Annotated in this window: 54 protein-coding genes (1 of these 54 running past the window's edge); 15 read left to right on the top strand and 39 right to left on the bottom strand. The window is 73.6% G+C overall.

Annotated elements, in window-relative coordinates; genetic code table 11:
- Positions 1-172, top strand: the end of a protein-coding gene (locus tag ACH45N_RS26525) for a glycoside hydrolase family 13 protein (protein ID WP_397399037.1). 1,598 nt of this gene lie to the left of the window's left edge; the window shows 172 of its 1,770 coding nt (coding positions 1,599-1,770); the start codon falls outside the window, past its left edge; the stop codon is at positions 170-172.
- A gap of 16 nt (positions 173-188) precedes the next feature.
- Here ACH45N_RS26525 and ACH45N_RS26520 read toward each other — a convergent pair whose 3' ends face one another.
- Positions 189-1,475, bottom strand: a complete 1,287-nt coding sequence (locus ACH45N_RS26520) for an arginine deiminase (protein ID WP_397399035.1) — start codon at positions 1,473-1,475, stop codon at positions 189-191.
- Between the two features lie 10 nt (positions 1,476-1,485).
- On the bottom strand, positions 1,486-2,928 hold the full coding sequence (locus ACH45N_RS26515) for a basic amino acid/polyamine antiporter (protein ID WP_397399033.1): 1,443 nt from the start codon (positions 2,926-2,928) through the stop codon (positions 1,486-1,488).
- Positions 2,929-3,139: 211 nt separating this feature from the next.
- On the opposite strand from ACH45N_RS26515, the gene dusB reads away from it, so the two are divergent.
- Both dusB and ACH45N_RS26505 read left to right on the top strand, forming a co-directional pair.
- Positions 3,140-4,390 (top strand): tRNA dihydrouridine synthase DusB, encoded by a 1,251-nt coding sequence (gene dusB / locus ACH45N_RS26510; RefSeq protein ID WP_397399031.1) that lies wholly within the window; start codon positions 3,140-3,142, stop codon positions 4,388-4,390.
- A gap of 59 nt (positions 4,391-4,449) precedes the next feature.
- Positions 4,450-6,267: a serine/threonine-protein kinase gene (locus ACH45N_RS26505; protein WP_397399029.1), complete on the top strand. Its 1,818-nt coding sequence runs from the start codon at positions 4,450-4,452 to the stop codon at positions 6,265-6,267.
- A gap of 7 nt (positions 6,268-6,274) precedes the next feature.
- Here ACH45N_RS26505 and ACH45N_RS26500 read toward each other — a convergent pair whose 3' ends face one another.
- Positions 6,275-7,549 (bottom strand): hypothetical protein, encoded by a 1,275-nt coding sequence (locus ACH45N_RS26500; RefSeq protein ID WP_397399027.1) that lies wholly within the window; start codon positions 7,547-7,549, stop codon positions 6,275-6,277.
- Positions 7,550-7,645: 96 nt separating this feature from the next.
- Positions 7,646-7,828 carry a hypothetical protein gene (locus tag ACH45N_RS26495; protein ID WP_397399025.1) on the bottom strand — a complete coding sequence of 61 codons (183 nt, stop codon included), beginning with the start codon at positions 7,826-7,828 and terminating at the stop codon, positions 7,646-7,648.
- A gap of 61 nt (positions 7,829-7,889) precedes the next feature.
- Between ACH45N_RS26495 and ACH45N_RS26490 the strand changes: the two genes are divergently transcribed.
- Positions 7,890-9,023, top strand: a complete 1,134-nt coding sequence (locus ACH45N_RS26490; RefSeq protein WP_397399023.1) for a helix-turn-helix domain-containing protein — start codon at positions 7,890-7,892, stop codon at positions 9,021-9,023.
- An 83-nt stretch (positions 9,024-9,106) separates the two neighbouring features.
- Here the strand turns inward: ACH45N_RS26490 and ACH45N_RS26485 are convergent, their stop codons facing one another.
- The 7 genes from ACH45N_RS26485 to ACH45N_RS26455 all read right to left on the bottom strand — a co-directional run bounded on the left by ACH45N_RS26485 (position 9,107) and on the right by ACH45N_RS26455 (position 16,538).
- Positions 9,107-10,660, bottom strand: a complete 1,554-nt coding sequence (locus ACH45N_RS26485; RefSeq protein ID WP_397399021.1) for an aldehyde dehydrogenase family protein — start codon at positions 10,658-10,660, stop codon at positions 9,107-9,109.
- A complete protein-coding gene (locus tag ACH45N_RS26480; RefSeq protein WP_397399019.1) occupies positions 10,657-12,066 on the bottom strand; it encodes a 2-oxoadipate dioxygenase/decarboxylase family protein in 1,410 nt (469 codons plus the stop codon). The genes ACH45N_RS26485 and ACH45N_RS26480 overlap by 4 nt, the downstream gene beginning before the upstream one ends.
- A 16-nt stretch (positions 12,067-12,082) precedes the next feature.
- Positions 12,083-13,291 carry an NAD(P)/FAD-dependent oxidoreductase gene (locus tag ACH45N_RS26475; RefSeq protein ID WP_397399017.1) on the bottom strand — a complete coding sequence of 403 codons (1,209 nt, stop codon included), beginning with the start codon at positions 13,289-13,291 and terminating at the stop codon, positions 12,083-12,085.
- 127 nt (positions 13,292-13,418) lie between these two features.
- Entirely contained in the window at positions 13,419-13,814 is a 396-nt protein-coding gene (locus ACH45N_RS26470; RefSeq protein ID WP_377230724.1) for a Fur family transcriptional regulator, read from the bottom strand.
- Positions 13,814-14,743 (bottom strand): metal ABC transporter permease, encoded by a 930-nt coding sequence (locus tag ACH45N_RS26465; RefSeq protein ID WP_397399509.1) that lies wholly within the window; start codon positions 14,741-14,743, stop codon positions 13,814-13,816. Before ACH45N_RS26465 ends, ACH45N_RS26470 begins: the two co-directional genes overlap by 1 nt.
- A 2-nt stretch (positions 14,744-14,745) precedes the next feature.
- Complete coding sequence (locus ACH45N_RS26460; protein WP_397399014.1) at positions 14,746-15,573, bottom strand: metal ABC transporter ATP-binding protein; 828 nt, start codon at positions 15,571-15,573, stop codon at positions 14,746-14,748.
- Positions 15,570-16,538 (bottom strand): metal ABC transporter substrate-binding protein, encoded by a 969-nt coding sequence (locus tag ACH45N_RS26455; RefSeq protein WP_397399012.1) that lies wholly within the window; start codon positions 16,536-16,538, stop codon positions 15,570-15,572. The genes ACH45N_RS26460 and ACH45N_RS26455 overlap by 4 nt, the downstream gene beginning before the upstream one ends.
- Positions 16,539-16,684: 146 nt before the next feature.
- Between ACH45N_RS26455 and ACH45N_RS26450 the strand changes: the two genes are divergently transcribed.
- Positions 16,685-18,091: a glycine--tRNA ligase gene (locus ACH45N_RS26450; protein WP_397399010.1), complete on the top strand. Its 1,407-nt coding sequence runs from the start codon at positions 16,685-16,687 to the stop codon at positions 18,089-18,091.
- Between the two features lie 61 nt (positions 18,092-18,152).
- Here ACH45N_RS26450 and ACH45N_RS26445 read toward each other — a convergent pair whose 3' ends face one another.
- Positions 18,153-18,875, bottom strand: a complete 723-nt coding sequence (locus ACH45N_RS26445; protein ID WP_397399008.1) for a helix-turn-helix domain-containing protein — start codon at positions 18,873-18,875, stop codon at positions 18,153-18,155.
- 320 nt (positions 18,876-19,195) lie between these two features.
- Here ACH45N_RS26445 and ACH45N_RS26440 point away from each other — a divergent pair, with 320 nt between their 5' ends.
- From ACH45N_RS26440 to ACH45N_RS26420, 5 genes are all read left to right on the top strand, one after another.
- The gene (locus tag ACH45N_RS26440; protein WP_397399006.1) at positions 19,196-19,738 is read left to right on the top strand and encodes a hypothetical protein; all 543 of its coding nucleotides are present in this window, start codon (positions 19,196-19,198) and stop codon (positions 19,736-19,738) included.
- Positions 19,739-19,795: 57 nt separating this feature from the next.
- The gene (locus ACH45N_RS26435; protein WP_397399004.1) at positions 19,796-20,842 is read left to right on the top strand and encodes a FecCD family ABC transporter permease; all 1,047 of its coding nucleotides are present in this window, start codon (positions 19,796-19,798) and stop codon (positions 20,840-20,842) included.
- A complete protein-coding gene (locus ACH45N_RS26430; RefSeq protein WP_397399002.1) occupies positions 20,842-21,903 on the top strand; it encodes a FecCD family ABC transporter permease in 1,062 nt (353 codons plus the stop codon). Before ACH45N_RS26435 ends, ACH45N_RS26430 begins: the two co-directional genes overlap by 1 nt.
- Positions 21,900-22,709 (top strand): ABC transporter ATP-binding protein, encoded by an 810-nt coding sequence (locus ACH45N_RS26425; RefSeq protein WP_397399000.1) that lies wholly within the window; start codon positions 21,900-21,902, stop codon positions 22,707-22,709. Before ACH45N_RS26430 ends, ACH45N_RS26425 begins: the two co-directional genes overlap by 4 nt.
- A gap of 135 nt (positions 22,710-22,844) precedes the next feature.
- The gene (locus ACH45N_RS26420; RefSeq protein WP_397398998.1) at positions 22,845-23,897 is read left to right on the top strand and encodes an iron-siderophore ABC transporter substrate-binding protein; all 1,053 of its coding nucleotides are present in this window, start codon (positions 22,845-22,847) and stop codon (positions 23,895-23,897) included.
- A 78-nt stretch (positions 23,898-23,975) separates the two neighbouring features.
- Here the strand turns inward: ACH45N_RS26420 and ACH45N_RS26415 are convergent, their stop codons facing one another.
- The 11 genes from ACH45N_RS26415 to ACH45N_RS26365 all read right to left on the bottom strand — a co-directional run bounded on the left by ACH45N_RS26415 (position 23,976) and on the right by ACH45N_RS26365 (position 33,254).
- The gene (locus ACH45N_RS26415) at positions 23,976-24,773 is read right to left on the bottom strand and encodes an isoprenyl transferase (RefSeq protein ID WP_397398996.1); all 798 of its coding nucleotides are present in this window, start codon (positions 24,771-24,773) and stop codon (positions 23,976-23,978) included.
- Entirely contained in the window at positions 24,773-25,519 is a 747-nt protein-coding gene (gene recO / locus ACH45N_RS26410) for a DNA repair protein RecO (RefSeq protein ID WP_377231572.1), read from the bottom strand. The genes ACH45N_RS26415 and recO overlap by 1 nt, the downstream gene beginning before the upstream one ends.
- 55 nt (positions 25,520-25,574) lie before the next feature.
- Entirely contained in the window at positions 25,575-26,207 is a 633-nt protein-coding gene (locus tag ACH45N_RS26405) for a hypothetical protein (RefSeq protein ID WP_397398994.1), read from the bottom strand.
- 83 nt (positions 26,208-26,290) lie between these two features.
- Positions 26,291-27,046, bottom strand: coding sequence for a cytochrome d ubiquinol oxidase subunit II (locus ACH45N_RS26400; RefSeq protein ID WP_397398992.1), 756 nt, complete (start codon positions 27,044-27,046; stop codon positions 26,291-26,293).
- A complete protein-coding gene (locus tag ACH45N_RS26395) occupies positions 27,043-28,377 on the bottom strand; it encodes a cytochrome ubiquinol oxidase subunit I (RefSeq protein WP_397398990.1) in 1,335 nt (444 codons plus the stop codon). Before ACH45N_RS26395 ends, ACH45N_RS26400 begins: the two co-directional genes overlap by 4 nt.
- Before the next feature lie 98 nt (positions 28,378-28,475).
- Positions 28,476-29,060 carry an NTP transferase domain-containing protein gene (locus ACH45N_RS26390; protein ID WP_397398988.1) on the bottom strand — a complete coding sequence of 195 codons (585 nt, stop codon included), beginning with the start codon at positions 29,058-29,060 and terminating at the stop codon, positions 28,476-28,478.
- A gap of 3 nt (positions 29,061-29,063) precedes the next feature.
- Entirely contained in the window at positions 29,064-29,888 is an 825-nt protein-coding gene (locus tag ACH45N_RS26385; protein WP_397398986.1) for an ABC transporter permease, read from the bottom strand.
- Positions 29,885-30,667 (bottom strand): ABC transporter permease, encoded by a 783-nt coding sequence (locus tag ACH45N_RS26380; RefSeq protein WP_397398984.1) that lies wholly within the window; start codon positions 30,665-30,667, stop codon positions 29,885-29,887. The genes ACH45N_RS26385 and ACH45N_RS26380 overlap by 4 nt, the downstream gene beginning before the upstream one ends.
- Positions 30,660-31,517, bottom strand: coding sequence for an ABC transporter ATP-binding protein (locus ACH45N_RS26375; RefSeq protein ID WP_397398982.1), 858 nt, complete (start codon positions 31,515-31,517; stop codon positions 30,660-30,662). The genes ACH45N_RS26380 and ACH45N_RS26375 overlap by 8 nt, the downstream gene beginning before the upstream one ends.
- A gap of 2 nt (positions 31,518-31,519) precedes the next feature.
- Positions 31,520-32,566, bottom strand: coding sequence for an ABC transporter substrate-binding protein (locus ACH45N_RS26370; RefSeq protein ID WP_397398980.1), 1,047 nt, complete (start codon positions 32,564-32,566; stop codon positions 31,520-31,522).
- Positions 32,567-32,735: 169 nt separating this feature from the next.
- Positions 32,736-33,254: a nucleoside deaminase gene (locus ACH45N_RS26365; RefSeq protein ID WP_397398978.1), complete on the bottom strand. Its 519-nt coding sequence runs from the start codon at positions 33,252-33,254 to the stop codon at positions 32,736-32,738.
- Between the two features lie 204 nt (positions 33,255-33,458).
- Here ACH45N_RS26365 and ACH45N_RS26360 point away from each other — a divergent pair, with 204 nt between their 5' ends.
- The gene (locus ACH45N_RS26360; RefSeq protein WP_397398976.1) at positions 33,459-34,502 is read left to right on the top strand and encodes a DUF2332 domain-containing protein; all 1,044 of its coding nucleotides are present in this window, start codon (positions 33,459-33,461) and stop codon (positions 34,500-34,502) included.
- Here ACH45N_RS26360 and ACH45N_RS26355 read toward each other — a convergent pair.
- From ACH45N_RS26355 to uraD, 9 genes are read right to left on the bottom strand one after another with little or no spacing between them, the layout of a single operon-like run.
- Entirely contained in the window at positions 34,465-37,308 is a 2,844-nt protein-coding gene (locus tag ACH45N_RS26355; RefSeq protein WP_397398974.1) for a molybdopterin-dependent oxidoreductase, read from the bottom strand. The two genes, ACH45N_RS26360 and ACH45N_RS26355, sit on opposite strands and share 38 nt — an antisense overlap.
- Positions 37,305-38,207, bottom strand: a complete 903-nt coding sequence (locus ACH45N_RS26350) for an FAD binding domain-containing protein (RefSeq protein WP_397398972.1) — start codon at positions 38,205-38,207, stop codon at positions 37,305-37,307. The genes ACH45N_RS26355 and ACH45N_RS26350 overlap by 4 nt, the downstream gene beginning before the upstream one ends.
- A 10-nt stretch (positions 38,208-38,217) precedes the next feature.
- Complete coding sequence (locus tag ACH45N_RS26345; protein ID WP_397398970.1) at positions 38,218-39,054, bottom strand: MurR/RpiR family transcriptional regulator; 837 nt, start codon at positions 39,052-39,054, stop codon at positions 38,218-38,220.
- Complete coding sequence (locus tag ACH45N_RS26340) at positions 39,051-40,310, bottom strand: allantoate amidohydrolase (RefSeq protein WP_397398968.1); 1,260 nt, start codon at positions 40,308-40,310, stop codon at positions 39,051-39,053. The genes ACH45N_RS26345 and ACH45N_RS26340 overlap by 4 nt, the downstream gene beginning before the upstream one ends.
- Positions 40,307-41,593: a pyridoxal-phosphate-dependent aminotransferase family protein gene (locus ACH45N_RS26335; RefSeq protein WP_397398966.1), complete on the bottom strand. Its 1,287-nt coding sequence runs from the start codon at positions 41,591-41,593 to the stop codon at positions 40,307-40,309. Before ACH45N_RS26335 ends, ACH45N_RS26340 begins: the two co-directional genes overlap by 4 nt.
- Positions 41,590-43,026, bottom strand: a complete 1,437-nt coding sequence (allB, locus tag ACH45N_RS26330) for an allantoinase AllB (protein WP_397398964.1) — start codon at positions 43,024-43,026, stop codon at positions 41,590-41,592. Before allB ends, ACH45N_RS26335 begins: the two co-directional genes overlap by 4 nt.
- Positions 43,023-43,967: a factor-independent urate hydroxylase gene (pucL, locus tag ACH45N_RS26325; protein WP_397398962.1), complete on the bottom strand. Its 945-nt coding sequence runs from the start codon at positions 43,965-43,967 to the stop codon at positions 43,023-43,025. The genes allB and pucL overlap by 4 nt, the downstream gene beginning before the upstream one ends.
- On the bottom strand, positions 43,968-44,261 hold the full coding sequence (locus ACH45N_RS26320) for a hydroxyisourate hydrolase (RefSeq protein ID WP_397398960.1): 294 nt from the start codon (positions 44,259-44,261) through the stop codon (positions 43,968-43,970).
- Positions 44,258-44,806: a 2-oxo-4-hydroxy-4-carboxy-5-ureidoimidazoline decarboxylase gene (gene uraD / locus ACH45N_RS26315; protein WP_397398958.1), complete on the bottom strand. Its 549-nt coding sequence runs from the start codon at positions 44,804-44,806 to the stop codon at positions 44,258-44,260. The genes ACH45N_RS26320 and uraD overlap by 4 nt, the downstream gene beginning before the upstream one ends.
- Before the next feature lie 385 nt (positions 44,807-45,191).
- Here uraD and ACH45N_RS26310 point away from each other — a divergent pair, with 385 nt between their 5' ends.
- Entirely contained in the window at positions 45,192-46,184 is a 993-nt protein-coding gene (locus ACH45N_RS26310; RefSeq protein ID WP_397398956.1) for an Abi family protein, read from the top strand.
- Here ACH45N_RS26310 and ACH45N_RS26305 read toward each other — a convergent pair.
- On the bottom strand, positions 46,181-47,323 hold the full coding sequence (locus ACH45N_RS26305; RefSeq protein ID WP_397398954.1) for an amidase: 1,143 nt from the start codon (positions 47,321-47,323) through the stop codon (positions 46,181-46,183). The genes ACH45N_RS26310 and ACH45N_RS26305 overlap by 4 nt on opposite strands.
- A 310-nt stretch (positions 47,324-47,633) precedes the next feature.
- On the opposite strand from ACH45N_RS26305, the gene ACH45N_RS26300 reads away from it, so the two are divergent.
- Positions 47,634-48,626 carry a LuxR C-terminal-related transcriptional regulator gene (locus ACH45N_RS26300; RefSeq protein WP_397398952.1) on the top strand — a complete coding sequence of 331 codons (993 nt, stop codon included), beginning with the start codon at positions 47,634-47,636 and terminating at the stop codon, positions 48,624-48,626.
- Between the two features lie 12 nt (positions 48,627-48,638).
- On the opposite strand, the gene ACH45N_RS26295 is transcribed toward ACH45N_RS26300, so the two are convergent.
- The 3 genes from ACH45N_RS26295 to ACH45N_RS26285 form a co-directional block, all read right to left on the bottom strand.
- A complete protein-coding gene (locus tag ACH45N_RS26295; RefSeq protein WP_397398950.1) occupies positions 48,639-48,923 on the bottom strand; it encodes a hypothetical protein in 285 nt (94 codons plus the stop codon).
- A gap of 6 nt (positions 48,924-48,929) precedes the next feature.
- Positions 48,930-49,097 (bottom strand): hypothetical protein, encoded by a 168-nt coding sequence (locus tag ACH45N_RS26290; RefSeq protein ID WP_397398948.1) that lies wholly within the window; start codon positions 49,095-49,097, stop codon positions 48,930-48,932.
- A gap of 191 nt (positions 49,098-49,288) precedes the next feature.
- On the bottom strand, positions 49,289-50,884 hold the full coding sequence (locus ACH45N_RS26285) for a peptidase inhibitor family I36 protein (RefSeq protein WP_397398946.1): 1,596 nt from the start codon (positions 50,882-50,884) through the stop codon (positions 49,289-49,291).
- A gap of 250 nt (positions 50,885-51,134) precedes the next feature.
- Between ACH45N_RS26285 and ACH45N_RS26280 the strand changes: the two genes are divergently transcribed.
- Positions 51,135-52,001, top strand: coding sequence for a GNAT family N-acetyltransferase (locus ACH45N_RS26280; RefSeq protein ID WP_397398944.1), 867 nt, complete (start codon positions 51,135-51,137; stop codon positions 51,999-52,001).
- An 88-nt stretch (positions 52,002-52,089) separates the two neighbouring features.
- On the opposite strand, the gene ACH45N_RS26275 is transcribed toward ACH45N_RS26280, so the two are convergent.
- Together ACH45N_RS26275 and ACH45N_RS26270 are read right to left on the bottom strand one after the other, a co-directional pair.
- The gene (locus tag ACH45N_RS26275) at positions 52,090-53,238 is read right to left on the bottom strand and encodes an acetamidase/formamidase family protein (protein WP_397398942.1); all 1,149 of its coding nucleotides are present in this window, start codon (positions 53,236-53,238) and stop codon (positions 52,090-52,092) included.
- Between the two features lie 85 nt (positions 53,239-53,323).
- Positions 53,324-53,896, bottom strand: coding sequence for a TetR/AcrR family transcriptional regulator (locus ACH45N_RS26270; RefSeq protein WP_397398940.1), 573 nt, complete (start codon positions 53,894-53,896; stop codon positions 53,324-53,326).
- A 71-nt stretch (positions 53,897-53,967) separates the two neighbouring features.
- Between ACH45N_RS26270 and ACH45N_RS26265 the strand changes: the two genes are divergently transcribed.
- Positions 53,968-54,990: a DMT family transporter gene (locus tag ACH45N_RS26265; RefSeq protein WP_397398938.1), complete on the top strand. Its 1,023-nt coding sequence runs from the start codon at positions 53,968-53,970 to the stop codon at positions 54,988-54,990.
- Here the strand turns inward: ACH45N_RS26265 and ACH45N_RS26260 are convergent.
- Entirely contained in the window at positions 54,944-55,732 is a 789-nt protein-coding gene (locus ACH45N_RS26260) for a DUF3626 domain-containing protein (protein ID WP_397398936.1), read from the bottom strand. The genes ACH45N_RS26265 and ACH45N_RS26260 overlap by 47 nt on opposite strands.
- Between the last annotated feature and the right edge of the window lie 177 nt (positions 55,733-55,909).

The raw sequence follows: 55,909 nt of genomic DNA, 5'->3' as shown, positions 1-55,909 counted from the left end.
CGACCACCCGGACGTCGTCGCCCTGCGGGTGGCGGACGTCGTCGTGGTCGCCAACCTGGGCGCGACGCCGTTCACGTTGCCCGCCGGGGCGCAGGTGCTGGTCGCCTCGGGCGAGCTCGACGAGGACTCGGGCGAGCTGCCCTCGGACACGACGGTCTGGCTGCGCGCCTGACTCCTCCGGGCCCGGCTCAGAAGGCGGGGTCGCGGATGATCGGGCACGTCATGCAGTGCCCGCCACCGCGGCCCCGTCCCAGCTCGGCGCCCATGATCTCGATGACCTCGATGCCGGCCTTGCGCAGCAGGTCGTTCGTGGTGGTGTTCCGGTCGTAGGTGAAGACGACGCCCGGCTCCACCGCGACGGCGTTGTTGCCGCTGTCCCACTGCTGCCGCTCGGACTCGTAGACGTCGCCGCCGGTCTCGATCACGCGCAGCGTGCCGAGCCCGGTCTCGCGGGCGACGACGTCGAGGAACGGGGTGCTGCCCTCGTCCGTGACGGCCACCTCCCCGACGCGCCGGCCTGAGCCTGTCGACGGGACGCCCGGCCGCAGCACGAACGCGTGGATCGCCTCGACGATGCGCGGGTAGACGGTCACGGTGTCGACGTCGGCGAAGGTCATGACGGTGTCCAGGTGCATCGCCGAGCGCAGCTTGGGCATGCCCGCGACGACCACCTGCTGCGCCGCACCACCCTCGAACAGGGCCGCGGCGACCTGCGTGATCGCCTGCCGAGAGGTCCGCTCGCTCATGCCCACCAGCACGGTGCCGTTGCCCACGGGCATGACGTCGCCGCCCTCCAGCGTGGCCCGCTGGTGGTCGGTCTCGGGGTCGCCCCACCAGACGGTGGACCCCACGAAGTCCGGGTGGAACTCGTAGACGGCCTTCATCAGCAGCGTCTCGTCGTGCCGGGCCTGCCAGTACAGCGGGTTGAGCGTCACGCCGCCGTAGAGCCAGCAGGTGGTGTCGCGCGTGAACAGGGTGTTGGGGACCGGGGCCATCAGGTACTCCCGGGCGTCCAGCGTGTACTCGGCGAGGGACCGGTGGGCGGCGGGCAGGTCGGGCACGTCGTCGGTGGCCAGGCCGCCGATCAGGTACTCGGCGAGCTGCTCCGGCGCGAGCCCCTCGAGGAACCCGCGGGTCGCGTCGATCAGCCCCGGCCCGACGATGCCGGGCACGATCTTGCGGTCCAGCAGCCAGTCCCGGGCCCCGGGCACCCGCAGGGTCGCGGCGAGGACGTCGTGCAGCTCGACCACGTCGACGTCGCGCGCGCGCAGGTCCGCGACGAACGCGGCGTGGTGCTCGATCGCCCGGTCCACCCACAGCACGTCGTCGAACAGCAGGTCGTCCGAGTTGGTGGGCGTCAGGCGCCGGTGCGCGAGCCCGGGCCGGCAGACCAGCACCTTGCGCAGGCGTCCGACCTCCGAGTGCACGCCGTAGGCCGCCGAAGGCAGGTTCGTGCCGCCGCTCTGGATCGTCATGGTGCCCCTTTCAGATGGAGATCGCGCCCGTGGCGAGCGCGACGACGCCGATCACCGCGCCGATCACCGACACGACGAAGATCACCAGCTCGCCCCGGCTGAACACGCGCCGGCCCTGCTCGCGCCGGGTCATCGCGAACAGGATGGTCGCCGGGGCGTAGATCACGAACGACAGCAGCACGAACGTCAGCCCCGCCGCGAACAGCAGGAACGCGGTGTACAGCACGGCCAGCGTCGCGATGACGAGGTCACCGGTGGTGCGGCTGCCCTCCGCCGGGCCCCCGCGGCCCAGCGCCAGCTTGAGCGCGTAGCCCGCGGCCAGCAGGAACGGGATGAGGGACAGCGCGCTGGTGAGGTCGAGCGCGAAGGTGAAGGCGTCGTCGGAGAGCAGCGTGACGAAGAGGACCACCTGGATCAGGGCGGTCGTCAGCAGGAGGGCGGCGCGGGGCACGTCGTTCGCGTCCTGCACCGCGAGGAACCGCGGCATGTCCCGGTCCTTGGCCGCGACGTACAGCACCTCGGACGCCATGAGCGTCCAGGCGAGATAGGCGCCGAGCACCGACACGATCAGGCCGACGCTCACGAACGCGGCGCCCCAGCCGCCGACGGCCGCCTCCAGCACGCCCGCCATCGACGGCTGGCGCAGGTCGGCGAGCTCCTCCATCGGCAGGATCCCGTACGACACGATCGTCACGGAGGCGAAGATCGCGAGCACCATGAGGAAGCCCAGGACGGTCGCCCGTCCGACGTCCTCCCGGCGGCGCGCGTGCCGCGAGTAGACGCTCGCGCCCTCCACACCGAGGAAGACGAACACCGTGGCCAGCATGGTGCCGCGGACCTGCTCGAACAGCGGGCCGGTGATGCCGTAGCCCCGGAAGTTCTCCGCGAGCACCTGCGGGTCCAGCAGGAACACGCAGATGAGCACGAACACGATGATGGGCACCAGCTTGGCGACGGTGACGATGCGGTTGATCGCCGTCGCCTCCTTCACGCCGCGGCGCACGAGCAGGTAGAACAGCCACACGCAGGCCGAGGACGCGACGAACGCGACCACGGTGTCGCCCTCGCCCAGCACGGGCAGCAGCGCACCCAGCGTGGACATGATGAGGATCCAGTAGGTGACGTTGCCGACGCAGGCGCTCGCCCAGTACCCGAACGCCGAGAAGAAGCCGAGGTACTCGCCGAACCCCGCCTTCGCATACGCGTAGACCCCGGAGTCGAGGTCGGGCTTGCGGATCGCCAGGCGCTGGAAGACGAAGGCGAGCATCAGCATCCCGGTGCCGGCCACCGCCCAGGAGATCAGCGCCCCGAGCACCCCGGTCTCGCCCGCGAACCGGCTGGGCAGCGAGAAGACCCCCGCGCCGACCATGGAGCCCACCACCATGGCGGTGAGCGTGGCCACGCTGATCTTCGCCGTGCGGCCCTGCGTGCTGCTCTCCGACTGCTGCGCCATCACGAGACCCCCATGCGGTCGTGCACGGCCCGGTCGCCCGGCTTGTGTCTCCGTCGCCTCGCGCCCCTCGATGCTTCGGCAGAGCAATTACATACACGGGGGTAACTCGTCGGCAAAAGATGCCGGACCCGGCCTTCTGCACACCCCCCGCGGCGTCCGGCGGGCCCCCTGTGGTCCGCGTCGCAGCGGGTCCCGGCGGGCGTGCGTCAGAATGGACCCCGTGACCTCCCTGCTCGGCTCCGCCCCGCTGCCCGACGCCGCCACCCGTCCGGGTGACACGGCGCGCCCGGGCTCGCCCGTGCTCGCACCCCTCCAGATCGGGCCCCTCACCGTGGGCACGCCGGTGGTGCTCGCACCGATGGCCGGCGTGACCAACCGCGCCTTCCGCACCCTGTGCCGCGAGGCGGGGCGGTCGGCCGGGTTCGACCCGGGCCTGTACGTCGCGGAGATGGTCACCAGCCGCGCCCTGGTGGAGCGCAACGTCGAGGCCCTGCGCATCGTGACCTTCGGCGCGGACGAGACGCCGCGCTCCGCGCAGGTGTACGGCGTGGACCCGGCCACCGTGGGTGCCGCCGTGAAGATCATCGCGGGCGAGGACCGCGCCGACCACGTCGACCTCAACTTCGGCTGCCCCGTGCCCAAGGTGACGCGCAAGGGCGGCGGGGCCGCCCTGCCGTGGAAGCGGCAGCTCTTCACGGACATCGTCAAGGCGGCGGTCGAGGCCGCCGAGCCGCACGGCGTGCCCGTGACGGTCAAGATGCGCAAGGGCATCGACGACGACCACCTCACGTACCTGGAGGCGGGCCGCATCGCCGAGTCGCTCGGCGCCGCCGCCGTCGCGCTGCACGCCCGGACCGCCGCCCAGCACTACTCCGGCCAGGCCGAGTGGGAGGCCGTCGCGCGCCTCAAGGAGGCCGTGCGGACGGTGCCGGTGCTCGGCAACGGCGACATCTGGTCCGCCGAGGACGCGCTGCGGATGGTCGAGGAGACCGGCGCCGACGGCGTCGTCGTCGGCCGGGGCTGCCAGGGCCGCCCCTGGCTGTTCGCCGACCTCGCCGCCGCGTTCAACGGCTCGGACCTGCGGATCCGGCCCGGCCTGCGCGAGGTCGCCGACACGATCTACCGGCACGGCCTGCTCATGGTCGAGTACTTCGACGGCGACGAGGGCAAGGCCATGCGCGACCTGCGCAAGCACATGGCGTGGTACCTCAAGGGCTATGCCGTGGGCGGCGAGAAGCGGCACTCCCTCGCGCTGATCGACACCCTGGCCGAGCTGCGCGAGCGGCTCGACGCCCTGGACCTGGACGCCCCGTACCCCGGGGACGACGCGGAGGGCCCGCGCGGCCGCGCCGGCTCCCCCAAGACCCCGCACCTGCCGTACGGCTGGCTCGACTCCCGCGAGCTGTCCGAGGAGTTCGAGGCCAGGCTCCGTGAGGCGGAGCTGAGCGTCAGCGGCGGCTGACGGCGGGTCGAACTCCCCCCGCGGCGGGTGAAGCCGACCACGTCCGATACGCTCCTTCAGTGCTGTCCGCCGTGGTCCGACGTGTCCGAGTACCCGAGGTCAAGCCCCCCACGGCCGACGACCCGCCCGAGATCGGCGGCTACGAGATCCGCGGCCGGCTGGGTCAGGGCGGCATGGGTGTGGTGTACCTCGGGGCGACCCGCAGCGGCCGCCTGCTCGCGATCAAGGTGATCCACCCGGAGCGCACGGGTGAGAGCGAGTTCCGCACCCGGTTCCGCCGCGAGGTGTCGGCCGCGACACGGCTGCGCAGCCACCGCACGGCCGCCGTCGTCGACTTCGACGTCGACGCGCCCACGCCCTGGCTCGCCACGGAGCACGTACCGGGGCCCACCCTGGCGCAGGCCATCACCGAGCTGGGGAGCCTGCCCGAGGAGGCCGTCCGCGAGCTCGTCGCCGGTCTCGCGGAGGCCCTCGACGCGATCCACCGCCAGGGGCTCGTCCACCGCGACGTGAAGCCCACGAACGTGCTGCTCGGCCCCGACGGGCCGGTGCTGATCGACCTGGGCGTGGTCGCCGACTCCGACGCCACCTCGCTGACCACGACCGGCGTCCAGCCGGGCACACCCCAGTTCATGTCGCCCGAGCAGGCCCGCGGCGAGGCCGTCACCGCCGCCACCGACGTGTGGTCGCTCGGCGCCGTCGCCCACCTCGCGGCGACCGGCACCCCGCCGTTCGGGACGGGCAGCCTGGCGACGGTCACCTACCGGATCGTGCACGAGCCGCCTGCCCTCGACACCGTGCCGCCCGGCCTGCGCGGTCTGGTGACCGCGTGCCTGGCCAAGGACCCGGCCGCGCGCCCGACGACGGCGGCGGTGCTCGCCTCGGTCGCCCCCCTGCCCCTCGTCGAGGCCGAGGTCACCGGCCTGACGGGCGCCGGCCTGGCCGGCGCGGACACGGTGCTGGGCGGGGAGCAAGCGCCGGACCCGGACAGCCCGGAGGCGACGGCGCCGGGCAAGGCGCGGCGCCGGGTCCTGACCGGCCTGGTCGCGCTCGGCCTGGTGCTGGCCGGCGGCGGGGCCGCGGCGGCCCTGGTGCACCTCCTGGGCCCGGACGACACGCCCAGCACGGGCAGCACGCTCCAGGCCGAGGAGTCCGCGCCCGCGGAGCCCTCCGGCACACCCAGCCCCAGCCCCAGCCCGAGCGCCACGGAGCCGTCGAAGGAGCCGTCGATGTCGCCCAGCGCCCCGGCCGCCCCCGTCGACGAGCCGGACGACGGGGCCGTCGAGGAGCAGGACGCCGTCCTCACCCGGTTCCGGCCGGGCACCGTGTCGATCCCGGCGGAGGTCGCGGTGGGCCAGAAGATCACCGCATGGCCGAAGAACTGGACGCCGCAGCCGGCCAGCAGCACCTGCGTGTGGAGCATCGGGGGCGAGGAGCGGGACAACCTCGGGTCGTGCAGCTACACCGTCGCGCTCGGCGACGTGGGCAAGCCCGTCCAGGTCCGGCTGACCGCCGTCCGGTCGGGGTACGCCGAGGCCGCGGTGCTCTCCAACGCCACCGGCACGGTGCCCCAGCCCGACGTGCCGCGGCCGAGCTGCTCGGTGCGCCTGAGCCCGGGCGAGGTGAACTCTGGCTGGTTCGCCCACTGCGAGTTCGACCAGAGCCCGGAGGTCACGTACACGTACTCCTGGGTGGACCTCACCGCCGACGAGACCATCAGGTGGGGCAACTACACGCCCAGCCAGCGCATCTGGGTCGGGGGTGGCCGCGCCGGCCACGAGGCCCGCGTGACGGTGACGGCGGAGCGGGACGGCTACCGGACGGCCGAGTTCTCCACGAACTTCGTCCTGCCGAACAAGTGGGAGCCCGCCGGCTGACCTCGCCTCACGACCAGCCCGGCGGCGGGACCCGGCCCATGATCGACGCCGCCATGACGATCCCCGGCTCGTCCCGGCCGGGCGCCGGCTCGCGGTCCCGCAGCAGCGCCGCGCCGTCCCGCGCCCAGGTGAGGCCGGGGCGGCCGGACGCCGCCCGGTACAGCGCGTCCAGGTGGTCCGGGTGGCGCTCGGCGAGCAGGGCCAGCACCCACGACGGCGCGTCCGGGTCGGCCAGTACCTGCGCGAGCCGCCGCGGCTTCCACGGCAGGAGCGGCGCCGTGTGCACGTCGCGGAGCTGCGCGTACCAGTCGAGCAGCCGCAGCCCCTTGACTGGGTGGTGCACCAGGGCGAACGTCGCGTCGTCGGGGTCGGCGGCGTCATCGGGCAGCCAGCGCTCGTCGCGGAGCGCGCCGAGCAGCGCGAACTCCTCGGCGGGCGCCCCGACCCGGGCCTTGAACCGCAGGCAGCAGTCCACGACGTGCGACGCGGTGCCCTCGACCACGACGTCCCCGAAGAGGTCGAGGAAGGCCCGGTGGTGGTCGGCGACGAGCTCGCGGGCGCGGGCCAGCGTGCGCGGGTTGCGGAAGGCCGGGGACGGCGAGGACGTCAGCAGGGCCACGACGCCGTGCACGACCCCCTCCACGGCGTCCGGCGGGAAGACCGCCGGCGTGCTCGCGAAGACCCAGACCGCGCCGACGGGCAGCACGCGCCCGGACAGGGGCAGGCCGGGCACGAGGGCGTCCGCCCGGATCTCGGAGTGTCCCGTGAAGACCCGGTAGTCCAGGTCGTCCTCCAGGTTGTGCAGCACCACGTGCTCGTCCACCAGGTCGGTCACGATGAAGTGCCCGAGCACCCCGCCGTCGTGCCACTGCTCCAGGAGCGCACGCTCGGCGGCGTCGAGGGCGAGGCCGGCGGGGTCGGTGCCGTCGTCCTCCGGGCCCGCGCCGGGTCCGTGGACCGTGCCCGACGGAGCGTCGCCGAGGAGCCGGCGGACCAGGGACGCGCGCTCCTCCCGCGGTCCGGCGTGGACCAGCAGGTCCGTCGCGCAGTCCCGGGTGACGGCGGCGTACCGCTCGGGGTCGACCTCGTCCGCGGGCACGACCGACTCGGACCGGACGTACCCGACGAGGCGCTCGACGGCGTTCGCGTTGGCGGGCCGCAGCACGTGGGCGACCAGGCGCCCGGCGAGCCGGGCCGCGAGGTCGAGCCGGTCACGCAGGCTCAGCCCGCCGAGCGGGCCGACGGCGGAGGTGGTCGGCGTGGACCGACGTGGTGAAGTCATAGGGATATCATTCGGCACGAACATCTATCGCGCTGGGCCATGAGGCGCCATTGTGGATAACTTTTCGCCCCTGATCGACCGGCTTGCCGGGCCCGCTCACGTGCCGTTCGATAAAAGATTGAGGTCGATCTTCGGCGTGAAGAGCGCATAGGACGCAAAGTAGACGAAGATCAGCCTTGCACCATCAGCACCGTCCTCACCTGTTCTGACCGAAAGGGACTTACCCAACATGGCATCGGAGAAACGTCCCCGACGCGTTCCGGCGGTCATCGCCGACACGCGGAGGAACCCGGGCTTCGCCCTGGGTGCCTTCGGGCTCTCGGCCTGGGCCTACATCGGCATGTCGCACACGATCGCCGCCTATGAGGGCCCCCGGCTCGGCTACGCCCTCGGCGTCGCCTACGAGGCACTGGTGATCGGCCTCGCCTGGGAGGGGCGCCGCCGGGCAGACCGCGCGCTCGAGACCGGTCGCCCCGTGTCCGGGCACGCCCGCTGGCTCGGCGGCGCGATCGTCGTCGGCATCCTCTCCGGCGCGCTCGCCGCGTGGCACGGCTGGCTGCTCGGGGAGGGCATCTTCGCCATCTCCCGCGCCGTCGCGCCCGTCCTGGCCGCCGTCGCGGTCCACCTCTTCTTCCAGTCGGCCTCCAGCTCGCGCGCCCTCGACCGGGCCGCCGAGATCCACAACGACCGCCAGACGGCCGTGCTGGACATGCTCGACGCGGTGCGGCTCGCGCAGATCGCTCCCGAGCACGAGCGGGCGGCCCGGATCGCCGACGTGAACGCCGCGGTGGGCCGGGTCCACCGGCACGTGCCCGCGGCCGTGACCGCGGAGGTGACGCGCCCGCACCTGGAGTCGGAGCGCACGATCCGCGACGTGGTCCAGGAGGCTGCGACGCTGGCCGGCGAGTGGATGCCGGAGCCCAACGCACCCCGGCGGACGCCGGAGGAGGCGGCCGCGAGCGCCGCCGCCCTGACCGACATGGTGCTGCCGAAGCTCGCGCTGCCCATCAACCCGGAGGACGGGACCCTGGTCGACCCGGTCGAGGCCGACGGCACCGCCGACAGCACCGCGGACACCGCGCCGGTCGACGCCGAGACGATCAGCGCCGAGCGGCTGCACCTGGAGGACAAGTACGCGCCGGTGAAGCCGGAGCGGACCGCCCTGCCGGTGAGCCCGCCCGCCGAGGCGCCGGCCGCCGACTGGGAGGACCTCTCCAGCGAGGTCGCGCCGACCCCGGCGCCCACGCCGGCGCCGGTGTCCGCGCTCGTCGCGGCGCCCGCGAAGCCGGCGCCTGCGCTCACGACGGCGCAGATCAGCGAGATCCGCGTGCTCCGGTGGGCGCAGAACCTCAGCATCGAGGAGGTGGCGGCACGCCTCGGCGTCCCCATCGCCTCGGTGAACCGGTACGCGCCGAGCACCGACCCGACGACCGAGACCGGTTCCCTCATGGCGATCCCGGCCGCCGTCTCCTGAGCGGTTCCGACCGGGAGCACGAGAACGGCCCGGCCGCACCCGTCCTGACGGGTGCGGCCGGGCCGTTCTGGTGCGCGCCCAGGTCAGCCGAAGTTGACGCCCTGCGCGAGCGGCAGCTCCGTGGAGTAGTTCACCGTGTTGGTGGCGCGGCGCATGTACTGCTTCCAGGCGTCCGACCCGGACTCGCGGCCGCCGCCCGTCGACTTCTCGCCGCCGAACGCGCCGCCGATCTCCGCGCCCGAGGTGCCGATGTTGACGTTCACGATGCCGCAGTCCGAGCCCACCTCGGACAGGAAGGTCTCGGCCTCGCGCACGTCCAGCGTGAAGATCGACGAGGACAGGCCCTGCGGCACGTCGTTGTGCACAGCGATCGCCTCGGACAGCTCCGAGTAGGTCAGCACGTACAGGATCGGGGCGAACGTCTCGCGCCTGACCACGTCGGCCTGCTCCGGCATGCGCACGATCGCCGGGTGCACGTACGCCGCGTCCTCGGCCCCGGGCACGTCCACGACCGTGCCGCCCACGACGAGCTCGCCGCCCGCGGTGACGGCCTCGTCGATCGCGGCCAGCATGCGGTCGCGCGCGGCGGCGTCGACCAGGGGGCCCACCAGCGTGCCGGCGGTGCGCGGGTCGCCCACGGGCAGGCCCGCGTAGACCTTGGCGAGGCGCGCCACGACGTCGTCCACGATCGACTCGTGCACGATCAGGCGGCGCAGCGAGGTGCAGCGCTGCCCGGCCGTGCCGGCCGCGGAGAACACGGCGCCGCGCACGGCGAGGTCGAGGTCGGCCGACGGCGCGACGATCGCGCCGTTGTTGCCGCCCAGCTCCAGCAGGTACCGGCCGCCCCGGGCCGCGACGACGGGCGCGACCTGCTGGCCCATGCGCTCCGAGCCGGTCGCGGAGACGAGCGCGACGCGCGGGTCGGCCACGAGGGCCTCGCCCGCCTCGCGGTCGCCGAGCAGGAGCTGCGAGACGCCCGCCGGGAAGCCGGCCTCGGCCAGTGCCCGGTCGAGCAGCGCGGCGGCGCCGACGGCGGACAGCAGGGTCTTCTCGCTCGGCTTCCACACCACCGTGTCGCCGCAGACCAGCGCGACGGCCGTGTTCCAGGACCACACCGCGACCGGGAAGTTGAAGGCGCTGATCACGCCGACCACGCCCATCGGGTGCCACGTCTCCATGAGGCGGTGGCCCGGGCGCTCGGACGGCATGGTGCGGCCGCCCACCTGGCGCGACAGCCCGACGGCGAAGTCGCAGATGTCGATCATCTCCTGGACCTCGCCCAGGGCCTCGCTCGTGATCTTGCCCGCCTCGATGGTGACGAGCTCGGCCAGGTCGGCCTTGTGCTCGGTGAGCAGCTCGCCGAGGCGCTTGACGACCTGCCCGCGCACCGGGGCCGGCACGGAGCGCCACGTGGTGAAGGCCTCGGCGGCCTCGCCGACGGCGGTGGCGGCCTCGGCGGCACCGGCGCGGTGCAGCTCCAGCAGCGGCTGCCCGGACAGCGGCGACACGACGGGCAAGACAGAACCCGCCCCGGCGGCCTCGCCCACCGGGGGTGTGGCGCCCAGCCGCTCCAGCGCGGCCAGGGCGGCGTCGCGCAGCTCGGTCGTCAGCGGGCTGTGGGTGGTGGTGCTGGTCATCGCGGTGCTCCCGTTGTGCGGTGGGTGGTGGTGAGGGTGGCCGGGTCGACGCCGAGGGTCTCGGCGGCGGCGGTCAGGGACCTGGCCACCTGGTCGGCGTACAGGTCGAAGGGGTCGAACAGCGCGCGACCGAGCGCGCCAGCCATCCAGTCGGCATCGCGGTCGGTGCCCTCCTGGCTGGCGTCCTTGGCGCCGTCGGACGTGAGGTTGGACTGGAAGATCCCGGCCGCCGAGCGCGGCAGGAAGTCCTCGTAGACGATCGGCTCGCGAACGACCCCGGTGCCGGCCGGGTCCACCTCGTAGGTGAACCAGCCGAGCTCCTGGTCGGCGAGCGCGGCCTCCGTGGTGGGGAAGGTCTTCTGCCAGACGGCGCGGGCGAGCTGCTGGCGCTGCGCCTCCGTGAAGCCGGGGTCGCCGGCGCGGGCCGCGGCGGCGGCCTCGTCGATCTCGACCACCGCGGCGTCGTACGCGGCGCGGCCGGCGCGGGTCAGCGCGATGCCCCGGGCCTCGACCTCGCCGAACCGCACGCGCAGCGAGTCGCTGATGATCTCGCCGTCGGCGGTGCGGAAGGTGCGGGGCTCGGCGAGCGCCCGGAACGACGTCTGCCGCAGCAGCACGTCCGGGCCCTCCCAGCGCGGGGGCCCCTGGATCGCGTCGATCATCGTGATGCCGCGGGCCTCCATGCGCGCGTACAGGTCGTCGATGTCCAGCACGCGCGGCGTGAGGTGGTTGATGTGCGTGGAGGCGATGCCGCCGATGTCGGCGGCGACGGCGCTGACCGCCTCCAGCTCGCGGTACCAGGCCTGGTCCACGGGCTCGCGGGACAGCTCGAACGCCTCCGTGGCCAGCCGCAGGAACTCCGTGGCCTGGTCCTCGGGGAGGCCGCCCCCGGCCTCCGCGCGGTCGGCGAGGGCGAGCAGCTCCGGGCCGAACAGGGTGCGGGCGCCGAGGAAGTTCTCCAGGCGCTGCTCCAGGTCCGCGGTGAAGAAGCGGCGGTCGGCGGGCACCAGCATCGACGTGAAGACCCGGAAGGGGTTACGGGCCAGCTCCTCGCGCTCGATCGGGCGGAACGCCGTCGAGATCACGGGCACGGAGCTGGAGGAGGCGTCCCGCAGGTCGTAGAACCCGACCGGGTGCATGCCCATCGCCCCGAAGATCCGGGCGACCTGCGACATCTCGGTGGGCGTGCCCACCCGGATCGCGCCGTGCCGCTCCGCCGTGACGCGCGCGATGGAGCCGAGCCGTTCGGCGTCCGCTCCGTGCTGCGTCACGAAGTCGGCGTTGACCTCGTGCGACACGTCGAGCAGCGTGGTGTAGGCGGGAACCTCCTTGCCGTACATGTCCGAGAGGCTGCGCGCGAACGCGGCCCTCAGCTGCCAGGGCTCGAGGAACGTCGGTGCCGACATCGATCTCTCCTGCCTTTCAGATGATGTTCGCCTCGGGGCCTCGTCGCCCCGGGTGCGTGGTACGTGTGGTCGTGGCGAACCGGTCCGCGCCGAACCCGGACACGTCGATCCGCGGCGTGCGGCCGGCGTACAGGTCGCGCACCACCTCGCCGACGGCTGGCGCCTGGAGGAACCCGTGCCCGGAGAAGCCCGTGGCGTACAGCACGCGGCCGGGCACGCCGGTGGCCTCGCCGATCAGGGCGTTGTGGTCGGGCGTCATCTCGTAGAGCCCGGCCCAGCCGCGCGCGACGGGGACGTCGTCGAGCCCGGGCGCGCACGCGCCGATCGCGCCGCGCAGCAACGGCAGCCAGCCCGGGTCGTAGGTGCGCTCGAACGCGATCGGGGTCTCGGGGTCCGCGATGCCGAGCAGCAGGCCGCCGGGCTCGGCGTTGTGGAAGTAGAACGTGGTGCCGTAGTCGATCGTGAACGGGATGCGGGGCGGCGCAGGGTCCAGCCGCGGCGTGAACCCGATCTGCCGCCGGTAGGGGTCCACGGGCAGGTCGAGGCCCGCCTTCGTGGCCAGCTCCCGCGTCCAGGCTCCGGTGCACAGCACGACGGCGCTCGTGCGCACCCGGCCCTGGCTGGTCCAGACGGCGACGACGGCGTCGCCCCGGGTCTCGACGTCGGTCACGGTGACGTGGGTGCGGACCGTGGCGCCGTGCCGCTCGGCGCCGTCCGCGTAGCCCTCGACGACGGCCTTCGGGTGCGCGAACCCGTCGCGCGCCGCGTACGCGGCCCCGGCGTACCGGTCGGCGTCGACGTACGGGTTGAGCCGCCGCACCTCGTCGTGGCCGAGCATGCGGCTGGCCACGCCGCGCTCGTTCTGCATGGCCACCGACTCCTCGAACAGCGCGACGTCGGCGGCGGTCGGCAGGAGGAACAGGTAGCCCGGCTGCTGCAGCCCGATGTCGGCGCCCGGGCGCGCGCCGAAGTCCTCGTACAGGTCCAGGCTGCGGTCGCCGAGGTCGACGTTGGCGGGGTCGGAGAACTGGGCGCGCACTCCCCCGAGGGGCTTGCCCGAGCTGCCCGAGGCGAGCTCGTCGGCCTCCAGGAGGAGCACGTCGACACCGTCCTCGGCCAGGTGGAAGGCCACCGAGGAGCCGAGCGCGCCGCCGCCGACCACGACGACGTCGGCGCGCGCGGGCAGCCGTCCCCGACGGTCCGCGGGGCGCCGTGCTGAGGTCATGCACGCATCCTGCCACGGGCTCCGGCCGGATATGGTCAGCACCGGAATTGTTCTTGCGAGACCGGGGGAACTCGGGGGAATCAGGTGCCGACAGGGCCCCGCGGCGTCGTCAGTTCAGGGCGCTGGGTCAGTGCGCCGCGGCGCGGCAGTCCGCGCACGTGCCCCACAGCTCGATCGTGTGCTCGATGTCGTCGAACCCCTGGGAGGAGGCGACCTTCGAGGCCCAGGCCTCGACGGTCGGGCCGTCGATCTCGACGGTCCGGCCGCACATGCGGCACACGAGGTGGTGGTGGTGCTCGCGGCGGGCGCACCGGCGGTACAGGCTCTCGCCGTCCTCCGCGCGCAGCACGTCCACCTCGCTCGCCTCGGCGAGCGCCTGGAGCGCCCGGTACACGGTCGCGAGCCCCACGGACTCGCCGCGGGCCCGCAGGGCCTCGTGGAGCTGCTGGGCCGAGCGGAAGTCGGCGAGCTCGTCGAGCGCCTCGACGACAGCGGTGCGCTGGCGGGTCATGCGTGCGGTCATCAGCGGCACTCCTTCGCGGCGGCGGCCGCACGTTCGGTGGCGGCCGCGGGCAGGTCGACGTCGTCGGGCAGGTCGGGGTGCGGGTCGTGCGCGGGGCGCCGTCGGCCCAGGAGCGGCGCCAGCAGGGAGACCACCGCGTACACCCCGATGGCCAGCACCACGATAGTGGCGCCGGGCGAGACGTTGTACCAGTAGGTGATGCTCAGGCCCGTCAGGCAGACGACCACGCCGACCACGGACGCGGTGAGCATGGTGCGGCCGAAGGCGTGCGTGACCTGCTGGGCGATGGCGACGGGCACGATCATGAGCGCGCTGACCAGCAGCAGCCCGACGACGCGCATCGCGACCGTCACGGTGAGGGCCGACACGACGGCCACCACGATGTTCAGCGCCCAGACCGGCAGGCCGGAGGCGATCGAGAACTCCTCGTCGTGGCTCACGGAGAACAGCGCGTGCCGCAGGCCCACGCCGACCGCGAGGACCACGGCGGAGAGCACGACGGTGAGCCAGAGGTCGGCGTCGGACACCGTGGAGATCGAGCCGAACAGGTAGGTCATGAGGTTCCCGGAGGAGCCGCCGGCGATGCCGATGAGGAGGACGCCGCCCGCGATGCCGCCGTAGAACATGATGGCGAGCGCGAGGTCGCCGGACGTGCGGCCGCGGCGCCGGACCACCTCGATGAGCACGGAGCCCACCACCGCGGCGACCACGGCGCCGGGAATCGCGAGGGCGTCGTTCGGCGTCAGGCCCATGCCCGCGCCGACGAGCCAGCCCAGGGCGACCCCCGTCAGGGCGACGTGCCCGATGCCGTCGCCGAGCAGGGAGAGCTTGCGCTGCACCAGGTAGGTGCCCACGACGGGCGCCGTGACGCCCACGAGGAGCGCGGCGACGAGGGCCCGCTGCATGAACGGGTCGGTCAGCATGAGCATGATCACGGGCGCACCTCCAGGTCGAAGGCCCTGGACTCGGCGGGGTCGAGGGAGTTGTCGTCGGCGTGCGGGTGCTGGTGGCGGTGCCCCGCACGGTCGTGGTCGTGCCGCGCCTGCGGCGGGGCGCCGTCGTGCACGACCTTGCCGTGCTTGAGCACGACGGCGCGCGTGACCAGCGGTTCGAGCTCACCCAGCTCGTGCAGCACCACCAGTACGGTGAGGCCGCCGTCGACCAGCCGCCGCATCGTGGTGGCGAACGCCTCCTGGCTGGCGACGTCCACGCCCGCGACGGGCTCGTCCAGCACGAGCAGGTCCGGCTCGCGGACCAGGGCGCGTGCGATGAGGATGCGCTGCTGCTGCCCGCCCGACAGGAGGTGCACCGGGTCGTGCACGCGGTCGGCGAGGCCCACCTGCTCGAGGGCCACCGCGACACGGTCGCGCCAGCCGCGCGGCAGCCGCAGCCGGCGCCCGTGCAGCAGGCCCGAGGCGACGACCTCCTGGGCGGTCGACGGGATGCCGCCGCCCGCCCCGGCACGCTGCGGCACGTAGCCGATGCGGCCCCAGTCGACCGTCCCGGCACGCCGGCCCCCACCGAGCGGCTCACCGAGCAGCCGGACCGTGCCGGCGGACGGCACGTTGATGCCCACCAGCGACTTCACCAGCGTGGACTTGCCGGAGCCGTTCGCGCCGAGCAGCGCGACGACCTCGCCGGCCTCGACCGTCAGGTCGATGCCGCGCAGGATGTGGCTCGCGCCCGCACGGAAGTGCAGGCCGCGCGCCTCGATGACGGGTTCGCTGGTCTTGGTCACCTGCACAGTCTGCTCCGTCATGCGCAGACCAGTCCCTTCTCGAGCGCGGCGAGGTTGGCCTGCATCACGGAGACGTAGTCGTCACCCGCGGCCGCGGCCTCCTCCGACAGGCCCTCCAGCGGGTCCAGCACCGCGGTGTCCACGCCCAGGTCGGCGGCCAGCGTCTCCGTGACCTTGGGGCTCACCAGCGTCTCCGAGTACAGCGTCGTGACGCCGTTCTCCTTGACGACGGCGCCGATCTCGCGCAGGCGCGCCGGGGACGGCTCCGCCTCCGGGTCGAGCTCGGAGATGCCCACCTGCTCCAGCGCGTACCGGTCGGCGAGGTAGCCGAACGCCGCGTGGCTCGTCACGAGCGTCGCGCCCTGACACGCGGCGAGGCCGTCGGCCATCTCCTGGTCCAGCTCGTCGAGGCGCTCGCCGAGCTGGAGGGCGCCGGCGGCGTACTGGTCGGCGTGCTCCGGGTCGACGGCGGACAGCTCGTCGGCGACGGCCTGCCCGACGGCGGCCAGCCGGCTCGGGTCCAGCCAGAAGTGCGGGTCGGTCGAGCCGTGGTCGTGCCCGTCGCCCTCGTCGGCGTGCTCCGCGTGCTCCTCCTCGGTCTCCTCGGCGTGCTCGACCAGCCCGGCGGCGTCCGCGGCGTCGACCACGTGCTCCGGGGCGCGGGAGTCGACGCCCTCGTCGACGGCGGCCTGGAAGCCGGAGAGGTAGACCACCAGGTCGGCGGTGCCGATCTCGCGGACCTGTGCCGGGGAAAGCTCCAGGTCGTGCGGCTCGGCGGCCGGCGGCGTGAGATTGTCGACGGTGACCAGGTCGCCGCCGATCTGCTGCGCCACGTACTGGAGCGGGTAGAAGGAGGCGAGCACGACGACGCCGTCGGACTCCCCGCCCACGCCGCCCGCCCCCGGGGCGGAGCAACCCGCGAGGGTCGCCGCACCGGCTAGGACGAGGCTGGTCAGGGCGGCGCCGGTGGCGCGGGTCGAGGTCATGAGAACGATTCTCACGCTTGTTGAGAACGGTTGTCAAAGATCGGTGGCGAGAGGTCGGTCACGCGCCATTTCGCGCGGGCCCCGACCGGCCCGGACGGTAGGCTGGGCGGACGTTACTTCCGCCTGTTCCCCTGGAGAGAACCCTCGTGTCCGACAAGTCAGTGCGCTCTGCGCAGACCGCCAAGCTCGACGCCGTCGTCTCGCTCGCGAAGCGACGAGGTTTCGTCTTCCCGTCGGGCGAGATCTACGGCGGTACGCGCTCTGCGTGGGACTACGGACCCCTCGGCGTAGAGCTCAAGGAGAACATCAAGAAGCAGTGGTGGCGTGCGATGGTCACGAGCCGGGACGACATCGTCGGTCTCGACTCGGCGGTCATCCTGCCGCGCCAGGTGTGGGTGGCCTCCGGCCACGTCGGCGTGTTCACCGACCCGCTCACCGAGTGCCTCTCGTGTCACAAGCGGTTCCGCGAGGACCAGATGATCGAGGAGTTCGAGGAGAAGAAGGGCCGCGCCCCCGAGGGCGGCCTCGCCGAGATCGTCTGCTCCAACTGTGGCACCCGCGGCCAGTGGACCGAGCCCCGCGACTTCAACATGATGCTGAAGACGTACCTCGGCCCGGTCGAGGACGAGTCCGGCCTGCACTACCTGCGCCCCGAGACCGCGCAGGGCATCTTCGTGAACTTCGCCAACGTCGCCGCCGCGGCCCGCAAGAAGCCGCCGTTCGGCATCGGCCAGATCGGCAAGTCGTTCCGCAACGAGATCACGCCGGGCAACTTCATCTTCCGCACGCGCGAGTTCGAGCAGATGGAGATGGAGTTCTTCGTCAAGCCGGGCGAGGACGAGGAGTGGCACCAGTACTGGATCGACTACCGCACCAACTGGTACACGGACCTCGGCATCTCGGCCGACAACCTGCGCCACTACGAGCACCCGAAGGACAAGCTGTCGCACTACTCGACCCGCACCGTGGACATCGAGTACCGCTTCGGCTTCCAGGGCAGCGAGTGGGGTGAGCTCGAGGGCATCGCCAACCGCACGGACTTCGACCTGAAGACCCACACGGAGAGCTCCGGCAAGGACCTCGCCTACCGCGACCCGGTGACGAACGAGAAGTACTTCCCGTACGTCATCGAGCCCGCCGCCGGCCTGACCCGGTCGCTCATGGCCTTCCTCGTCGAGGCGTACGCCGAGGACGAGGCGCCCAACACCAAGGGCGGCGTCGACAAGCGCACGGTCCTGCGCCTGGACCCGCGCCTGGCCCCCGTCAAGGCCGCGGTGCTGCCGCTGTCCAAGACGGCGGACCTGCTGCCGACGTCGGAGAAGCTGTCCGCCGAGCTGCGCAAGTACTGGAACGTCGACTACGACGTGACCCAGGCGATCGGCAAGCGCTACCGCCGGCAGGACGAGATCGGCACGCCGTTCTGCATCACGGTCGACTTCGACACCCTCGACGACCAGGCCGTCACCATCCGGCACCGCGACACCATGCAGCAGGAGCGCGTCGCCCTGGACAAGGTCGTCGGCTACCTGGCGGGCCACCTCGTCGGCGCCTGACGGCATCGCTGGTCGAGCTTGTCGAGACCGGGTCTCGACAAGCTCGACCACCAGAGATCGGTCACCCCCGCGCGTCCTGCGCCTGCTCCCGCAGCAGGCGCAGGACGCGCGCCGCGTTGCGGTCCGTGGTGTCGATCTCGTGCAGCGGCTGCACCCGCAACGCCTCGTGCTCGCCGTTGTCGACCAGGACGTGCCGCGCGACGTCCTCGGCCGGCGCGAACCGAAGCGGTATCTCGTGGAAGAAGCCGCGCACCATGATCCAGCCGCCGGGGCACTCCGCCTCGATGAGGTCGTGCACCTCCTGCGGGGTGCGGGGCCACGCGGTCCCCACCCAGCTCGCGGGGCGCAGGCGAATCCGGCCGTGTCGCAGCTTGTCCGCGAGCCAGTGCGCCGTGCGTTCCGTGTTCGCGACGGCGACCTGGGGGTCGCCGGCGTCGACGGGCGCGCCGAGCAGCGCCGCCGCCGCGAGCCCCTCGATCCGGAGGTCGAGGCCCGCGAGGTCCTCGATCTGCTCGACGGCGAAATAGACGCGCCCGGCCAGATCCGGATCGTGCTTGTGCTCGACGATCTGGCGACGAACGTCCTCGTCGAGCGGCTCCAGCTCCATCCGGACCTGCTTGCCCAGTACGGCAAGGATCTCCCGCAGCGACCCGAAGCTCGGCGTCCGCACGCCCGCCTCGAGCTGGGAGATCGACGCCCGGGACCGGCCGAGCCGACGCCCGAGCTCCTCCTGCGTGAGCCGGGCCTCCTGGCGGGCCTCCTTGATCAGTGCGGCGAGATCCATCGCCCGATCGTGTCAGCGATCGGGCCCGCGGGCCGGGCGGAGTCGGCGCGCCTGTGGACAACCTCTCCGGGAAAGCACTCTGCCAGCCAGGTGCGTAACGGAGACGTAGCAGTGCTCGCTCTGCGTTACCTACCCGGCTGACGAACCACTTCCCCGGAGGGCCCACGGCGCGCCCTCGGAGCGCCTTCCGGCCGGCCTCCGCACGGGTTCACCCGGGTGAGGTCGGCGTGAATCGGGTCATATCGCGCGGTGAGCGAGGTCTGAGAACTCGTAGCGCGCCTCGCCCCGGGGCGCCCCGAGTCACCGAGAAGGTTGGCCCCATGATCCGCCGTACCATCGTCGCCCTGGTGAGCGTGCTCGCGCTCGCCCTCACGGCGTCGGCCCCCGCGCAGGCCGCGACCGTCTACACCACGAACGTGACGCTCGACGCGAAGCCCGAGCCGGTCGCGAAGAACAAGACGGTCACCCTCAAGGGGACGCTCAAGTACAAGAAGGACGGCCAGTGGCGCGCCCTGCCCACGACCAAGGTCCTGACCGTGGTCTTCGACCCGGCGGGCCCGGACAAGCCCCGCAAGATCGGCCTGGTCCGGACCACGCGCACCGGCGCCTACACGTACAAGGCCACGGCGTCGCGCTCGGGCAAGTGGACGGTCAAGTACGCGGGCAAGGCGGGCACCTTCCGGGCCGACGCCGGCGCCGACGCCGTCTGCGTGTACTCGGCCGGGAGGTGGCAGTGCCCCGTCTCGCCGACCAACCCCGACCTCGACTGCGCGGACATCGGCAGGACGGTCTGGGTCGGTACCAAGGACTACCACGCGCTCGACGCCGACAACGACGGCTGGGGCTGCGACTCGTACTCCTGAGCCGCTCGCCCCGCACCTGCGTACCGACCATGCCGGACCGTGTGAAATGCTTAGGCAATGCTTACCTCACCTGCGGCAGCGCCCGCGGGACGCCGTGAGGGTGCGGAAGCCGTAGCCCAGCGTGCCCGGCGTCGGACGTTCGCGTTGCTCACGGCGCTCGCCGCGCTGCTGCTCGTCGTCCTGGCGAGCCTCGCGCTCGGTGTCCGCGACATCAACCCGGCCGAGGTCTGGCGAGCGCTGACGGCGCCCGTCGCCGGGTTCATGGACCACGACGTGGTGCTGGAGCAGCGCCTGCCCCGCACCATCGTGGGCCTGGCTGCCGGGGTCGCGCTCGGCACGGCGGGCACCCTGATCCAGGGCGTCACCCGCAACCCGATCGCCGACCCCGGCCTGCTGGGGCTGAACTCGGGCGCGTCGCTGGCGGTCGTGTGCGCGGTCTGGCTGCTGGGCATCACCTCGCCGCTGGGCTACGTCTGGTTCGCGTTCCTGGGGGCCGCCGTCGCCGCCGCGATCGTGTTCTCGGTGGGGCGCGGCCAGCCGGTGCGGCTCGCGCTGGTCGGGGCCGCGGTGACCGCGCTGATCACACCGCTGATCACCCTGGTGCTGCTGCGCGACCAGCAGGCGTTCAACCTGTACCGGTTCTGGTCCGTCGGCTCCCTGACGGGCCGGGGGCTGGACACCGTCACGGCGCTGTGGCCGTTCATCGTGGTCGGCCTCGTGCTCGCGGCCGTGCTCGCGCACCGGCTCAACATGCTGGCCCTCGGGGACGACGTCGCCACGGCGCTCGGCCAGCGGGTCGGCACCACGCGCGCCCTCACGGCCGTCGCGATCGTGCTGCTCGCGGGCACCGCGACGTCGCTGGCCGGGCCCATCGCCCTCGTCGGCCTCGTGGTACCGCACGCGGCCCGGCGCCTCGTCGGCACGGACTACCGGTGGGTCATGGCGATCGGCGCCCTGCTGGGCCCGGTGATGCTGCTGACCGCGGACGTCCTCGGCCGGCTGGTCCTGCCCCGCTCCGAGCTCGAGGCCGGCGTGGTCGCGGCACTCCTCGGCGCGCCGGTGCTCGTCGCCGTGGCCCGCAGCAGGAACGTGGTGGGGGCCTGATGTCCGCCCCCGCCCCCGCCCCCACCCCCACCTCCGCCACGACGGTCACCACCGTCGCCGGCCTGCGCACCCTTCGCCGTCGCCGGCGGGCGCTCGTCGTGTCCGGGATGGTGCTCGTGGTGCTCGTCGCCGGGACGGCCGCGCTCCTGATGGGCGCGGCCGGCCTCAGCCCGGGCCAGGCGATCGCCGGTGCGTTCGGCCTCGGCGACAAGGGCGACGTCTTCATCATCCAGAAGCTCCGCCTGCCCCGTATCGAGGCCGCCGTCGTGGTCGGCGTCGCGTTCGGCCTGGCCGGCGCGCTCTTCCAGTCGACCCTGCGCAACCCGCTCGCCTCCCCCGACATCCTGGGGATCTCGACCGGCGCGAGCCTCGGGGCCGTGATCGGCGTGCTCGTCCTGGGGCTGAGCGGCATGGCGCTGTCCGGCCTGGCGTTCGCCGGCGCGGGCACCGTCGCCCTCGCCATCTGGCTGCTGGCGTGGCGCAAGGGCCTGCACTCGATCCGCTTCGTGCTGGTCGGCGTCGGGTTCGCGTACCTGGGCTCCTCGCTGATCGCCTGGGCCATGGCCCGGTCACAGGAGCAGGAGGCGGCGGCCGTCCTGATCTGGACCGTCGGCTCGGTGTCCGACGTCCGCGGCGAACAGCTCGTGCTCGTCGCCGTCGGGACGCTCGTGCTCGGCGCCCTGACCGTCGTCGTCTCGCGGACGCAGGGGCCGCTCGCCCTCGGCGACGACAACGCGCGCGCACTGGGCGTGCACGTGGACGCCGCCCGGGTCGGCGCGCTGCTGCTGGCCGTCGCGCTCGTCGCGCTCGCGACCAGCGCCGCGGGCCCCATCGCGTTCGTCGCCCTGGTCGCGCCGGCCATCGCGCGCCGCCTGGTCAACGACGGCGGGGCCGCCCTCGTCGCGTCGGCCGCGACCGGCGCTGCGCTGACCCTGACGGCGGACGTGATCGCGCAGCACGGGCTGCTCGGCGTCGCCGCGCCCGTCGGGATCGTCACGGGGCTCGTGGGCGCCCCCTACCTGCTGTGGCTGCTCGCCACGACCGAGAAGAGGAGCCGATGACCAACCTGCGCGCCGAGGGCGTCAGCCTGGGCTACGACGGACTGAAGGTCATCGAGAACCTCGACCTGACGCTGCCCGACGGCAAGATCACCGCCGTCGTCGGGCCGAACGCCTGCGGCAAGTCCACGCTGCTGCGCGGGCTGGCCCGCCTGCACCCGCTCGACGCAGGCCGCATCACGCTCGGCGGCGCCGACATCACGCAGATGCCGCGCAAGGAGCTGGCCCGGAAGGTCGGCATGCTGCCGCAGTCGTCCATCGCGCCGGACGGCGTACGGGTCGCCGAGCTCGTGAGCCGCGGCCGGTACCCGCACCAGGGCTGGTTCGGCCGCCACTCCTCCGACGACGACGCCGTGGTCACCACCGCACTGGAGTCCACCGGCGTCGCCGAGCTCGCGGACCGGCCCGTCGCGGAGCTCTCGGGCGGTCAGCGGCAGCGCGTGTGGATCGCGATGGTGCTGGCGCAGCAGACCGACATCGTGCTCCTCGACGAGCCGACGACGTTCCTCGACGTCCGCCACCAGCTCGACCTGCTGGACCTGCTCACGGAGCTGAACCGGAACCAGGGCACGACGGTCGCGATGGTGCTGCACGAGCTCAACCTCGCCGCTCGGTACGCCGACCACCTGGTCGTGATGTCGGCCGGCCGGATCGTCGCCGAGGGGCTGCCGTCCGACGTGCTGACCCGCGAGGTGGTCGACGAGGCGTTCGGGCTGCGCGCCCAGGTCGTGCCCGACCCCGTGGCGGGTTCGCCGCTGGTCGTCCCGGTCGGCCGCTACCACTCGAAGCAGTCACCCCTGTCGACGTAGCCCCGTCCGACGGGCGTGGTTTACCTCACGCAGACCTCCTCCAATTTCGCAACATCACCGTGATCTATTGTGGTTAGGGTTACCTCATCTCGACCGGCACCCGCCGGTCGTTCGACTGAACACCCGGGAGAAACCGTGCGACCTCGCCGATCCCTCGTAGCGGCCGTCGGCCTCGTCGCCGCGTCCGCCCTCGCCCTTGCCGGCTGCTCGTCCCAGGAACCGGCCGGCGACGACGTCACCGCCGGCGCGTCCGCCGACGCCTCCGGCGCGACCGACGAGTTCCCCCTGACCATCGAGCACGCGCTCGGCGAGACCACCATCGAGGAGGCGCCCGAGCGCGTCGCCACCTGGGGCTGGGGCTCGACCGAGGCCGCCATCGCGGCGGGCGTCTTCCCGGTCGCCGTCGCCGAGCAGACCTGGACGGTCGGCGAGGGCAACCTGCTGCCGTGGGTCGAGGAGGCCTACGACGAGGCCGGCGTGGAGCACCCCACGGTGCTGACCGACGCCGAGGCCGGCGCGACCGTGCCCTACGAGGAATTCGCGGCCGCCGAGCCCGACGTCATCATCGCCACCTACTCGGGCCTCACGCAGAAGCAGTACGACCTGCTCAGCGAGATCGCCCCGACGGTCGCGTACCCGGAGACGGCCTGGCAGACCCCGTGGGACGAGATCATCACCGCCACGGACGCCGCCCTCGGCCGCAGCGCCGCCGGTGAGGCCAAGGTCCAGGAGATCAACGACTACCTGGCCGAGCAGGCCGAGGCCCACCCGGAGTTCGCGGGCAAGACGGTCGCCGCGATCGTCGACTCGCCCGACACGGGCGAGATCTACGTCTACCGGGCCGGCGACCCGCGCGCCGGGTTCCTGGAGGGCCTTGGCTTCGAGACCGCCCCGGCCGTCGAGGAGCTCGCGCCGGACGACGGCCAGTTCTTCTACACGCTCTCCTACGAGGAGCTCGACAAGCTCGACTCCGACGTCGTCGTGGCCTACACGTACACCGAGGAGGAGGCCGCGGCACTCCCCGACAAGAAGGAGCTGCAGGCCCTGCCCGCCGTCAAGGACGGCAAGGTCGCGCAGCAGGTCGGCACCGTCGCGGTCTCGGCCGTCTCGCCGCCCACGGCCCTGTCGGTCGAGTACCCCGAGGGCATGCCCCTGCTGATCGACTCGCTGGCGGAAACTCTCGGCTGACCCTCCCCGAACCGCTGAGTGCGGGGTATTTGCGGTCCGACAGGCGTCGGGACCGCAGATACCCCGCACTCAGCGGTTTCAGCGGGGCTTGGGGGCGTCCAGCGCCCCGCCGTAGCGCCGGTCGCGCTTCGCGTACTCCTCGACGGCGTGCCAGAGGTGCCGGCGGTCGACGTCGGGCCAGGGCTCGTCGAGGAACACCATCTCGGCGTAGGCCGCCTGCCACAGCATGAAGTTCGACGTGCGCTGCTCGCCGGACGAGCGCAGGAACAGGTCCACGTCGGGCACGTCCGGCAGGTACAGGTACTTCTGCACCGTCTTCTCGGTGATGCGCTTGGGGTCCAGCAGGCCCGCGGCGGCGTCCCGCGCCATGGCCGCGGCCGCGTCGGCCAGCTCGGCCCGGCTGCCGTAGTTGACACACATCGTCAGCGTGCAGAGGTCGTTGTCCTGGGTGCGCTCCTCGGCCTCCTGCAGCACGTCGATCACGGACTTCCACAGCTTCGGACGCCGCCCGGCCCAGCGAATGCGCACACCCCACGACGCCATGACGTCGCACTGGCGCTTCATGACCTCGTGCGTGAAGTTCATCAGGAAGCGCACCTCCTCGGGCGAGCGCTTCCAGTTCTCGGTGCTGAACGCGTACGCCGAGACGTACTCGACGCCCACGTCGACCGCCCCCGCCACGACGTCGAGCAGGGAGTTCTCGCCCGCCCGATGCCCCTCGATCCGCGGCAGGCCGCGCGCGTTGGCCCAGCGCCCGTTGCCGTCCATGACGACGGCGACGTGACGCGGCAGGAACTCCTTGGGGATGCGTGGGGCCTGCTCGCCGGACGGGTGCGGGAACGGCTTGACCAGGTCCCGGCGGGTGTTCCGGGCCATCAGCGCTCCACCATCTTCAACGATCGCAACGTTCTCTCCAGGTAGTACTGGCCGTAGGCGGCGACGATGCCGCTCGCCTCCTTGCGGTGCCGCGCGTCGGACGCGTCGGCGGTCGCCCAGTCGCCCGCGAGCAGCGAGGACAGCAGGGCGAAGGTCTCGGGCGCGGGCGCCGTGGAACCCGGCGGCCGGCAGCGCGGGCAGACGGCCCCGCCCTGCGCCACGTTGAACGAGTGGTGCGGCCCGGGCTCGCCGCAGCGCGCGCAGTCCTCGAACGACGGCGCCCAGCCGGCCACCGCGAGGGCCCGCAGCAGGTACGAGTCGAGCACCAGGCCGGCGTCATGATGCCGCTCGGACAGCGCCCGCAGGCCCCCGGCGAGCAGCCAGTACTGCTGCACCGCGGGCTCGTGCTCCGCCGCGACCAGCCGGTCGGCGGCCTCCAGCATCACCGTGCCGGACGTGTACAGGCCGTAGTCCTCGCTGATGGACCGGGCGTACGCGCCGATGGTCTCGACCTGCGTGACCGTGTCGAGCCCCATGCCCGGCCGCGGGCTGCGGCCGGTGTGGAGCTGCACGTCGACCGCCATGAACGGCTCCAGGCGCGCCCCGAACTTGGACGACGTGCGCCGCACGCCCTTGCCCACCCCGCGCACCTTGCCGTGCTCGCGCGTCAGGAACGTGACGATGCGGTCCGCCTCGCCCAGCTTCTGGGTGCGCAGCACGATCGCGTCGTCTCGGTACAGGGGCACGAAGCCATTCTGCCCCCAGTCACCGACACTCCGGGACGCCCCGCGTCACCGACACTCAGGCCCTCTCGACGAACCGCGTCCCGTCCGGCGTCAGCTCCGGCTCCCACACGAACCGGTGGATCACGTGCTTCTCCAGGATCCACCGCGACAGCAGCGCGACGCCGCCCCAGATCACGAAGAGCAGGAGCGTCTGGAGGAAGTTGATGCTGATCTTGTCGAAGCCGGTCAGCGCCAGCGTGGGGATCAGGAAGATCAGGCCGAGGAACGCCGGCAGGAGCTGGATGCCGACCCACTGCACCACCGAGAGCATGTCGACCCGGCGCTCGGCGACCACGCCGTGGTAGTCCATCACGTTGACCACGTGGTCGGCGCGCCACCTGGCGACGTGCCGGGCGACCGTCCACTGCGCGTCCCGCGCCTCCAGGGCGGCGCTGCCGGTCGGCAGCCAGATCCCGAGGATCTGGTGGATCTCGGCGGGCGTCAGGTACCCCTTGTCGAGGATCGCGAGGCTGTGCACGGGCGGCTGGCGGGTGTTGGTCGGCAGCACCAGGGCGGCCAGGAACAGCAGCACGCCGCCGGTCCCGAGCAGGCCCACGAGCGCATCCGGGAGCCACGGCAGGAGCAGGGTCGCGGTGGCGAACGCCAGGGCGCCGAGCAGCGCGCAGACGATGCGGTTCTTCATGGTCATGGTAGGTAGGACTTTACCGGCATCTCGTCGACATCCGGGGCGATACGTCCGTTTCGAGACCTAAGTTCCGGCGGTGCGGACCGTCAGAAGAAGAGCGTGTCCCGGCGGTCCAGCGGCCTGGACACGAGCCACCAGGCGACCACCTGCAGTGCGAGGACCAGCGGGAGGACCACCAGGGCGACGATGCCGAGCGCCGCCATCGCCTCCGTGGAGACCGCTCCGCCGACCAGGCGCGGCCAGGCCGCGATCGCCGTGCCGACGACGGGGGCGGCGATCATCACCGACGTGACGGCCACCGGCAGCGGACCGGTGCGGCGCAGCCGCCACGCGACGAGGGCGTCCCCGTGCAGGCGCGTGACGACCACGGCGGCGATGCCGAGGGCCAGCGCGGCCAGGCCGCTCCCCCAGGCCACGCCGAGCAGCGCCCCCCAGCTCCCGGCCAGCGCGATGCTGGCGACCACGAGCACCACGTCCCAGACGTCCCGCCACACGTTGCCCGGACGGCGGCTGCGCAGCCAGATCGCGGCGTCCCGCAGCGCCCAGGACCCGACGAGCACGAGTGCCACGGGGTACCCGGCGCCCAGCAGCTCGGCCTCGGCGTGCGGGAACACGCCCACCAGCACGCCGAGCGCCGCCACGAGCCACACCTCACCCGGGAGCAGCACCGGCCCCACGGCCCCGAGCACGAGGTGGCGCCGCGCGGGGTCCCGGCGCCGGTCCTTCCCGTCCGGGCCGCGCTCCTGGAGCAGGGTGGCGCCCGCGCCCTGGACGGCGCCGTCCAGCACGACCCAGCCGACCAGCAGCACGGTGAGGAGCACGCCCCACGCCGCGGCGTTCATCGAGCACCCTCCGGCTCGGGCCCGCGGCCGTGCGCCCCGCCACGCGCGCCGTCGTCCGGCGACCCGCCGTCCGGCGATCCGCCGTCGGGCGCCCCGAACCGGAGCAGCACCTCGTCGCCCGCGCCGTCGTCGCGCAGGACGTCGCCCGGGTCGGCGCCCAGCACGAGCCGCTCGGTCCCCGCGCGGGCCAGCCGGCTCAGCACCCACCAGTCGAGCACGGCGAGCGTGACCATGAGCCCGACGAGCAGCACGAGCGAGGCCAGGACGGCGCGCGCGGACTGGTCGGAGGTCACCTCGTCGACCCGCAGCACCCCCTGGACGACCCACGGCTGCCGCCCGAGCTCACGCACGAGCCAGCCGGCGAGCCCCACGGCGAACGGCAGCGGTAGCAGGGCCGTGAGCACGACGTAGAGGGCGCGGCGGCCCCGCATGCGGAACAGGGCGCCCGCGATGAGCAGGAAGGGGAGCACGAGCGCGCCGAGGAAGACGAGGTCGGCGCTCCGCATCATGACCTCGAGGAGCACACCGACGGCGGCGTTCTGGCCGAAGCCGCCCTCGATGTAGCCGAACTGCGCGTAGCCGAACCCCTGGGCGAACAGCACCCCGACGACGCCGGTCCAGATGCCGGCCCGCATGGAGTACCGCCACAGGTCCTCGTCGGGGCCGGTCGGCAGACGCAGGCCGCCGCCCGTGCGCCGCAGGTGCCACGCGGAGACGCCGACGAGCACGAACCCGCCGGCCATGAGGCACGCGCCCACCACGTGCAGGCCGGACAGGAGCGCCGCGGGGTTGCTGACCAGGGCGCCGACGTCGGTGATGCGCGCGACCTGGTCGCCGGCCGGGCCCTCCAGCACGTACCCGAGGGGGTTGCGCAGGAACCCGTTGGCCACCATCACGGCGAAGGCCGAGACGTATCCCGTGAGCACCACGGCCCAGAAGATCGCGGCGTGCAGCGCGCGCGGGAACAGGTGCCAGCCGAACACCCACAGGCCGAGCAGGGTCGACTCCAGGAAGAACGCGGCCAGGGTCTCCACGGCCAGCGGTGCCCCGAAGACCTCGCCGGCGACGTCGAGCAGGCCCGGGAAGTGCAGGCCGAACTGGAGCTCCAGGACGATCCCGGCGGCGATACCGAGCGCGTAGTTGACGAGGTAGATCTGCCCCCAGAACCGGGTGGCGTTCTCGAAGACGACGGCGCGGTCGCCCGAGGCCCGGGCCCAGCGCATGTTGAAGATCGCCACCACGGGGCCGAGCCCGAGCGTGAGCAGCACGAACAGGAAATGCACTGCGGCCAGCAGTGCGAACTGCAGGCGGGCGAGTTCCGAGGCCTCCACATTCCCGAGACTACGGAGCCGAACCGGTCGCGGCGACAGGATTCGGGCAGGACCGGGGAAAGGTCAGGGATGACCCCTAGCCCGTGGTGGGGCTGACCCTACCTCCGGTCGACGTCGTCGCCGCCGCCCAGGTCGGTGCAGTCGATGCCGACGGCGCCGTGCGCCCGCAGGTACCGCCCGGCGCCCGTGTCCCCGCGCACGGAGCCGGCGAGCGCCGCCCAGTGCTCGCGGCCCAGCAGCACGGGGTGCCCGGGGCGGCCGTCGTAGGTCGCCCGGGCGAGGGCGTGCCGGGCGGCGGCGGGCTCGTCGAACGGCTTCAGCACGCGGCGCACGGACTCGGCGCGGAGCCCGGGCAGGTCCACGAGCGAGACGACGGCGGCGTCCGCCTCGGTCTCCTGGGCGGAGGCGAGGCCGGTGCGCAGGGAGGCCGCGAGGCCGGTCTCCCACTCGTCGGCGACCACGGACGTCGCGTCGGACAGCGCGAGCCGCTCGGCCTCGTCGGCCCGCGCGCCGAGCACCACGACGACGTCGGCGCACCCGCCGTCGACCAGGGCCTGGCAGGCGAGCTCGAGCCACGGCGTGCCGCCGTCGGCCCGGGCGAGCGCCTTGGGCATCCCGAACCGGGTGCCCGCGCCGGCCGCGAGCACGATGCCGACCGCCGTGGTGCCGTACCTGCCGTCCATGGTTCAGCTCCGTCCGTATCGGGCGAGGACGAACGACTCGATGATCTGCGCCGCCAGGTAGAGCACGAGCGACGCGAGCGTGACCACCAGGACGCACGCCCACACAAGGTTGTTCTCCGACCGTCCTACCGCGTTGACCACCATGCTGCCGATCCCCTCGCCGGTGATCAGCCACTCCGCCAGCAGCGCGCCCGTGATGGCGCCGGGCACGGAGATCCGGACCGAGGCGAACAACGCGGGCAGTGCCGAGGGGAAGGCGACCCGGAACAGCAGGGCCACCGGCCCGCCACCGTACACGTGCACGACGTCGGTCAGCTGCGCGGACACGGACCGCAGGCCCTGCACGATGTTCACGAGCGCGGGGAACAGCACCACGATGCCGGAGACCACCGCGACGCGCACCACCTCGTCGGTGAACAGCAGGCGGATGATCGGGGTCAGCGCGATGAGCGGCACGGCGCGCAGGATCAGGGCGACCGGCATGACGGCGGTCTCCACGGGCCGGGACAGCACGATGAGCGCCGCCGCGAGCGTCGCGGTGAGCATGCCCGCGACGAAGCCGAGGGCCGCGTCGCCGAGCGTGACGCCGAGCGCGGCGAGGATCTGGGCGCGGGTCGAGGCCGCGTCGTAGGAGGCGAAGAGGAACTCGTGGACCTCGGCGGGGCCCTTGGCGACGAACGTGTTGTCGACCAGGGCCACGGAGACGACCCACACGACCGCGAGGACCGCGGCCATGAGCAGCGCCGTGCCCACCGCCCGGCCGAGACCGACGGCGAGTGCCCGCCCGGCGCCCCCGCGGCGGGCCGGACCTGTCGTGACCCCGCTCATCGTCGTCCTCCACCGGTCGACCACGGCACCGCGACCCGGCCCAGCAGGCCGAACGCGGCGTACCCGATGCCCGCCACCAGGGCGCAGGCGAACATGATGCCCCAGGCGCGCTCCACCATGAGGCCCTGGCCGGCGGCGATGAGCGCGGGCCCGACGCCGCGGTCGACGCCGCCGATGTACTCGCCCAGGATCGCCCCGAGGAACGCGGCCGGGGCGGCGATCTTCAAGGCGCTGACGATCTCCGGCAGGGCGGACACGAGCTGGACCGTGACGAGCTGGCGCCAGCGGCCGCCGCCGTAGACGCGCACCACGTCGAGCGCGGCGCGGTCGGCGGACCGGAAGCCGAGCACGGCCCCGACGACGGTCGTGAAGAACACGGACAGGGCCGCCAGGACGACCGCCGTGGGCGACGGGTCGCCCGGGTCCGGCGGGCCGAGCACGATGTAGAGGATCGGCAGGATCGCGATGGTCGGCACGCAGTAGCTGATCACCGCGACCTGCGAGATCACGGGCTCCAGCCGCGGGGTGATCAGCACGAGGGCGGCGAGCACGAGCGCCAGGCCGTTGCCCCACGCGAACCCGATCAGGGCCTCGACCACCGTGCCGCCGAAGTTGTGCGCGTAGAACGCCCAGCCGTCCGCGGCGTACTGGCGCAGCACGCCGGGCGGCGTCGGCATGGACGAGCCGTCGAAGACGGTGATCGCGAGCAGCCACCACAGCGCCACCAGGGCGGCCAGGCCCGCCCCTCCGCCAAGCCAGGTGCGGGCGCGGTCAGCCATCGGCGGTGGTGGTGTCGGGGGCTGTGCCGGCGTCGGCGGTGAACAGGAGCTCGGACGCGCGGTCGTGCAGCGCGTGGAACTCCGGGGTGCGCATCATCTCCGGCAGGCGCGGGCGCGGCAGGTCCACCTCGATGACCTCCTTGATCCGGCCGGGCCGCGGGCTCATGACCGCCACCTGGTCGGAGAGGAAGATCGCCTCCGAGATGCCGTGCGTGACCATGAGGGTGGTGGCCGGCTTCTCGGTCCAGATCCGCAGCAGCTCCAGGTTCAGGCGCTGGCGGGTCATGTCGTCCAGCGCCCCGAACGGCTCGTCGAGCAGCAGCACCGAGGGCTTGACCACCAGGGCGCGGGCGATCGAGACGCGCTGGCGCATGCCGCCCGAGAGCTGCGCGGGCCGCGCCTTCTCGAAGCCGCTCAGGCCGACCAGCCGGATGAGCTCGGCCACGAGGCCGTGGTCCACGGGCTGCCCCGAGACCTGGAACGGGAGGCGCAGGTTGGACTCGACCGACCGCCACGGCAGCAGCGCGGCGTCCTGGAACGCGATGCCGAGCTCGTGCCCGGCCCGCAGGCGCGCCGGGTCCTTGCCGTCCACCTTCGCGGTGCCGGACGTCGGCGCCTCCAGACCCGCGAGGATCCGCAGGATGGTGGACTTGCCGCAGCCGCTCGGGCCGAGCAGCGACAGAAAGCTGCCCTGGTCCGTGTGCAGCGTGACGTCGTCGAGCGCGGTCACCGTGCGACGGCCGGAGCCGAACGACTTGGACAGGTGCTCGAGGTGCAGGCCGGTGCCGGCCCCGCCCTCCGGGGCGGGGCCGACGCCGGTGGCGACCTGCGTGACGGGCTGGCCGGTCACGCTCAGCCCTTGAGCTCGGGCTGCTCGTCGAGCAGCTCGGTCAGGAGCGACAGGTCGAACACGTCCTCCTGGGCGGCGTCGATCCCGGCCGCCTCGAATGTGGCCATGTTCTGCGCCAGGAGCTCGTCGCTGATCGTGAAGATGCCGTTCTCGGCCGTCTCGTCGGTGTTGATCAGGTCCTCGCACTGGATGGTGTTCTGCTCCACCTCCTTGGCGAGGTCGAGGTCCTGGTCCGCGCCGTACTCCTCGACGGCCAGCCGCGCGCCCTCCTCCAGGTCGGCGCAGGCGTCGGTCCAGCCCTTGATCTCGGCCTCCAGGAACGCCTTGACCACCTCGGGTCGCTCGGCGATGGTCTCGTCGGTGGCGATGACCGACTCGGCGACGAACGGCAGGCCGTTGTCGGCGAACAGCAGGTTGGTCACCTCCTCGCCCTGCGACGAGACGATGATCGACTCGTTGGTCACGTACGCGAGGAACCCGTCGACCTCGCCGTTGACCAGGGGCTGCGGGTCGTACTGCACGGGCACGATCTCGACGTCGTCCTCGGTGAGGCCGTTGGCCGCCAGGAGCGCGGCGAACAGCAGGCCGTTGCCGCCGTCCTGCACGCCGATCTTCTTGCCCTTGAGGTCCTCGACCGTCTCGATGTTCGCGCCGTCCTTGAGGGACAGGATGGTGAACGGGTTCTTCTGGAACGTGGTGCCGACGATCTTGATCGGCGCGTCCTCGTTCGCCACGACCTGGCCCACGGTGACGGCGTTGGTCAGGCCGAAGTCGGCCTTGCCGGACGCCACCAGGTTCTCCGTCGCGCCGGGGCCCGCGTTGAACGTGACGTCGCCGAAGCCGGCGTCCGCGTAGTAGCCCTTGCTGTCCGCCATGAACTCGCCGGCGAACTCGGCGTTCTTGATCCAGGAGAGCTGGACCGTGAGGTCGCCCAGGCCCTCCCCCTCGGCGGGGGCGTCGTCGCCGGAACCGCAGGCCGCGAGAGCGAGCGAGGCGGCGGCCGCGACGGCCGTCAGGCGCAGCGCGCGCCCAGGACGGGAAAGCATCATGAGTGGTTCTCCTGGTGTGCTGGGTGCGCGGGACGAAACCCGCGTCTCGTTGCCCAGGACGCTAGGGACCTGCGGTTTCACGCCTCACGTCGGCCGGTTACACGGCCGTTAAACGTGCCGTCGCGCCGGGTGAACCGGCGCCCCGCCGGGCCGACCGCCTCCGCGCGCGTCAGTACGGGACGCGCGTGGTGTGCTCGCGCCAGGCCTCGAACGGCTCCCCGGCCCGCTCGATCCGGTGCTCGACGACGGGGTTCGGCCACGTCGACCGGTCGCGGTCGAGCAGCTCGTAGAACTCGCGGTCGTCGAAGCCCGCCCGTTCGGCGTCGTGCCGGTCCGCCGCGAACACCACGCGGTCCACCCGGGCCCAGAGCGCCGCGGAGAGGCACAGCGGACACGGCTCGCACGAGGCGTACAGCGTGGTCCCGGCCAGCGAGAAGGTGCCGAGCTCCTGGCAGGCCGCCCGGATCGCCACCACCTCGGCGTGCGCGGTGGGGTCGAGGTCCCGGGTCACGCGGTTGCCGGCGGCCGCGACCTCGACGCCGTCGCGCACGACGACGGCCCCGAAGGGGCCCCCGCCGTCGGCCACGTTCCGGGACGCGACCTCGACGGCGCGGGCGAGCCAGGCGGCGTCCTCGGGGCTCGCGGCGGCCCGGGACGTCGTGCCGGAGGTCTGGTGAGGGCTGGTCACCCTTCGATGCTCGCACCGCTGCGTTTCAACGGCGTTCCCAGGAGGTCACCTGGTCGAAACGTCTGTTTCGCCCGCTTGGGGTGCGCCGGCGTCTCTGGGGCTGGGTCGCGAGATCGGTCGGCTGCGTCGAGATCGGTCGGTCGATGGACCGATCTCGACGCAAGGGACCGATCTCGCCGCTTGGCGGCCGCTAGCGTGTGCCGCATGGACACCGCCGCCGTCTACGCGCAGTTCGCCGGGAGCCAGGCCCGCAACGGCGGCTCCCCCACCTACGAGGACTGGGCGCTCGGCGTCGCCGGCGACCCCGAGGTGTGCGCGCTGCTCGACACCCTGCCGGAGCCCAAGCGGCAGCCCAACCTGCTGTTCGCGGCGGCACGGCTCGTCGGGGCGCCGGCGGGCGGCTGGGCCGGGGTGCGGTCCTGGCTGGCGGCCGCCTGGCCCGACGTCGAGCGCGAGATGCGCACCCGGGCCACGCAGACCAACGAGCCCCGGCGGTGCGCCACGCTCGTGCCCACGCTGGCGGCGGTCGACGGGCCGGTCGCGCTCGTCGAGGTGGGCGCGTCCGCCGGGCTGTGCCTCTACCCCGACCGGTACTCCTACCTCTACACGACGCCCGACGGCGTCCGCACCCGGCTCGACCCGGACGACGGCCCGAGCGAGGTGCTGCTCCCCTGCGACATCGCGGGGCCGGTCCCCGCCCGGCTGCCCTCTGCCGTCACGGGGCCGGTCCCCGCCCGGCTGCCCTCTGCCGTCACGGGGCCGGTCCCCGCCCGGCTGCCCGAGGTCGTGTGGCGCGCCGGCCTCGACCTCAACCCGCTGGACGTGCGCAACCCGGACGACCTGGCCTGGCTGGAGGCGCTCGTCTGGCCCGAGCACGGCGACCGCGTCGAGACGCTGCGCGCGGCCGCCCGGGTGGTCGCGGCCGACCCGCCGCGCCTGGTCCGGGGCGACCTGCTGACCGGCGTCGCCGACCTGGTCGCGGCCGCGCCGGCCGAGGCCACCGTGGTGGTGCAGAGCTCCGCGGTGCTCTACTACCTGACGGCCGCCGAGCTGGCGGAGTTCACCGGCACGATGGAGCACCTGCGGCGCACGCGCGGCGTCGTCTGGCTGAGCAACGAGGGCTGGACCGTGCTGCCCGACGTCGCGGCCCGGCTCCCCGCAGGCGCCGACCCGCAGTTCATCCTGGCCCGCGACGGCGTTCCGGTGGCGCTCACCGATCCGCACGGCCGGTCGGTGCGGCTGCTGTAGCGGCCGGCCCGGCCGGGCCGAGCAGGCGCCACAGCCGGTCGGGCTGCATCGGCAGGTCGCGCGGGCGCACGCCGGTCGCGTCGGCGATCGCGTTCGCCAGCGCCGGGGCCACCGGGTTGTAGGGGGCCTCGCTCATCGACTTGGCGCCCCGGGGTCCGAGCCGGTCGACCGTGTCGGCGAACAGCACCTCGGTGGGCGGCACGTCCGCGACCTGCGGCACCCGGTAGTGGCGCAGCCGGTCGGTCACGACCACGCCGTCGCGCACCACCATGCGTTCGGTGAGCGCCGTGCCGATCGCCTGGGCCACCCCGCCCTCGATCTGCCCGCGGAGCTGCTCGGGGTTGATCACCACCCCGGCGTCGGCCGCCTGCACCGACTGCAGGATCCGCACCACCCCGGTCTCCCGCTGCACGGCCACCCGGAACCCGTGCACGTTGAACGCGACGGACCGCGGCGACCCGTCATGCGTGGCCTCGCCGAACAACCCCACCCCCACCCGTTGAGTGCTGGCTATCTGCGGTCTCGAATCGTTCCGAGGGCGCAGATAGCCAGCACTCAACAGCTGGGCGCGGAGGGCGGAGGCGGCTTTCTGGACCGCCAGGCCCGCTACGACCGAGCCCGCCGAGCCGAAGGCGCCCGTGTCGTAGCCGGACGTCGCCGTGTCGGACGGGCGCACGCGCACCCGCTCGACCGGCACGCCGAGCTCCGTCGCGGCGAGCTGCGCGTGCACCGTCGTGGTGCCGTTGCCGAACTCGGCGGTGCCGACGTCGACCACGAAGTCGCCGTCCTCCGCGACCGTGACCCGGGCGTGCGTGTAGTGCCCGCGCGGCGGGATGGTCGCGATCATCGCGAGCGCCACCCCGCGCCCCTCGGCCCAGCCCTCCGGCGCCGCCTCGCCCCGGCCCGAGGCCAGCGCGTCCTCGACGAGGTCGAGGCACTGGTCCAGCCCGTAGGACCCGTACTCCAGGTCGCCGTCCACCGGCCGGCCGACGACGAAGGGGTCACCGGGACGGATGACGTTGCGACGGCGCAGCTCGACCGGGTCGATGCCCAGCCGCGCGGCGAGCTCGTCGAGCGCGCCCTCGATCGCGAACTGCACCTGCCCCAGCCCGTACCCGCGGAACGCCCCGGACGGCACGTTGTTCGTGTAGACCGACTCGGCGTCGACGCGCTTGTTCGGCGCCCGGTACACGGCCATGGACTCGTGCACGCCGTGGAACAGGACGCCGGGCGCGTGGTTGCCGTAGGCGCCGGTGTCGGCCAGCACGTCGATCGCGAGCGCTGTCAGCTCGCCGGTCACGGACGCCCCGGCGCGCACCGTGACGCGGAACGGGTGCCGGCACGGCACGGTCGTGAACTGCTGCTCGCGCGTGAGCTCCCACTGCACGGGCCGCCCGGTCCGGAGGGTCGCGAGCGCCACGACGTCCTCGACGAGCAGCTCCTGCTTGCCCCCGAACCCGCCGCCCACGCGGCCCGCGACCACGCGCACCCGGTCCTGCGGCAGGTCGAGGAGCCGCGCGAGCTCGTCGCGCACGAGGAACGGCACCTGCGTGGAGGTGCGCACGTGCAGCACGGGTGCGTCGGCCCCGGTGCCGTCGGCCCCGGTGCCGTCGGTCCTGCCCGTGCCGTCGGTCCCGCCCGCGCCCGGCTCCAGCCAGGCCCGCGCGCCGTGGGTCTCCAGCGCGACGTGGTTGACGCGCCCCGTGGTCCAGGTGCCCGTCACGGTCGCCGCCGACGCCGCGAGCGCCGCTTCGACGCCCGGCTGCCCGGGTTCGGCGTGCTCCTCGTGGATCTGGACGACGACGTTGCGGCCCGCCTCCGCGACACGGTGCTCGGCGGGGGTCTTGTCCGGGTGCAGCAGGGGCGCGCCCGGGCTCCGCGCGGCGTCGGGCTCGAAGACGGCGGGCAGCACCTCGTACTCGACGTCGACCAGGCCGAGCGCGGCGCGCGCCTGCCGGGGCGTCTCCGCGACGGCGACGGCGACGCGCTGGCCCACGAACCGCAGGACCGGGTCGAGGATGCGGGTGTCGTCGGGGTCGTCGAGCCGGTTCTGGTGCCGGCCGGTCGAGTAGAGCGTGCCGGGCACGTCCTCGTGGGTGAGCACGAGGTGCACGCCGGGCGCGTCCCGGGCCGCGGTGGCGTCGATGCGGGTGATCCGGGCGTGCGGGTGCGGGCTGCCGAGCACGGCGACGTGCAGCAGGCCGGGCGGCTCGGGCTCGTCCAGGGTGTAGGGCTCGCGGCCGCGCACCACGCGGGCGGCGGCCGGGGCGACGACGGCGCGCCCGAACGCCTGACCGGGCTCCGCCACCTCGGTGTTCACGTGCCCGGCGATGGCGTCACGGATCGACCGGTACCCGGTGCAGCGGCAGAGGTTGCCCTTGAGGAGCTCTTCGGTCGACGGGGAGTCGCCGGTCGAGCGTGTCGAGTCCCGGGTCTCGACACGCTCGACCGGCGGGGAACCCGCGACCGTGCACACCATGCCGGCCGTGCAGAAGCCGCACTGGAACCCCGCCGCCTGGACGAACGCGCGCTGCACGGGGTGCAGCTCCTCCTCGTCGGCGTCCGGGTCCCCGCCCGGCCCGAACCGGCCGAGCCCCGCCGCCGTGACGACCTCCGACTCCACGGCCCGGTGCGCGGGGACCAGGCACGACTGCACCGGGGCGCCGTCGAGCAGCACGGTGCACGCGCCGCAGTCGCCCGCGTCGCAGCCCTTCTTCACGGACGTCGTGCCCTGCTCCCGCAGGTACGTGCGCAGGCACTGGCCCGGCCGGGGCTCGGCCGTGACGTCGGCGCCGTCGACCCTCATACGCCGCCGCCCAGCTCGTCGAGCGCCTCGTGCGCCAGGCGGCGGGTCATCGCGGCGCGCCAGTCGGCGGTGCCGTGAGTGTCCTCGTACCAGCCGCCGGCGGGGGCGATCGAGTCGATCCAACGGTCCAGCGCATCGTGGTCGTTCTCCTGGAACGGCCGCGTGTGCGGGACCGGCGTCGACGCCGTCACGACGAGCAGCACCCGGCCCGGGACGTCGCCGTCCGGCCCGTCGCCGTCCGGCCCGTCGCCGTCCGGCCCGTCGCCGTCCGGCAGGGTCCGCCCCGTCACCATCGCCGCGGTCCGCCCGGTCGGGGTGAGCGACGCCCGCCGGAACGCCGCCCGCCCCCCGAGCGCGAAAGCCGGCACCCGCACCTCGCGGAGCACCTCGCCCGGAGCCAGGTCGACGCGGCCCGCGCCCGTGACCAGGTCGACGACGGGCAGCTCCCGGGAGCCGCCGTCCGGCATCCAGATCACCGCCCGGGCGTCGAGCGCGACGAACAGCCCGACCATCGACCCGGCGGGCAGCCCCAGTGCGAGGTTGCCGCCCACGGTCGCGGTCCGGGCGACCTTCGCCGACAGCGACAGCGCCGAGACGCACTCCCCCACGATCCCCAGCGCCCGGTACGGGCCCGCGGCGGCCGGGCCGGGGGCACCGCCGAGCGCCCCCGGCCCGGCCACCAGCTCCGCCAAGGTGCACGTGCCGGCCACCCGGAGCCCGGACCCGTCCACGGACCACGGCTCCCAGCCGAGCCCCATGAGGTCCACCAGCCCGGTCACGCCGGCGGGCACGGGCTCCGAGTACAGGAACGTGCCTCCGCCGAGGAAGGCCTCGCCGGGCCGCAGCACGCAGTCGGCGCGGGTCCGCGCCACCCGGACGGTGTCGAGGTCGAGATCCATGGGGCGCCGGTCACCTCTCGTCGATCTCGTGCAGCAGCTCGTACCGGGCGTCGATGGCCTCGACGCGCGCGCCCGCGCCGTCGAGCACCTCGTGCACGCGGTCCGACAGCATCGCCACGACGCTGACCGGCGCGACCAGCGAGTCGAACGCGCCCTCGGTCGCGATGGGGCACTCGATCCACCAGGTCACGCTGCCGGCGAGGTGGCGCAGGCTGGTGTCGGCGAGCAGCAGCACGCGGACGCCGTCGGCCAGCAGGGACTCGACCATCTCGCCCACCCGGAACGCGTGCCGGCGGATCGAGACCACCACGACCACGTCGTCGGGCCCCAGCCCCACGAGGTCGTCGGCGAGCGACTGGCCGGGTCCTGGCGCCAGGTGCACGCGCCCACGAACCTGGATCAGGTTGCGCCGGAGCTGGGTCGCCGGGCCGAGCGAACCGCGCCGGCCGACGACCACCACGTCGCGCGCGGTCGCGAGCGCGTCGGCGATCTGGTCGAGCAGACCGTCGTCGAGCGCCGCGTAGACCTTCTCCAGGTTCTTGACCTCCTGCTCCAGCCGCTCGCGCAGCCCGGGCGAGGGGTCGACGGCGATCGGCAGGCCGCGCCCGCGCTGGGTGCGCAGGTCCTCGCGCAGCCCCTCGAAGTCCTCGTAGCCGAGCTTGCGGAACAACCGGCTCATCGTGGCCTTGGACACCCCCGCCAGGGCGGCGAGCTCCGTGGCGCGGTAGGTCCCGAGGTCGCCGAGGTGGTCGAGCAGGGCGTCCGCGGCGCGGCGCTCCTGCGGGGACAGGTCCCGGTAGCCGGCGGCGATCCGGTCCTCGAGCGGGCGGTCCGCGAGCGACGTCATCCGATCTCCTTCGCCAGGGCCAGCACCGCGGCGGTGTACGCCTCCAGGGCCACACCCACGTCCGCGGCGTCGACGTGCTCGTCGGGGTGGTGGCTGATCCCGTCGCGGCAGCGCAGGAACAGCATGCCCACGTCGGTCACGGCGCCCATCGCCATGCCGTCGTGTCCGGCGGGGCTCCACAGCCCCAGCGGCTCCGACGTGGTCGCGGTCGCCTCCGCGATGCCCGACGCGACGGCGTCGATCAGCTGCGGGGCGCACGTGGTCGACGGCGCCCGGTGGGTCTCGGTGTGCTCGAACGTGACGCCCCGCGCGGCGGCGATCTCGCGCCCGGCAGCGGCGATCTGCTCCCACAGCGCGTCGCGGCCCGCGTCGGTGCGCCCGCGCAGGTCGAGCGTCAGCTCGGCCCGGCCGGGGATCACGTTGACGGCGCCGGGCTCGACGCGCAGGTCGCCGACGGTGGCGAGGCTGTCCGTCGCCCGGGCCAGCTCCTCGATCCGCGTGACGAGGTGCGCGGCGGCGACCAGCGCGTCCCGGCGCCGGGCGAACGGCGTGCCGCCCGCGTGCCGGGCCTCGCCGGTGACGGTCAGCACGAACCGCCGCGCCCCGGCGATGGTCGTGACGTACCCGAGCGGCAGGCCCTCGGCCTCCAGCACCGGCCCCTGCTCGATGTGCGCCTCCAGGTATCCGACCAGGTCAGCCGGGTTGCGGGCGGCGTCGCCCACGCGGTCCGGGGCCAGGCCGAACCGCAGGAACGCCTCCCGCAGGGTCACGCCGGCGGCGTCGGCCTGGTCCCACCACGCGGGGTCCCACTGGCCCGACGCCGCGCAGCTCCCCAGCAGCGCCTTGCCGAACCGCGTGCCCTCCTCGTCGGAGAACCCGACGACCTCCAGGGCGAACGGCAGGACCGTGTCGCGCAGCCGGTGCGCGACGGCGATCGCGAGCACCACGCCGAGCATCCCGTCGTAGCGCCCGGCGTCGGGCACGGTGTCGAGGTGGGAGCCGAGCACGAGCGCGGGCTCGCCCGGGGTGGCCGGACGCTGCGGCGTGCCGTCGGCGGCGCGGCGGCCCCAGATGTTCCCGGCGGCGTCGGTCTCGGTGTCCAGGCCGGCGTCCTGCATCCAGGCCCGCACCGCGGTGTTCGCGGCGGAGTGCTCGGGCGAGAGGTACACGCGCTCCAGGGCGTCCGGCCGCGCGGAGTGCCGCGTCAGGTCGTCGCACCGGGCCATGACCCACTCGGTGGTGCCGATCCCGGTCACAGGCGCGCCTCCTTCGCGACGGCGGCGTCGGCGGCCGCCGGAACCGCGTCGTGGAAGCCGCCGTGGGCCGCGCCGTCGTAGGCCGCGAGCGCCGCCGTGACGCCGCCGCCCGCCGGGGCGTGGAACCCGGCCCGGCGCAGCTCGTGCTCCAGGGCCGCGAGGGTGGTCAGGACGGCGTCGCGGCGGGCGTTGAAGCCCATGGTGCCGATGCGCCACACCACGCCGTGCAGGGGGCCGAAGGACGTGCCGATCTCGATGCCGAAGTCGTCCAGGAGGCCGCCACGGACGGCGTCGCCGTCCACGCCGTCGGGGATGCGCACGGCCACCACGTTGTGCATCTTGTGGGCGACGTCGCCGAACACCTCCAGGCCCAGCCCGAGCACGCCGGCCAGCATCGCGGCGCCGTGCTGGGCGTGCCGGTCGGTGGCCGTGGCCATGCCCTCGGCGACCAGGAGCCGCGCGCACTCGCGGGCGGCGTAGAGCATGGACGTGGCCTCGGTGTGGTGGTTGAGTCGGCGCGGCCCCCAGTACTCCATGATCTGCGCGAGGTCGAGGTAGTTGGACTGGATGGGCACGCCGTGGGGCGCGACGTCGTCCGCGGTGCGGATGCCGGCCTCGACGTGGCGGCGCCGGTCGATCGCGGCCACGGCGGCCGGCGAGAGCGTCACGGGGGCGCTGCCCGACGGGCCGCCCAGGCACTTCTGCAGCCCGGCGGTCGCGGCGTCGATGCCCCACTCGTCGGTGTGGAACGGGTTGCCGCCGAGCGTGGCCGTGGCGTCGACGTACAGCAGGGCGTCGTGCTCGTGGGCGATGCGGCCGAGCTCGGCGAGCGGCTGCGCCATCGTGGTGGAGGTGTCCCCGTGCACGACGGCGAGCAGGCGGGGCCGCACCCGCCGCACGGCGTCCTCGATCTGGTCCGGCTGGAAGACGGTGCCCCACTCGGCCTCGATCGTGTGCACCTCGGCCCCGGCCCGGGCGCCGATCTCGGCCAGCAGGTGCCCGAACCGGCCGAACACCGGCACGAGGACCCGGTCGCCCGGCTCCAGCAGGGACACGAGCGCCGCCTCGATGCCCGCGCGCGACGTGCCGTCCACGAGCAGCGTCTGCTCGTTGGCGGTGTCCCAGACGGTGCGCCACAGGAGCATGGCCTCGGTCATGGTGTCGGTCATGAACGGGTCGAACTGGCCCACGAGCGGCGCCGCCATGGCGCGCAGCACGCGCGGGTCGGCGTCGACGGGCCCGGGGCCCATGAGGAGACGCGCGGGCGGGTGGATCTGGGTCATGCGGGCCTCCTGAGCAGCGTCCCCCGGCTTCCTGCGCTGGTCGGGCTTGCCGAGACCCGGGCCTCGGCGAGCTCGGCCAGCGGTACCACGGCGCCCTGGACCGTCAGGCCGTCGTACGCGCTGATCTTGTTCTTGTGCGCCATCTCGGCGGCGTGGAAGGTGGTGGACGCGTCGGGGTCGTAGACCAGCAGGTCGGCCGCGGCGCCCTCGGCGATGACGCCGCGCGGGCGCTTGCCGCGGTCCAGGCCGACGAGGGCCGCGGTGTTCGCCGAGGTCCAGCGGGACACCTCGGACAGGGGCACGCCGCGCCGTCGGGCGGCGTCGGCCAGCGCGAGGAAGCCCGCCTGGAGGCCGGAGATGCCGCCCCAGGCGGTCTGCAGGTCCGCCTGGCCGGGCGGGCGGCCGCCGGACTTCTCCTCGGCGGTGGCCGGGGAGTGATCGCTGACCACGGCGTCGATGATCCCGGCCCGCAGGCCCTCCCAGAGCGCGTCCTGGTTGCCCCGGTCGCGGATCGGCGGGCAGCACTTGAAGGCGGCGTCGCCGTCAGGCACGTGCTCGGCGTCGAGCACGAGGTAGTGGTGGCAGGTCTCGACCGTGACGGGCAGCCCCTCGTCCTTCGCCTCCTGCAGCAGGTCGAGCGCCCGCGCGGACGACAGGTGCAGCACGTGGGTGGGGGTGCCCGTCTCGCGGACGGCGTCGAGCAGCCCGGCGATCGCCGTCGTCTCCGCGTCGTGGGGACGCGAGGCCAGGAAGTCCGCGTAGGCCCGGCCGGGCCGCTGCGGCGCGGCCGCGAGCGCCGCCGGGTCCTCGGCATGGACGACGAGCAGCCCGCCGAACCGTGCGATCCGGTCCATCGCGGCGACCAGCTCGTCGGGGCCGAGCGGCGGGAACTCGGGCACGCCCGAGTCGGCGAGGAAGCACTTGAACCCGAAGACGCCGGCGTCCCAGAGGGGCTCCAGGTCCTCGACGTTGCCGGGTACCGCGCCGCCCCAGAAGCCGACGTCGCAGTGCAGCTCGCCGCGGTCGCGGACCGCCTCGGCCGCGGCGCGCTTGGCCTCCAGCGCGGCGACGCTCGTGGTGGGCGGCAGCGAGTTGAGCGGCATGTCGACGATCGTCGTGACGCCGCCGAGCGCGGCGGCGCGGGTCGCGGACGCGAAGCCCTCCCACGCGGTGCGGCCGGGCTCGTTGACGTGCACGTGCGTGTCGACGACGCCGGGCAGCACCACCTGCTCGCCCAGGCGCACCACCTCCGGCGGCGGCCCCGGGGTGGCGCCGAGCACCTCGCCGAACAGGTCGTCGGCGGGCTTCAGCACGGTGTCGGGGTCGCTCGTGCCCCACCACACCTGGTCGATGCGGTCGCCGTCGAGGCGCAGGACGGCGGGGCGCAGCTCGCCCTCGACCAGCACCCGCTCGGACGCGAGGACCACGCTCATACGAACCCTCCGATCGTGGACCACACGGGGTGCTCCGGTCCTGCGTTCTGCGACCGCTGGACGGCGGCCTCGATCAGCCCGTAGGGCCGGTCGGCCGCGAAGAACACCTCGCCGGGGTTGTCCAGGCCGAACGGCTCCAGGTCCACCAGGAAGTGGTGGTTGTTGGGGCAGGACAGCCGGATCTCGACGATGTCGTCGAACGCCTCCAGCACGGCCTTGCCCATGGCGAAGACGGACTGCTGCAGGGCCAGGGAGTGCAGCTCGGCGAATGTCGTCAGCAACAGCGCGCGCACGGCGGCGAACCGCTCGTCGTAGTCCGCCGGGCCCGCGGTCTCGGCGAACGACGCGTCGTAGCGCCACCAGGCGGTGACGTCGGTCGCGAGGATGCGGTCGTCGGTCTCGGGGAGCGTCGTGTACCGGTCGCGCGGGAACCCGGAGAACTCCGACCCGGTGGACTTCAGCACCGTGACGTCGCTCAGGCCCGCGAGCACGCTCAGGCCGGCGTCGTCGGCGTGCACGAGCGCCGTGCGGCGCTCGGCGGCGCCGCGGACGAACGCGTGGTCGTGGCCCGTCCCGCCTGCGGCCCCGCCCGTGCCGCCGGCGCCCGGGGTGCTCGTCGCGATGCGCTCCCAGCCGTACTGCTCCGCGCGCCAGCGCCCGCCCGTCACCTGGGGCTCGGCGAGGAAGTGCCGGGCGAGCCGCAGCAGGAACGTCTCCGGCGAGCCGACGCCGTCCCGCGCGAAGGCCTGCACCGTGTTCTTCTGCGTGTCGGTGGCGATGACGCCCGTGTTGTCCCCGGACTCGTGCGTGGCCCGGAAGTCCCCGCGGAGCTGTGAGGTGATGTTCAGGTCGGTGATGCGGTGCCGTGCGGTGTCGCGGTCGACGCGCACCAGCCGCACCTCGGCCTTCCCGTATTGGTTGGGCCCCAGGACTATCGACATTCAGCTCCCCCGGTAGGTGGTGTAGGCGAACGGGCTCAGCAGCAGCGCGACGTGCGTGTGGTCGGGTCCGAGCACCACGTCGAGCAGCACCTGCCCGAAGAACGTGTCGCGGCCCTGCGCCGCGAACCAGTCGCCCGCGGCGAAGGTCAGGACGTGCCGGCCGGGCGTGACCTCGCCCCAGGCGATGCGGCCGTCGTCGTCGGTCACGGCCTGCCGGGTGCCCAGCGAGACCGCCAGGCCGGCGGCCGGGAGGCCGCGGGCGGCGTCCAGCACGTGGGTGGACGCGGTGCTCACGGCGCCACCGCCGGGGTGGCCGGTGTCTCGGCGGGCTCCTCGGCGGGCTCCTCGACCGGCTCCTCGACCAGGGCCTCCAGCCGCAGCAGGGCGATCTGGCGCAGCTGCTCCGCCGTCACCAGTGCCTCGTCGGCGGGGTCGTTGGCCAGCCGCTCGGTGAGGTTCTCGAGGATCTGCTCCGCGGTGCGACCCGCGGCCCGGACCAGGAAGATGCGGCCGAACCGCGCCTCGTAGGCCACGTTGCCCTCGGCGATCCTGGCGGCCGTGGCCTCGGCCGCGGTGGGCTGCTCGGTGCGGGACAGCCGCGCCTCGGCGCTGTCCCCCGTGGCACGCTCGCCGATCCGCGGGTGGTGCGCCAGGGCCGCGTCGACGTCGGCGGCCCCCCAGTCGGCGGCGCACCGCATGGCGTGCACCAGGAGCTGGTCCCGGCGCAGGTACGGGCGGCCGGCCACGACCGCGTCGACCCAGGAGTCGACGTCGGCGCACGGGCGGACCGCCGCCGCGGCGTCGGACGGGGACAGGGCGTTGAACGTCGCGAGGTCCATGACACAAATCTACGGTTTCAACGCGATTTGCGAGTGGCACACGAGTTTCAGGCCCGTAAATCTTCGCCGACACCGCCGGACTCGGCCGCCGCCGCGCCGCTGCCGCTGCCGCCGCCGCTGCGGCTGCGGCTGCGGCTGCGGCTGATCACGTCGAACGTAGGGTTGATCGGCGCGTGGGGCCCCATGCGCCGATCAACCCTACGTTCGACGTCCGGGCGGCCAGACTGCGTGGGCCCACTCGATCCACACCTGCGCGCCAGATCGTTGCGGGGACCGCCGCGCTCCCCTAGACTGGCCCCACAGCACCGGCCCCTCTGACCTCGCGGTCACGGGCCGGTTTTCATTTCACCGCGACAGGCCATCACTACACCTCTAGGTTTGCCGAGTGTCGATCTACGCCAAGCCGTACCTGTCACCCACACAACAGGCTGCACTTCTCGCGCAGCGCGGCATGGACCCGGCAGGGGCAGACGCGACCCACGGTCTCGGGACGATCGGCTACTACCGGCTCAGCGCTTACTGGTACCCGTACCGGGTGATCGATCAGCAGCAGACGAGCCAGTCGCGACGAGTGCGTCGGCACAGCGCTGTCCCCGCAGGGACGGCGTTCACCCAGATCCTTGATCTCTACTCGTTCGACCAGTGCATCAAGATGGCGGTGATGGAGGCCGTCGAGCGGATCGAGGTTGCCGTCCGGGTACAGATCGCGGATGTTCTGGGACGCCGGAGCCCCTTCGGGCATCATCAGACCCACTGCCTCGACGGCGCGTTCACGGGCCGTCGTCCGGGCGAGTCCCAGTCGAGGCACGAACGCTGGTTGGACCGCCTCCGCGAGCAGCAGCGCCGCTCGTCGGAGGACTTCGTGCAGCACTTCCGGACGAAGTACACCGGCGATCTCCCCGTCTGGACGGCAATCGAGCTGCTCGACTTCGGAGCCATGGCGACGCTGTTCACCGGTCTCAAGCGGGCGGACCGGGACGTCATCGCCGCGAGGCTCGGTGTGGTCGACCAGCGTCAGCACGGCGACGGTTCGGTCCTCGCCAACTGGTTGAGAGTCCTCAACTTCGTGCGAAACACCTGTGCGCACCACGCCCGCCTGTGGAACCGCCACTTCACCGACAAGGTGCGGACGAGCGCACTCGGCGGGATCGAGAGTCTTCAACACCTCCGGCACGTGAGCGAGCGAGATCGTGCGCGCTTCTATCCTGCGCTCGCCGTGATCTGGCACCTGATGAGCACCATCTCACCCGAGTCGACCTGGCACGTGCGGACACGGGCAACGCTCGACCGGTTCCCGACGGACGGCGTCGTCGGCCCCGCCGACATGGGTTTCCCGCCTGACTGGAGCAGACACCTGAGGCCCCGGCCGCGCGGCTAGCGACCGACCCGGGCCGCCAGCGCCAGCAGCGAGCGGTCCGAGCCTGCCGGGCCCACCAGGCAGGCACCGGCCGGGAGGCCGCCGGACGTCGTCACCGGGACCGACACCGCCGGCAGGCCGCCGAGGCCCGCGACGCAGGTCAGCAGCATCGTCGCCTCGCGGGCGGCCTCGGCGTCCTCGGGCCGCGGCGCGACGGTCGCCGTCGAAGGCAGCACGAGCACGCGGTTCCCCAGCCGGTCCCGGATCTGCGCCCGCGCCCGCGCGACGTCGGAGCGCGCCGCCTCGGCGTCGGCCGCGCCGACGGACCGCGCCCGCTCGAACCGCCCGCGCACCGCGGGGCCGAGCGTGTCCATCCGGTCGGCCAGCCACGCGCCGTGCACGGCCCACGCCTCGGCCGCCTGGAGCGTCTGGAAGGCGGCGAGCCATGCCGGCTCGGGCGCCCAGTCGACCGGCCGCGCCCCGGCGGCCCGCGCGAGCTGCCCGACGGCGTCGCGCACCTCGGGCGCGGCCAGGTCCAGCAGGGCGTCGCTCACCACGAGCGGGGCGTCCTGCGGCAGCGGGGCCGTGTCGGCCGAGAGCAGCACCTCGCCCACCCGGGCCAGCGTGCCTGGGTCGCGGGCGAGCCAGCCCACGGTGTCGAACGACGGCGCCAGCGGCAGCAGCCCGCCCGACGGCACCGCGCCGTGCGTCGGCCGGATGCCCCACAACCCCTGGTACGCGGCGGGCACGCGCACCGACCCGCCGGTGTCGGTGCCGAGCGCGACACTCGCCTGGCCGGCGGCGACCGCCGTGGCCGGGCCCGACGTCGAGCCGCCGCTGATGCGTCCCGGCGCGCGCGGGTTGGGCGGGGTGCCGTGGTGCGCGTTCGCCCCGGTCAGCGAGTAGGCGAACTCCTCGGTCTGCGCGAGGCCCGCGACGGCGGCACCGGCCGCGAGCAGCCGCGCGACGGCGTCGGCGTGCTCCTCCTCGACGGGCGCCGCCGCGAGCCAGGCCGGGCTACCGGCGCCGACCCGCTCGCCGGCCACGGCGAACAGGTCCTTGACCGCGACGGTCTCGCCGTCGAGCACGCCGGAACCGGTGGGGGCCACCAGTGGGCCGGGCTCGGGCCGGACCCGCCACACGCTGAGATCGGAAACCATGCGCACATGCTGCCAGGCCCGCGCGCGAGGGCGGGCCAGGCCGGAAGTGCGCTTCTACCCCGCCATCGGGCCCGGAAAGCACCGTGTTCCGGGCCGGATGGCGGGGTAGAAGCGCACCTCCGGGAGCGGGCGGGGCGAGGCGCGATGGGCAGGCTCCGGCGGGAGGGAGAATCCGCAGGTCAGCGGGCCACAGGCCGGAGCGGGTGAAGTCCGGACAAACCTCTGGTCGCGCCCGTCGGCCCTGTGCGATCCTCCGAGACCGGGACTGCCACCCGGCGCCCCTGAGGTCTGTCCGATCGGGGAGTCGAAGATGCTGCAAGGCCTGGGGCTGTCCGGAACCGCCGAGTCCGTCTACCTGCAGATGCTCCGGGACCGCGAGGCGGGGCCCGACCGGATCGCGGAGTCGCTCGGCCTCGACGTCGCACAGGTCCGCGACGCGCTGGACGAGCTCTCCCGCCTGATGCTCGTCGAGGCGTCGTGGGCGGGCGACGACGGCTTCCGTCCCGTGAGCCCGGAGATCGGGCTGGCCGCCCTGCTCGCGCGCGAGCAGGCACAGGTCGCGCAGCGCAACCAGGAGATCGAGGAGGGCCGCGTCGCCCTGGCACGCCTCGTCTCCGAGCTGCAGAACGTGCGCAAGGGACCCGACGTCGAGGTACTGGAGACCGCGGAGGAGGCGCGCGACCGCCTGGCGACCCTCACCGAACGGTGCACGCAGCAGCTGTGCACGTTCGTGCCGACCCGGGCCACGTCGTCCCGCGCGCTGGAGTCGAGCCGGGCGCTGAGCCAGCGTCTGCTGGACCGGGGCGTACGCATGCGGACCGTCTACCTGGAGAGCATCCGCAACGACCAGGCCACCTGGGACCACGCGACCTGGCTGCGCAACAACGGCGCCGAGGTGCGGCTCGCCGCGACGGTCCCCGTCCGGCTGCAGATCATCGACCAGGGCTACGCGATGGTTCCTCTGGCCAACACCGAGGCGGGCTCCGGCGCGGTGGTGATGACCTCCCCCGGCGTCGTGGCCGCGCTCATGGCGCTGTTCGCGCAGACCTGGCGGTCGGCCACCCCGCTCGGCGCGGACCGACGGCGGGACGACGACGGCCTGTCGGTGCAGGAGCACGAGCTGCTCCGGCTGTGGGCCAAGGGCGCCACCGACGAGACCGCCGGGCGCCGGCTGGGCGTGTCCCTGCGGACGGTGCGCCGCCTGAGCAGCACCCTCATGGAGCGGCTGGACGCCGGCAGCCGCTTCCAGGCGGGCGCCCGGGCGCTGGAGCGCGGCTGGCTGGACCCGGCCGACCTCAGCTGATCCGGGCCGACCTCAGCCGAGCTCCGCCGGGCTCCAGACCCGGACCGCGCCCAGCGACCATTCGCGCAGCTCCAGGGAGTCCGCCGCGGCGAGCACCAGGCGGCACCCGGTCGCCGCCGCCCGCTCCGGCGGGACCAGCAGGAAGATCACCACGCCGAAGCCCGTGGGCAGCGTGCCGGCGTAGACGTGCATCAGCTCGTCCTGCGGTACGGCGACGGCCTGGACCGCCTCGACGAGCTCCGCCGACGTGGTCCAGGCCGTGGTGGGCGCCTCGACATGGATGCTGACGACCCGCATCGATCGTCAGGGCTGGGTGGCCGTCGGCGGAGCCGACTCCCACTGCGGGTCGGACCACTGCGGGTCCGACTCCCACTGCGGGTCGGACGCGCTGGCGGCGACCTGGCCCGCGCCGGTGAGCAGGAGGGCGGTCAGGACGACGGCGGCGACGCGCTGGACGTTGTTGATACGCACGATGAATTCTCCGTTTCGACGCGGGATTCTTGCTTTCTGTTTCTTATTCTTTCCCGCCGTCGGCCCGGCAACAAGACAATGGCGCTGTCCTGACCGTGCCACGACAATTCCGGCCGCGCCCAGGACAAATGGCACGGTCCTGCCACCGCATGCGGTGGCAGGACCGTGCCATTGTCAGCCGGGTGACCGGATCACATGTTCACCCGGATACCGAAATCACCCCCGTAGACGTTCGTCACGTGCACGCTGGTCGAGTTGCGCGGTGGCGCCGCCTCGACCATCTGGCCGTTTCCTAGGTATATCGCCACGTGATAGGTGCTCGACCAGCCGCCCCACATGATCAGGTCGCCGCGCTGCAGGTTGCTCATGGAGACCTTGGTGCCCTTGCTGAGGTGGGCGCCGGTGTAGGTGCCGATGTCGACGCCCGCACCCTGCCAGAACGCGTACTGCGTCAGCCCGGAGCAGTCGAAGCCGAACCGGCTCCGGTCGTCGTAGCCGCCCGGGCTGCAGCAGATGCCGTAGGTCGGGCCGTACTTGTTGCCGCCGCCCCAGGAGTAGGTGTAGCCCTGGCCGGTCTGGGCCAGCGCGGCCTGGATGACCCGCTCGACCTTCTGCGCGTAGTCGCCGCTCGTGTCGCCACCGGGGCTGCCCGGGTCGACAGGACCCTCGGAGACCGGGCACGTGGTGCCCGTGATGAACTTGTGGGAGGCGTTGTTGTTGTAGAGCGTGCCGTTCAGCGCGCCCTTGAAGCCCGCGGCCACGGCCTGCGAGGAACCGCCGTAGTAGCTGTTGTAGTAGACGCAGACGGTCTTGCTGGACCGGTTCCACACGGAGGCGGCGTTGTTCTTGATGCACTCGCCCTGGCCGGCGCCAGCACCCTTGAAGTCGTAGCACGACGGCTGCGACGTGCCGTAGTCACCGACCGAGTCGGAGAAGTCCGAGATGGACCCCGCGTTGCCGCTGTTGTAGTAGTAGCAGACCTCACCGGACTCGCAGGTGCCGCTGCGCGAGCCGCCACCGGGGGCGGTCGCCCCGACGAACTGGTGCGAGGCGTTGTTGTTGTAGAGCGTGCTGTTGAGCGCGCCCTTGAACCCCGGGGCGACGTCCTGGTAGGTGCCCGCGTAGTTGCTGTTGTAGTAGACCCGGACGGTCTTGGTCGACCGGTTCCACACCGACGCGGCGTTGTTCTTGATGCACTCGCCCTGGCCGGCGCCCGCACCCTTGAAGTCGTAGCACGTGGGCTGCGAGTCGCCGTAGCTGCCCGCCGACTCGGTGAAGTCGGAGATCGACCCCGCGTTGCCGCTGTTGTAGTAGTAGCAGAACTCGCCGTCCTCGCAGGTGCCGCTGCGTGCCCCGGTGTCGTTGCCGGTGGTACCGACGAGCTGGTGCGAGGCGTTGTTGTTGTACAGCTCCGCGCTGAGCTGGCCCTTGTAGCCCGAGCCGATGTTCTGGTACTCGCCGCCGTAGCCGGTGTTGTAGTAGACGCGGACGTTCTCGCCGGTCCGGTTCCACACCGAGGCCGCGTTGTTCTTGATGCACTCGCCCTGGCCGTTGCCCGACCCCTTGAAGTCGTAGCAGGACGGCTGCGCGGTGCCGTAGTCGCTCACCGAGCCCGTGAAGTCCGAGACGGACCCCGCGTTGTCGCTGTTGTAGTAGTAACAGAACTCGCCGCTGTCGCAGACCCCGTCACGTGCCGCGGCGGACGCAGGTCCCGCCACGCTCACGAAGGCCCCCAGGAAGGTGGCCAGCAACGCGATCATCGCGAGAAGCGCAGGTGCTCTTCTCATCAACATTCTCCCTTCAGCGGGCCGTTCTCCGGCCCGGTGCTTTCTCTGCCGATTCGGGATGCCGGACCGGATAGGGAAATGTTTGCAATGCGCAGACAATGCCGGGAAGTGGGATGACGGTGCCACCGACCATGAATGACTGCTCGGGACAACTACCGCGATCCTGGCACCAAGATGCACGCCGCGGGCGTGGCAGCGGTGGGCCAGAAAAAAGATCGCGGGTCGGCGGGCCGCACTGTTGGATCGCCGTATGACCGTCATCATGAGCACCCCCGGCACGGACGACCTGGCCGCCGCGACCGACGCGCTGCGCGCGTGGCAGGACGACGCCCGGCCCGTGCAGCTGCACCCCGGGGACGTGGGCTGGTACCAGCGGTTCGGCGGCGGGACCGTGGCGGCAGCCGTGCGGACCTGGAGCCGGGACGGGCGGGTGCTCGCCGTCGGCCTCCTCGACGGGGCACGGGTGCTGCGCATGACGACGGCGCCCGACGCCCACCGCGACGAGGAGCTGGCGCGGCGGCTGGTCGCCGACGTGACGGCGCCGGAGCGCGGAGTGCTCCCGGACGGGGAGGTCAGCGTCGAGGCGCCGCCCGGCGCCCTGGTGAGCGACCTGCTCGCGGACGAGGGCTGGCGCACCGAGGACCCGTTCACGCCGCTGCAGCGTGACCTCACCGACCCCGTCGAGGACCCGGGCGTGCGGGTCGAGGTGGTCGGCCCGGACCGGGTGAGCGATCGCACCCGGGTGCACCGGGAGGCCTTCGGCGGCCCGACGTTCACGGACGAGCGCTGGCACGACATGGCCGCCGGCCCGCTGTACGCCGACGCACGCTGCCTGCTCGCCTACGACGACGCGGGTGTGCCCGTCGGCGCGACGACCGTGTGGTCGGCCGGCCCCGGCCGGCCCGGCCTCATCGAGCCCCTCGGCGTGCACCCGGACCACCGCGGTCGCGGCTACGGCCGGGCGCTCACCGTCGCCGGGGCGGCCGCGCTGCGCGAGCTCGGGTCGTCCAGCGCCGTCGTCATCACGGAGGCCGCGCTCGTGGGCGCGGTCGCCACGTACGTGTCGGCAGGGTTCGAGCGGCTCCCCGACCGCCACGACCGCCAGCGAGCCGCGTAGGGGTCACGGGCGCCGAAGGTAAGGTTCGTCGGCGGATGAGCGCTCAAGCGCCGACAGACCCTACGTTCGACTCGTCGGGTCGCGCTCGTCAGATCCGCGAGAAGTCCGCCTTGCGGATCCGCGCGTGGACGCCCTTGACCACGTCGACCACCTGCGAGATGTCGAAGTCCGTGGCGGCCGACAGGTACGCGTAGGCGTGCGCGGGCGACATCCCGTACCGCACCCCCAGCAGCGCGATGGCCGCGCGCACGCAGTTCTGCACGGCCACGTCGAGGTCGCGGTCGAGCCCGGTCGGCACCAGGAGCTCCGTGGTCTCGGCGAGCGGCCCGGCCAGCTCGCCGAAGGCGGCGACGGCGTCCGCGGCCGGGATGAGGTCGAAGCCGAGCCGCACCCGGAGCGAGGCCTCGAACGCGGTGAGCGCCACCTCGCCGTCGCCCTGCGCGAAGTGCGGGTCCCCCACGTACGCGAGCGCCCCCGCGACCTGCACCGGCAGGTACAGGGTGGACCCGGCGCCCAGCAGGTTGATGTCGATGTTGCCGCCGAACGGCCCCGGCGGCACCGAGTGCGGCCGCTCGTCGCCGGCGGCGGCCACCCCCATGATGCCGAGGAACGGGTGCAGGTCGAAGCGCACGCGGCGCTCGGCGCCCTCGGCGAGCGGGATCGAGCCGCGCCCCGCGCCGTCGGCCCACGAGTCCACCTGGGCGAAGACGCTCACGATGTCCGCCCCGCCGGCCGGGTACTCGCCGGGCAGGGAGCCGCGGCCGTGCCGGTTCGAGATCACGCCGTACGGCACCCGGGGGTCGGTGGACAGCACGCGGATCGCGAGGAGGTCGCCCGGCCGCGCGCCGCGCACCTCGACGGGCCCGGTGACGACGTGGCCGCCGTGCGCGCCCGGCACGTCGGGCAGGCCAGGCGTGCGGGCACCCAGCCGGGAGCGGCGGGCGGCGGCGAGCTCCACGGCATCGGCCAGGACGGCGCCCTCGGCGACCCCGCGCTCGGCGAACCAGGCGAGCGGGTCGCCGCCCTGGTCCTCCAGGATGCCCTCGTGGGACAGGGTGTCGACCACGACCTCCTCGCCCGGGTCCACGGACAGCACGGCGCGGTCCGCCGCGCAGGGCAGCCGGCCCCAGTAGGCGGTCTCGGTCGAGGTGGGCAGGTACGCGGCCCCGTCGACGACGGCGGTGCCGGCGCCCGCGCTCGTCCCCGTGCCGGGCTGGAGGATGGTCTGCTGGTGCACGGCCCGAGAGTACACAGCGGGTGTTGCGTGCCCGCGGCGGCGGCGTTGCGCCGGACGCCGTCGTCGGCGGCGCGCCCCGGCGTCGTCAGACCTGGAGCAGCGCCCGCGCCGCGGCGCGGGCGGCGCCGAACGGGTCGGGCTGCGCGCGCGTCGTGTGCGCCACCATCGCGCCCTCGTACAGCAGGTGGACCTGCTCGCCGAGGCGCTCCGCGTCCGGGTGCCCGGCGTCGCGCAGCAGCCGCCGGAACTCGGCGAGCATGTACTGCTTGTCGGCCAGGATCACGGCGTTGCCCGGGTGGTCCGTGGCACCGATCTCGCCGTGCGCGTTGACGAACGCGCACCCGCGGACGTTGTCCTCGGCCCACTCCTCGGCGACCTCGAGCGCGACCAGCACCTGGTCGAGCCCCGTCGCCCCGCGATCCGCGAGCCGCCGCCCGAACCACGTGGCCCAGCGCTCGTGCCGCCGGGTCAGGTACGCGGCCACCAGGGCGTCCTTGGACCCGAACCGGTCGTAGAGCGTCTTCTTCGTGACGCCGGCCTGGTCGGCGATCAGGTCGACGCCGACGCCGCGGATGCCGCGCTCGTAGAACAGGGCGCTGGCGGCGACGAGGACCCGTTCGCCGGCGGGGGTGTCGGGGTTGGGGCTGCGGCGGGGCACGGGACCTCTCCTGAGCTGCTGGAATGCTGGTCTACTGCGAGTATACCGACCTGTGTGGTTACCTGCTACGCATGAGTTTTCTCCGGCACCTCGCACCCGCCCTGCTCGTGGTCATGTGGAGCTCCGGCTTCGTGGGCGCCACGTTCGCGGCCCCGGTCGCGCCGGCCGCGACCACGCTCCTGTGGCGCTACGTCGCCGCCGCCCTGCTGATGGTGGTGATCGTGCTCGCACTGGGCCGCCGGTACGGCCCGCGCTACCTCCGGCGCGAGGCGGTGCTCGGCGCCCTCGGCCAGGCCGGCTACCTGTACGGCGTGTTCCGCGCGGTCGAGGAGGGCCTGCCGGCCGGGACCGCCGCCCTGCTCGCATCGCTGCAGCCGGCGCTGGTCGCCGTCGTCATGTCCGGGTTCGCTCGCGGGCGTGGGCGTGGGCGTGGGCGCGGGCGCGGGGCTGGGAGCGGCCTCGGACACGGGGCCGGGCGTCGGTCGGCGAGCGACGGACGGCGCCAGGCCGTGGGCCTGGCCGTCGGGTTCGCGGGGGTCGCGCTCGCCGTCGGGCCGGACGTCGCGGCGGGGAGCGGCGTCGCGGGCGCGCTCTGGGCCGTGCTCGGCATGGTGTCGCTCTCGGCCGCCACGGTGCTGGGCGACCTGTGGCCCGCGCCGGACGAGGGGCGCCAGCACGACGTGCTCGACTCCCTGGCCGTGCAGGGCGTCGTCGCGCTCGGGATCTTCGCCGTGCTCGCCCTCGCGAACGGCCAGGCCGCGCCGCCCGCCGACCCGACCTTCTGGTTGGCGATCGCCTGGCTCGTCGGGCTGGCGTTCCTCGGCGGCTACGGCATGTACCTGTACGTGCAGCGCACGCGCGGACCGGTGGCGGTGAGCACCTGGCTCTACCTCACCCCGGCGGTCTCCGCCGCGTGGGCCTGGGCCATGTTCGGCCAGGACCTGCCGCTGCTCACCGTGGCCGGGTTCGTGGTGAGCCTGGCGGGGGTGCTCCTGACCCGGCCCACCCGACGGCCCGCGGACGAGACGCGGCCCGCCTCGGCGCAGGTCACCACGCATGCCCCCAGCGCGCCACGTGGTGCCACACCTTCTTGAGGTCCTGCGGGTGCTGCTCCCCGGCACGCACGGCCGCGCCGATCGCCCGGGCGTCCAGCACGCCGTCCGTCGCGTGCCCGACGGCGACCGCGCGCGCCACGTCCACGATCGCCGGGCCCCGGAACTCCGGGCGCGCGGCCACCTCGTCCACGTGCAGGGTGAACCCGTGGTGCCACTCGACGGCGACGCCGAGCCCCTCGGCGGCCTCGGCCACGGCGGTGCCGCGGTAGCAGGGGTCCAGCACCAGCGCGTCGACGTCGTCCGGCAGGTCGACCGCGCCGTGCACCTGGGCCTCGACGTAGTCGTCCAGGAGGTCGTGGACGCCGGCCGCGGTGTCGGCGTCCGCCAGCGCGACCAGCGGCGCCGGGTCGGCAGCGGCGAAGTGCTCCGGCTCCAGGAAGGAGTCCGGGTAGCAGAACGTGGTGCGCTCCAGCACGTGCGGACGCAGGCGCAGGTGGGCGGAGCCGAAGCGGACGGCGCCGCCCGCCGCCCGGCGGCGGTGGTTCAGCGCGCCGTAGCGCGGACGCAGGTGCGGTGCGGCGTCGTCGTACCGGCCGTCGAACATGCGCTGCTCCCAGCGCCACCGGTCGCCGCCCTGGTGCGCGGTGAGGCCGCCGTTGCTCGTGCCGGTCTCGAACTGGGAGCGCCACACGCGGTCGTGGGCGAGGCGCTCGATCAGCGTCTCGCTGCCGTCAGCGACCAGCCGGTCGGGGTGGAAGTTGATCGTGACCAGCCAGTTCATACCGGGAGGCTACCCGGCGCTCGCGGTGCGGCCCGAGCGAGTTCGGCAGTTGGCGTCCAGGTCGGCAGTTGGGGGGGGGGGGGGGGGGGGGGGGGGGGGCGCCCCCGGCCCGCCCCCCCCCCCCCCCCGGGGGCCCGGGGCCCCCCCCCCCCGGGCCCCCGGGCGCCGCACGGCGGG

The sequence above is a fragment of the Promicromonospora sp. NPDC019610 genome, assembly GCF_044389365.1.
GTDB lineage: Bacteria > Actinomycetota > Actinomycetes > Actinomycetales > Cellulomonadaceae > Promicromonospora.
This window is presented reverse-complemented; position numbering and strand designations above follow the sequence as displayed.

Coding starts and splice junctions, on each gene's coding strand:
- ACH45N_RS26520 (WP_397399035.1), bottom strand. CDS start 1,475: ATGACGATCCAGAGCGGCGGCACGAACCTGCCTTCGGCGGCCTACGGC.
- ACH45N_RS26515 (WP_397399033.1), bottom strand. CDS start 2,928: ATGGCGCAGCAGTCGGAGAGCAGCACGCAGGGCCGCACGGCGAAGATC.
- dusB (WP_397399031.1), top strand. CDS start 3,140: ATGGACCCCGTGACCTCCCTGCTCGGCTCCGCCCCGCTGCCCGACGCC.
- ACH45N_RS26500 (WP_397399027.1), bottom strand. CDS start 7,549: ATGACTTCACCACGTCGGTCCACGCCGACCACCTCCGCCGTCGGCCCG.
- ACH45N_RS26490 (WP_397399023.1), top strand. CDS start 7,890: ATGTCGCACACGATCGCCGCCTATGAGGGCCCCCGGCTCGGCTACGCC.
- ACH45N_RS26485 (WP_397399021.1), bottom strand. CDS start 10,660: ATGACCAGCACCACCACCCACAGCCCGCTGACGACCGAGCTGCGCGAC.
- ACH45N_RS26480 (WP_397399019.1), bottom strand. CDS start 12,066: ATGTCGGCACCGACGTTCCTCGAGCCCTGGCAGCTGAGGGCCGCGTTC.
- ACH45N_RS26475 (WP_397399017.1), bottom strand. CDS start 13,291: ATGACCTCAGCACGGCGCCCCGCGGACCGTCGGGGACGGCTGCCCGCG.
- ACH45N_RS26470 (WP_377230724.1), bottom strand. CDS start 13,814: ATGACCGCACGCATGACCCGCCAGCGCACCGCTGTCGTCGAGGCGCTC.
- ACH45N_RS26465 (WP_397399509.1), bottom strand. CDS start 14,743: ATGCTCATGCTGACCGACCCGTTCATGCAGCGGGCCCTCGTCGCCGCG.
- ACH45N_RS26460 (WP_397399014.1), bottom strand. CDS start 15,573: ATGACGGAGCAGACTGTGCAGGTGACCAAGACCAGCGAACCCGTCATC.
- ACH45N_RS26455 (WP_397399012.1), bottom strand. CDS start 16,538: ATGACCTCGACCCGCGCCACCGGCGCCGCCCTGACCAGCCTCGTCCTA.
- ACH45N_RS26445 (WP_397399008.1), bottom strand. CDS start 18,875: ATGGATCTCGCCGCACTGATCAAGGAGGCCCGCCAGGAGGCCCGGCTC.
- ACH45N_RS26440 (WP_397399006.1), top strand. CDS start 19,196: ATGATCCGCCGTACCATCGTCGCCCTGGTGAGCGTGCTCGCGCTCGCC.
- ACH45N_RS26435 (WP_397399004.1), top strand. CDS start 19,796: ATGCTTACCTCACCTGCGGCAGCGCCCGCGGGACGCCGTGAGGGTGCG.
- ACH45N_RS26430 (WP_397399002.1), top strand. CDS start 20,842: ATGTCCGCCCCCGCCCCCGCCCCCACCCCCACCTCCGCCACGACGGTC.
- ACH45N_RS26425 (WP_397399000.1), top strand. CDS start 21,900: ATGACCAACCTGCGCGCCGAGGGCGTCAGCCTGGGCTACGACGGACTG.
- ACH45N_RS26415 (WP_397398996.1), bottom strand. CDS start 24,773: ATGGCCCGGAACACCCGCCGGGACCTGGTCAAGCCGTTCCCGCACCCG.
- ACH45N_RS26405 (WP_397398994.1), bottom strand. CDS start 26,207: ATGACCATGAAGAACCGCATCGTCTGCGCGCTGCTCGGCGCCCTGGCG.
- ACH45N_RS26400 (WP_397398992.1), bottom strand. CDS start 27,046: ATGAACGCCGCGGCGTGGGGCGTGCTCCTCACCGTGCTGCTGGTCGGC.
- ACH45N_RS26390 (WP_397398988.1), bottom strand. CDS start 29,060: ATGGACGGCAGGTACGGCACCACGGCGGTCGGCATCGTGCTCGCGGCC.
- ACH45N_RS26385 (WP_397398986.1), bottom strand. CDS start 29,888: ATGAGCGGGGTCACGACAGGTCCGGCCCGCCGCGGGGGCGCCGGGCGG.
- ACH45N_RS26380 (WP_397398984.1), bottom strand. CDS start 30,667: ATGGCTGACCGCGCCCGCACCTGGCTTGGCGGAGGGGCGGGCCTGGCC.
- ACH45N_RS26370 (WP_397398980.1), bottom strand. CDS start 32,566: ATGATGCTTTCCCGTCCTGGGCGCGCGCTGCGCCTGACGGCCGTCGCG.
- ACH45N_RS26360 (WP_397398976.1), top strand. CDS start 33,459: ATGGACACCGCCGCCGTCTACGCGCAGTTCGCCGGGAGCCAGGCCCGC.
- ACH45N_RS26355 (WP_397398974.1), bottom strand. CDS start 37,308: ATGAGGGTCGACGGCGCCGACGTCACGGCCGAGCCCCGGCCGGGCCAG.
- ACH45N_RS26350 (WP_397398972.1), bottom strand. CDS start 38,207: ATGGATCTCGACCTCGACACCGTCCGGGTGGCGCGGACCCGCGCCGAC.
- ACH45N_RS26345 (WP_397398970.1), bottom strand. CDS start 39,054: ATGACGTCGCTCGCGGACCGCCCGCTCGAGGACCGGATCGCCGCCGGC.
- ACH45N_RS26335 (WP_397398966.1), bottom strand. CDS start 41,593: ATGACCCAGATCCACCCGCCCGCGCGTCTCCTCATGGGCCCCGGGCCC.
- allB (WP_397398964.1), bottom strand. CDS start 43,026: ATGAGCGTGGTCCTCGCGTCCGAGCGGGTGCTGGTCGAGGGCGAGCTG.
- pucL (WP_397398962.1), bottom strand. CDS start 43,967: ATGTCGATAGTCCTGGGGCCCAACCAATACGGGAAGGCCGAGGTGCGG.
- uraD (WP_397398958.1), bottom strand. CDS start 44,806: ATGGACCTCGCGACGTTCAACGCCCTGTCCCCGTCCGACGCCGCGGCG.
- ACH45N_RS26305 (WP_397398954.1), bottom strand. CDS start 47,323: ATGGTTTCCGATCTCAGCGTGTGGCGGGTCCGGCCCGAGCCCGGCCCA.
- ACH45N_RS26300 (WP_397398952.1), top strand. CDS start 47,634: ATGCTGCAAGGCCTGGGGCTGTCCGGAACCGCCGAGTCCGTCTACCTG.
- ACH45N_RS26295 (WP_397398950.1), bottom strand. CDS start 48,923: ATGCGGGTCGTCAGCATCCATGTCGAGGCGCCCACCACGGCCTGGACC.
- ACH45N_RS26285 (WP_397398946.1), bottom strand. CDS start 50,884: ATGAGAAGAGCACCTGCGCTTCTCGCGATGATCGCGTTGCTGGCCACC.
- ACH45N_RS26280 (WP_397398944.1), top strand. CDS start 51,135: ATGACCGTCATCATGAGCACCCCCGGCACGGACGACCTGGCCGCCGCG.
- ACH45N_RS26265 (WP_397398938.1), top strand. CDS start 53,968: ATGAGTTTTCTCCGGCACCTCGCACCCGCCCTGCTCGTGGTCATGTGG.
- ACH45N_RS26260 (WP_397398936.1), bottom strand. CDS start 55,732: ATGAACTGGCTGGTCACGATCAACTTCCACCCCGACCGGCTGGTCGCT.